General features: G+C 65.3%; 51 protein-coding genes, 1 tRNA gene and 1 pseudogene (2 of these 53 running past the window's edge). 29 read left to right on the forward strand and 24 right to left on the reverse strand.

Going from position 1 to position 56,138, the window contains the following annotated elements:
* From DDT93_RS03745 to DDT93_RS03750, 3 genes and pseudogenes are all read left to right on the forward strand, one after another.
* On the forward strand, positions 1-947 hold the 3' portion of the coding sequence (locus DDT93_RS03745) for an N-acyl-D-amino-acid deacylase family protein (protein ID WP_109464438.1). Its footprint begins 505 nt before the window's first position; only the last 947 of its 1,452 coding nucleotides appear in the window; its start codon lies beyond the left edge, outside the window; its stop codon occupies positions 945-947.
* Between the two features lie 202 nt (positions 948-1,149).
* Complete coding sequence (locus DDT93_RS26405; protein ID WP_157960097.1) at positions 1,150-1,416, forward strand: hypothetical protein; 267 nt, start codon at positions 1,150-1,152, stop codon at positions 1,414-1,416.
* A 620-nt stretch (positions 1,417-2,036) separates the two neighbouring features.
* Positions 2,037-2,621, forward strand: a pseudogene (locus DDT93_RS03750) (Hint domain-containing protein); the annotation flags it as partial.
* 102 nt (positions 2,622-2,723) lie between these two features.
* Here the strand turns inward: DDT93_RS03750 and DDT93_RS03755 are convergent.
* Together DDT93_RS03755 and DDT93_RS03760 are read right to left on the reverse strand one after the other, a co-directional pair.
* Positions 2,724-3,335, reverse strand: coding sequence for a nucleotidyltransferase family protein (locus DDT93_RS03755; protein WP_109464440.1), 612 nt, complete (start codon positions 3,333-3,335; stop codon positions 2,724-2,726).
* A gap of 38 nt (positions 3,336-3,373) precedes the next feature.
* Entirely contained in the window at positions 3,374-5,791 is a 2,418-nt protein-coding gene (locus DDT93_RS03760; protein ID WP_109464441.1) for a GcvT family protein, read from the reverse strand.
* Between the two features lie 312 nt (positions 5,792-6,103).
* Here DDT93_RS03760 and DDT93_RS03765 point away from each other — a divergent pair, with 312 nt between their 5' ends.
* On the forward strand, positions 6,104-6,673 hold the full coding sequence (locus tag DDT93_RS03765) for an NADPH-dependent FMN reductase (RefSeq protein WP_109464442.1): 570 nt from the start codon (positions 6,104-6,106) through the stop codon (positions 6,671-6,673).
* Positions 6,674-6,836: 163 nt separating this feature from the next.
* Positions 6,837-9,257: a GcvT family protein gene (locus tag DDT93_RS03770; RefSeq protein WP_109464443.1), complete on the forward strand. Its 2,421-nt coding sequence runs from the start codon at positions 6,837-6,839 to the stop codon at positions 9,255-9,257.
* Positions 9,258-9,299: 42 nt separating this feature from the next.
* On the opposite strand, the gene DDT93_RS03775 is transcribed toward DDT93_RS03770, so the two are convergent.
* The 4 genes from DDT93_RS03775 to DDT93_RS03790 form a co-directional block, all read right to left on the reverse strand.
* Positions 9,300-10,928: an acyl-CoA dehydrogenase family protein gene (locus tag DDT93_RS03775; RefSeq protein WP_109464444.1), complete on the reverse strand. Its 1,629-nt coding sequence runs from the start codon at positions 10,926-10,928 to the stop codon at positions 9,300-9,302.
* Positions 10,929-11,014: 86 nt separating this feature from the next.
* Positions 11,015-12,319 carry an HlyC/CorC family transporter gene (locus DDT93_RS03780; protein ID WP_109464445.1) on the reverse strand — a complete coding sequence of 435 codons (1,305 nt, stop codon included), beginning with the start codon at positions 12,317-12,319 and terminating at the stop codon, positions 11,015-11,017.
* Positions 12,320-12,406: 87 nt separating this feature from the next.
* Positions 12,407-13,354: a site-specific tyrosine recombinase XerD gene (locus DDT93_RS03785; protein ID WP_109464446.1), complete on the reverse strand. Its 948-nt coding sequence runs from the start codon at positions 13,352-13,354 to the stop codon at positions 12,407-12,409.
* Entirely contained in the window at positions 13,354-14,742 is a 1,389-nt protein-coding gene (locus DDT93_RS03790) for a hypothetical protein (RefSeq protein WP_332872679.1), read from the reverse strand. The genes DDT93_RS03785 and DDT93_RS03790 overlap by 1 nt, the downstream gene beginning before the upstream one ends.
* A gap of 369 nt (positions 14,743-15,111) precedes the next feature.
* Between DDT93_RS03790 and DDT93_RS03795 the strand changes: the two genes are divergently transcribed.
* On the forward strand, positions 15,112-15,702 hold the full coding sequence (locus DDT93_RS03795; RefSeq protein WP_109464448.1) for a shikimate kinase: 591 nt from the start codon (positions 15,112-15,114) through the stop codon (positions 15,700-15,702).
* Entirely contained in the window at positions 15,702-16,814 is a 1,113-nt protein-coding gene (gene aroB / locus DDT93_RS03800) for a 3-dehydroquinate synthase (protein ID WP_109464449.1), read from the forward strand. The genes DDT93_RS03795 and aroB overlap by 1 nt, the downstream gene beginning before the upstream one ends.
* Before the next feature lie 4 nt (positions 16,815-16,818).
* On the opposite strand, the gene DDT93_RS03805 is transcribed toward aroB, so the two are convergent.
* Positions 16,819-17,892 (reverse strand): site-2 protease family protein, encoded by a 1,074-nt coding sequence (locus DDT93_RS03805; protein ID WP_109464450.1) that lies wholly within the window; start codon positions 17,890-17,892, stop codon positions 16,819-16,821.
* 182 nt (positions 17,893-18,074) lie between these two features.
* Positions 18,075-18,581 (reverse strand): single-stranded DNA-binding protein, encoded by a 507-nt coding sequence (gene ssb, locus DDT93_RS03810; RefSeq protein WP_109464451.1) that lies wholly within the window; start codon positions 18,579-18,581, stop codon positions 18,075-18,077.
* Positions 18,582-18,791: 210 nt separating this feature from the next.
* Here ssb and DDT93_RS03815 point away from each other — a divergent pair, with 210 nt between their 5' ends.
* Complete coding sequence (locus tag DDT93_RS03815; RefSeq protein ID WP_109464452.1) at positions 18,792-19,379, forward strand: lytic transglycosylase domain-containing protein; 588 nt, start codon at positions 18,792-18,794, stop codon at positions 19,377-19,379.
* 171 nt (positions 19,380-19,550) lie between these two features.
* A complete protein-coding gene (locus DDT93_RS03820; RefSeq protein ID WP_109464453.1) occupies positions 19,551-20,069 on the forward strand; it encodes a hypothetical protein in 519 nt (172 codons plus the stop codon).
* A gap of 57 nt (positions 20,070-20,126) precedes the next feature.
* Here DDT93_RS03820 and DDT93_RS03825 read toward each other — a convergent pair whose 3' ends face one another.
* The 6 genes from DDT93_RS03825 to miaA all read right to left on the reverse strand — a co-directional run bounded on the left by DDT93_RS03825 (position 20,127) and on the right by miaA (position 28,420).
* Positions 20,127-22,208 (reverse strand): dipeptide ABC transporter ATP-binding protein, encoded by a 2,082-nt coding sequence (locus tag DDT93_RS03825; RefSeq protein ID WP_109464454.1) that lies wholly within the window; start codon positions 22,206-22,208, stop codon positions 20,127-20,129.
* A 95-nt stretch (positions 22,209-22,303) separates the two neighbouring features.
* Positions 22,304-23,491, reverse strand: a complete 1,188-nt coding sequence (locus DDT93_RS03830) for an ABC transporter permease (RefSeq protein ID WP_109464455.1) — start codon at positions 23,489-23,491, stop codon at positions 22,304-22,306.
* Positions 23,492-23,507: 16 nt separating this feature from the next.
* Positions 23,508-24,560 (reverse strand): ABC transporter permease, encoded by a 1,053-nt coding sequence (locus DDT93_RS03835; RefSeq protein WP_109464456.1) that lies wholly within the window; start codon positions 24,558-24,560, stop codon positions 23,508-23,510.
* A 158-nt stretch (positions 24,561-24,718) separates the two neighbouring features.
* Entirely contained in the window at positions 24,719-26,383 is a 1,665-nt protein-coding gene (locus tag DDT93_RS03840) for an ABC transporter substrate-binding protein (RefSeq protein WP_109464457.1), read from the reverse strand.
* 266 nt (positions 26,384-26,649) lie between these two features.
* Positions 26,650-27,489: a helix-turn-helix transcriptional regulator gene (locus DDT93_RS03845; RefSeq protein WP_109464458.1), complete on the reverse strand. Its 840-nt coding sequence runs from the start codon at positions 27,487-27,489 to the stop codon at positions 26,650-26,652.
* A gap of 52 nt (positions 27,490-27,541) precedes the next feature.
* On the reverse strand, positions 27,542-28,420 hold the full coding sequence (gene miaA / locus DDT93_RS03850; protein ID WP_109464459.1) for a tRNA (adenosine(37)-N6)-dimethylallyltransferase MiaA: 879 nt from the start codon (positions 28,418-28,420) through the stop codon (positions 27,542-27,544).
* A 121-nt stretch (positions 28,421-28,541) separates the two neighbouring features.
* Between miaA and pyrH the strand changes: the two genes are divergently transcribed.
* The gene (gene pyrH / locus DDT93_RS03855; RefSeq protein WP_109464460.1) at positions 28,542-29,288 is read left to right on the forward strand and encodes a UMP kinase; all 747 of its coding nucleotides are present in this window, start codon (positions 28,542-28,544) and stop codon (positions 29,286-29,288) included.
* 52 nt (positions 29,289-29,340) lie between these two features.
* Here the strand turns inward: pyrH and DDT93_RS03860 are convergent, their stop codons facing one another.
* Positions 29,341-30,684: a TrkH family potassium uptake protein gene (locus DDT93_RS03860; RefSeq protein ID WP_109464461.1), complete on the reverse strand. Its 1,344-nt coding sequence runs from the start codon at positions 30,682-30,684 to the stop codon at positions 29,341-29,343.
* 4 nt (positions 30,685-30,688) lie between these two features.
* Entirely contained in the window at positions 30,689-31,351 is a 663-nt protein-coding gene (locus tag DDT93_RS03865) for a potassium channel family protein (protein ID WP_109464462.1), read from the reverse strand.
* A 170-nt stretch (positions 31,352-31,521) separates the two neighbouring features.
* Here DDT93_RS03865 and frr point away from each other — a divergent pair, with 170 nt between their 5' ends.
* From frr to lpxB, 12 genes are all read left to right on the forward strand, one after another.
* A complete protein-coding gene (frr, locus tag DDT93_RS03870; protein WP_109464463.1) occupies positions 31,522-32,085 on the forward strand; it encodes a ribosome recycling factor in 564 nt (187 codons plus the stop codon).
* Positions 32,086-32,095: 10 nt separating this feature from the next.
* The gene (locus DDT93_RS03875) at positions 32,096-32,827 is read left to right on the forward strand and encodes an isoprenyl transferase (RefSeq protein WP_109464464.1); all 732 of its coding nucleotides are present in this window, start codon (positions 32,096-32,098) and stop codon (positions 32,825-32,827) included.
* On the forward strand, positions 32,824-33,681 hold the full coding sequence (locus DDT93_RS03880) for a phosphatidate cytidylyltransferase (protein WP_109464465.1): 858 nt from the start codon (positions 32,824-32,826) through the stop codon (positions 33,679-33,681). The genes DDT93_RS03875 and DDT93_RS03880 overlap by 4 nt, the downstream gene beginning before the upstream one ends.
* Positions 33,682-33,686: 5 nt before the next feature.
* On the forward strand, positions 33,687-34,859 hold the full coding sequence (dxr, locus tag DDT93_RS03885; protein WP_109464466.1) for a 1-deoxy-D-xylulose-5-phosphate reductoisomerase: 1,173 nt from the start codon (positions 33,687-33,689) through the stop codon (positions 34,857-34,859).
* Positions 34,860-34,865: 6 nt separating this feature from the next.
* The gene (gene rseP / locus DDT93_RS03890) at positions 34,866-36,215 is read left to right on the forward strand and encodes an RIP metalloprotease RseP (protein WP_109464467.1); all 1,350 of its coding nucleotides are present in this window, start codon (positions 34,866-34,868) and stop codon (positions 36,213-36,215) included.
* Between the two features lie 101 nt (positions 36,216-36,316).
* Positions 36,317-36,442: a hypothetical protein gene (locus tag DDT93_RS27035; protein ID WP_269800939.1), complete on the forward strand. Its 126-nt coding sequence runs from the start codon at positions 36,317-36,319 to the stop codon at positions 36,440-36,442.
* 186 nt (positions 36,443-36,628) lie between these two features.
* The gene (gene bamA, locus DDT93_RS03895) at positions 36,629-38,935 is read left to right on the forward strand and encodes an outer membrane protein assembly factor BamA (RefSeq protein ID WP_408607904.1); all 2,307 of its coding nucleotides are present in this window, start codon (positions 36,629-36,631) and stop codon (positions 38,933-38,935) included.
* 7 nt (positions 38,936-38,942) lie between these two features.
* Positions 38,943-39,554, forward strand: coding sequence for an OmpH family outer membrane protein (locus DDT93_RS03900; RefSeq protein ID WP_109464469.1), 612 nt, complete (start codon positions 38,943-38,945; stop codon positions 39,552-39,554).
* A 75-nt stretch (positions 39,555-39,629) separates the two neighbouring features.
* Positions 39,630-40,094, forward strand: coding sequence for a 3-hydroxyacyl-ACP dehydratase FabZ (fabZ, locus tag DDT93_RS03905; protein WP_109464470.1), 465 nt, complete (start codon positions 39,630-39,632; stop codon positions 40,092-40,094).
* A gap of 5 nt (positions 40,095-40,099) precedes the next feature.
* Entirely contained in the window at positions 40,100-40,885 is a 786-nt protein-coding gene (lpxA, locus tag DDT93_RS03910) for an acyl-ACP--UDP-N-acetylglucosamine O-acyltransferase (protein ID WP_109464471.1), read from the forward strand.
* A gap of 3 nt (positions 40,886-40,888) precedes the next feature.
* Complete coding sequence (locus DDT93_RS03915; protein WP_109464472.1) at positions 40,889-41,680, forward strand: LpxI family protein; 792 nt, start codon at positions 40,889-40,891, stop codon at positions 41,678-41,680.
* Positions 41,680-42,837 carry a lipid-A-disaccharide synthase gene (gene lpxB / locus DDT93_RS03920; RefSeq protein WP_109464473.1) on the forward strand — a complete coding sequence of 386 codons (1,158 nt, stop codon included), beginning with the start codon at positions 41,680-41,682 and terminating at the stop codon, positions 42,835-42,837. The genes DDT93_RS03915 and lpxB overlap by 1 nt, the downstream gene beginning before the upstream one ends.
* A gap of 18 nt (positions 42,838-42,855) precedes the next feature.
* Here lpxB and mnmA read toward each other — a convergent pair whose 3' ends face one another.
* Positions 42,856-44,001 (reverse strand): tRNA 2-thiouridine(34) synthase MnmA, encoded by a 1,146-nt coding sequence (mnmA, locus tag DDT93_RS03925; protein ID WP_109464474.1) that lies wholly within the window; start codon positions 43,999-44,001, stop codon positions 42,856-42,858.
* A 131-nt stretch (positions 44,002-44,132) separates the two neighbouring features.
* Here mnmA and sciP point away from each other — a divergent pair, with 131 nt between their 5' ends.
* From sciP to DDT93_RS27040, 5 genes are all read left to right on the forward strand, one after another.
* A complete protein-coding gene (sciP, locus tag DDT93_RS03930; RefSeq protein WP_109464475.1) occupies positions 44,133-44,411 on the forward strand; it encodes a CtrA inhibitor SciP in 279 nt (92 codons plus the stop codon).
* A 99-nt stretch (positions 44,412-44,510) separates the two neighbouring features.
* On the forward strand, positions 44,511-45,227 hold the full coding sequence (gene ctrA / locus DDT93_RS03935; protein ID WP_109464749.1) for a response regulator transcription factor CtrA: 717 nt from the start codon (positions 44,511-44,513) through the stop codon (positions 45,225-45,227).
* Positions 45,228-45,397: 170 nt separating this feature from the next.
* Complete coding sequence (gene ligA / locus DDT93_RS03940) at positions 45,398-47,617, forward strand: NAD-dependent DNA ligase LigA (RefSeq protein WP_109464750.1); 2,220 nt, start codon at positions 45,398-45,400, stop codon at positions 47,615-47,617.
* Positions 47,614-49,704: an ATP-dependent DNA helicase RecG gene (recG, locus tag DDT93_RS03945; RefSeq protein ID WP_109464476.1), complete on the forward strand. Its 2,091-nt coding sequence runs from the start codon at positions 47,614-47,616 to the stop codon at positions 49,702-49,704. Before ligA ends, recG begins: the two co-directional genes overlap by 4 nt.
* 117 nt (positions 49,705-49,821) lie before the next feature.
* Positions 49,822-49,944 (forward strand): hypothetical protein, encoded by a 123-nt coding sequence (locus tag DDT93_RS27040; protein WP_269800940.1) that lies wholly within the window; start codon positions 49,822-49,824, stop codon positions 49,942-49,944.
* Positions 49,945-50,235: 291 nt separating this feature from the next.
* Here DDT93_RS27040 and DDT93_RS03950 read toward each other — a convergent pair whose 3' ends face one another.
* Positions 50,236-50,688, reverse strand: a complete 453-nt coding sequence (locus tag DDT93_RS03950) for an iron-sulfur cluster assembly scaffold protein (RefSeq protein ID WP_109464477.1) — start codon at positions 50,686-50,688, stop codon at positions 50,236-50,238.
* Positions 50,689-50,799: 111 nt separating this feature from the next.
* Here DDT93_RS03950 and hisI point away from each other — a divergent pair, with 111 nt between their 5' ends.
* Positions 50,800-51,165, forward strand: coding sequence for a phosphoribosyl-AMP cyclohydrolase (gene hisI / locus DDT93_RS03955; protein ID WP_109464478.1), 366 nt, complete (start codon positions 50,800-50,802; stop codon positions 51,163-51,165).
* A 6-nt stretch (positions 51,166-51,171) separates the two neighbouring features.
* Here hisI and gluQRS read toward each other — a convergent pair whose 3' ends face one another.
* The 4 genes from gluQRS to DDT93_RS03975 all read right to left on the reverse strand — a co-directional run bounded on the left by gluQRS (position 51,172) and on the right by DDT93_RS03975 (position 55,079).
* Entirely contained in the window at positions 51,172-52,056 is an 885-nt protein-coding gene (gluQRS, locus tag DDT93_RS03960; protein WP_109464479.1) for a tRNA glutamyl-Q(34) synthetase GluQRS, read from the reverse strand.
* Positions 52,053-52,667 carry a class I SAM-dependent DNA methyltransferase gene (locus tag DDT93_RS03965; RefSeq protein ID WP_109464480.1) on the reverse strand — a complete coding sequence of 205 codons (615 nt, stop codon included), beginning with the start codon at positions 52,665-52,667 and terminating at the stop codon, positions 52,053-52,055. The genes gluQRS and DDT93_RS03965 overlap by 4 nt, the downstream gene beginning before the upstream one ends.
* 22 nt (positions 52,668-52,689) lie before the next feature.
* Positions 52,690-54,045, reverse strand: coding sequence for a methylenetetrahydrofolate--tRNA-(uracil(54)-C(5))-methyltransferase (FADH(2)-oxidizing) TrmFO (trmFO, locus tag DDT93_RS03970; RefSeq protein ID WP_109464481.1), 1,356 nt, complete (start codon positions 54,043-54,045; stop codon positions 52,690-52,692).
* Between the two features lie 248 nt (positions 54,046-54,293).
* On the reverse strand, positions 54,294-55,079 hold the full coding sequence (locus tag DDT93_RS03975; RefSeq protein WP_109464482.1) for an enoyl-CoA hydratase: 786 nt from the start codon (positions 55,077-55,079) through the stop codon (positions 54,294-54,296).
* A 58-nt stretch (positions 55,080-55,137) separates the two neighbouring features.
* Between DDT93_RS03975 and DDT93_RS03980 the strand changes: the two genes are divergently transcribed.
* Entirely contained in the window at positions 55,138-55,557 is a 420-nt protein-coding gene (locus tag DDT93_RS03980) for a PaaI family thioesterase (protein ID WP_109464483.1), read from the forward strand.
* A 50-nt stretch (positions 55,558-55,607) separates the two neighbouring features.
* On the opposite strand, the gene DDT93_RS03985 is transcribed toward DDT93_RS03980, so the two are convergent.
* Positions 55,608-55,681 (reverse strand) — tRNA-Gly (locus tag DDT93_RS03985).
* A 23-nt stretch (positions 55,682-55,704) separates the two neighbouring features.
* Positions 55,705-56,138 carry the 3' end of a T6SS phospholipase effector Tle1-like catalytic domain-containing protein gene (locus DDT93_RS03990; protein WP_109464484.1) on the reverse strand. 961 nt of this gene lie beyond the right edge of the window, so 434 of the gene's 1,395 nt are visible here — the last part of the coding sequence; the start codon falls outside the window, past its right edge; its stop codon occupies positions 55,705-55,707.

Genomic DNA, 56,138 nt, shown 5'->3' on the forward strand with positions numbered 1-56,138 from the left:
GGAGCCTCGACCAGGCGCTGGCCGAGGGTGCCATCGGCCTGTCGACGGGTACGTTCTATCCGCCGTCCCGCGCGGCGCCGACCGAGGAGTTGATTGCGCTCGCCAAGATCGCGCATGAGCACCGCAAGCTCTACGTGACCCATATGCGCGACGAGGGTGACCGGGTGATCGAAGCGCTGGAAGAGACCTTCCAGGTGGGGCGCGAGAGCGGTTGCGGCGTGCATGTCTCGCACCACAAGTGCGCGGGCCTTGCCAACCACGGGAAGTCCGAGATCACGCTGCGGATGATCGACGAGGCGATGAAGCATCAGGACGTGGGGCTCGACACGACGCCTTGGGTCGCGTCCTCGACGATCCTGGACTCGGGTCGGCACAAGCAGGCCACGCGCGTCATCGTGGCCGAGAGCGAGCCCTATCCCGAACTGGCAGGCCGCGATCTCGACGATATCGCGCGGCAGTGGAACACCGACATCGACGATGCGATGCAGCGCCTGCTGCCCGCGACGGGCATCTTCTTCATCATGGACGAGGAGGACGTGCAGCGGATCATGTCCTACGAGCACACGATGATCTGCTCGGACGGTATCCCCTCGGGGACCCACCCGCATCCGCGCGTCTGGGGAACCTTCCCGCGCGTTCTCGGCCGCTATGCCCGCGACGTGGGTCTTTTCACGCTGGAAGAGGCGGTGCGCCGGATGACGTCCATGCCTGCCGACCGTTTCGGCCTCGGGGGGCGTGGCCGGATTTCGGTGGGTTGCTTCGCCGACCTCGTCATCTTCGATCCGGTGACCATCGAGGAGGGCGCGACGTTCGAGAGCCCGATCGCCCCGGCGAAGGGCATCGACCGGGTCATCGTGAACGGACGAGATGTCTGGATCGATGGAGCCAAGACCGGCGCACGCCCGGGCCGCCCGCTCGAGCAATCCGCCCCGGTGATGGTGGTCTGAGGAGGTCAGGCGCCGACACTCCGGCGGGGGTGTTGGTGCTGCGTCCTTCGGTGGCGGCTGTTGTGGAGGCCGGCCGCGTGGGGCGTCGGGTTTGCGGATCGGGCGCTTTCGATTCCCCAGTGCATCAGAGCTCACTCCGCAACTGAGGAGCATCGGGAAGCGTATCGCGGATGGTAACGATAGCTCCATCCGGGGGTTGCAAGTGCCTGAAACGCCGGATTGCCACCTGATTCGCGCCAAAATTCCCGCTGAAATCGCGCAAATTGATGATCAATCGGCTTCTCAGATGGCGATTGTTGCGAATGTTTTCGCGCTTTCACCGGGCGCAGGTGGCAAAATCCGGGCAGCAGGGTGTACCGGCGTGATCCTGCTCTACTGGTTCTGGTTGTGCGACAATGAGGGATGGATTCGAGACGTGTATCGGTCCGAAACCGCTATTCTGTCGGGAAACCCCTCGAATTCCTCGTGAAATCATCTCTGGAATGGAAACGGTTATCGTCCCTGCGGTTGTGTAGGACCATCTTGCAGCTGCAAACTTGCCCATCGACGCGGCGCATTCGTCTCAAATTTTTTCTTTCGAGGTTACCCCCGCACCGGTATTCAGGAATGGCCCAACTGGGGGGCACAAGACTGAGGTCACGGGGGCGACCGAGCCTTTCCGGCATCGCAGGATGCGCAGGAGAAGTTCCGGATCGCAACGCTGCCAAGCAGCCGGTGACGTTCCAACGACGATGGCGCCTGCCAGCGCCAGCGACGGTTGTGACGTCCTGTCCGGACATCTTCTGCCTCCCTATGCCAAGGCCGGTCGTCCCAGTGGTCCGGTTCCGATGAACGGGTGTGGTTTGAGTGGCCGCTTCGGCGGATGGCGGGTTCGGTGCCGCCCAGGAGACAACGATGGTTAAGGACGTGAAGGACGACTGCGACGAGCATGGCAACCCGACCGGCGGCCATGGTCACCACGATGACGGTTCGGAAAAGGGCAAGGGGCACGACCCGCACCACGAGCATGGCAAGGGCCACGGCCACGGCTATGGGCACCATCACGACGACGACTGTGACGATGACGGCCCGCCGGACACGCCTCCGCCGCCATGCTTTACGCCCGGAACTCTGATTGCCACGCCGAAGGGCGAGGTGCCTGCCGAGGCGCTGGAAATCGGCGACCGCGTGATCACTCGTGACAACGGCATCCAGACGATCCGCTGGGTTTCGCAGACGCACCTATCCGCCGGGCGACTATCGCGTGAGGCGCACCTACGTCCGGTGCGTATCCGTAAGGGCGCGCTTGGGAATGGTCTGCCCGAACGCGACATGATGGTGTCCCCGAACCACCGGGTTCTGGTCGCCAACGAAACGACCGCACTCTACTTCGAGGACAGCGAAGTCCTCGTCGCCGCAAAGCACCTCACCGGCCGGCCCGGGATCGAGACCGTCGAGACCAGCGGCATCACCTACATCCATTTCATGTTCGATCAGCACGAAGTCGTCCTGTCCGATGGCGCCTGGACCGAGAGCTTTCAGCCCGGCGACCAGACGCTTGGCAGCGTCGCGGACGCCCAGCGCCGCGAGATCTTCGACCTGTTCCCCGAACTCGAGACACGCGAAGGTCTTGACGGCTACCATGCCGCCCGGCGTTCGCTCAAGAAACACGAGGCCCAGCTGGTGGCGTTCTAGGGCAGACGCCCGGGCCTCTCTTCCCCGAATATGCAGCTCGTTTCGCGTGGCTCGGGGCACGCGGTCAGGAGGCAGGGTCATCAGGCCCTGCCTCTTTGCCTTTCAGGGCGTTGGCTGTTCCGCTCGCCACGCGGCCCAGTCCTCGGGCGTGTCGAGATCGCGCCGGGCTCGCTGCCCCGGGAGAGGCACCAGCATGACGCGATCCCCGGCAGAGGCCACAACCGCGCGGCCGCCATCATCGCCGGAGAGCGCGCGGAGGGCGGGAAACAGCGTTGCCGCGAACACGATGGGATGTCCGGGCTTTCCATCCTCTGTGGTTCCGCGCCAGACCAATATTTCTGAATTCGTATCAACGGCTTGAAGGAGGTTCGTGAGGTCCTCCATCAGCAGTTCCGGGAGGTCGCCAAGCAGGAGCATTGCGGCCTTGGTGTCCTCTGGCAGTGCGGCGAAGGCGCGGGCCAGCGAAACGCCCATGCCCTCGGCGGCATCGGGAACCGGCAGCAGCGTGATGTCGAGCCCGGCCAGCGCGCCGTAGCGGGCATGTGGTTCTGGAGGCAGCGCGACGATGACCGGGCCGTCGGTGGCCCCACGCGCCAGCAGCGCTTGGCGTCGGACCAGCGGAAGGCCGTCCACCTCTTCGAGGAGCTTGTCGCGCCCGCGCATCCGCGAGGATTGCCCGGCCGCAAGCACGATGATGGGAAGACTAGAGCGCATGGCGCGACCCTAGAAGGGCACGCGCCATGCAACAAGGGTCAGCCGCGCATCCGCGCGCCGTCGGCGTCGAACAGCGGTGTGGTGATCAGCGTGGCGGGGCGCATCTGGCCAAGGATCTCGATCTCGACCTTCAGCCCGTCCGCGGCGCGCCCGGTGGGCACGAAACCCTGCGCGATCGACTTACCGGCAAAGTGCGAATAGCCGCCCGAGGTGCAGAAGCCCACGACCTCGCCATCGAGCCAGATCGGCTCGTAACCGTTTACGTCGGCATCGTCGGCCTCCACTTCGAAGGCCACCAGCTTGCGGGCACTGCCTGCTGCCTTTTCGGCCTCGGCGGGGCCGCGCCCGATGAAGTCGGTGTTCTTCTTGAACGAGATGAAGCGGTCGAGCCCGGTTTCACCCGGCGTGTAGTCCGGCGAGAACTCCGACATCCACGAGCCGAAGAACTTGTCGAGGCGCAGCGACATCATCGCCCGCATTCCGAAGGGCACCATGCCGTGCGCCTTGCCGGCATTCCAGAGGGTGTGCCAGAGCTGGCGCTGGTCCATCGGGTCGCAGTAGATCTCGTAGCCGAGGTCGGCGGTATAGCTGACCCGCTGCACGATGCAGTTGGCCATGCCGACAACGACCTTGCGCACATCCATGAACTTCATCAAGGCGACGTCATCGCGGGTGCAGGCAGCCAGCACCTCGAGCGCCTTGGGCCCCGCGATCTGGAAGCCGTTGCGCTTGTCCGAGATGTTCTCGACGGTGACACCGTCCTCGAGGTGCTGCTGGAACCAGCGGTAGTGGAACGCCTGCGCGCCGTAGGAGGCGGTCAGCTGGAACTCCTCCTCGGAGAGGCAGGAGATGGTAAAGTCGCCGATCAGCTTGCCCTTGGGCGAGAGCATCGGGGTCAGGCTCAGGCGGCCCGGCTGGGGCACGCGGCCCGCCATGATGCGGTCGAGCCAGGCGCGGGCACTAGGGCCCTTCACGAGGTACTTGCCGAAGTTGTGGACCTCGTTGATGCCAACGCCATCACGCACGCCCATGACTTCGCGCGCGGTGGCGCCAAAGGCGTCGGAGCGGCGGAACGACGGGGTTTCATAGGTTGGTTCATCGCCGACGGCGAAGTAGTTCGGAACTTCCAGCCCGAACTGCTGGCCCCAGACGGCGCCCATCTCGGTGAAGATGTCGTACATCGGCGTGGTGCGGTGGGGCCGCGCAGCCGGGAGCTCCTCATTCGGATAGGAGACCGAGAAGCGCTTCTGGTAGTTCTCGATGACCTTCGGGCGGGTGTAACCCGGGCTGATCCAGTTGCCGAAGCGGGCCACGTCCATGGCGAAGACGTCGCGCTCGGGCTCGCCCTCGATCATCCATTGTGCCAGCGTCAGGCCGACGCCGCCGCCTTGGCTGAACCCGGCCATCACGCCGCAGGCCGACCAGTAATTGCGAAGGCCCGGCACCGGCCCGACCAGCGGGTTGCCGTCGGGGGCAAAGGTGAAGGGGCCGTGAATGACCGATTTCACGCCCGCGCGCTCCAGCACCGGGAAGCGGCGATAGGCGAAGGCGATGGAATCCTCGATCTTGTCGAAGTCGTCGGGCAGCAGTTCGTGGCCGAAGGTCCAGGGCGTGCCATCGACGGCCCAGGGGCGGCAAGGCTGCTCGTAGAAGCCGATGCAGAGGCCGCGGCCTTCCTGCCGGAGATAGCTTTCGCCTGCCGGGTCCATGACGTGCGGATGTTCGCCGCCCGCGTCGATCATCGCGGCGATTTCGGGCACTTCCTCGGTGACGAGGTACTGGTGCTCCATCGGGTGCAGCGGGAAGTAGACGCCCGCCATGGCACCCACTTCGCGGGCCCAGAGGCCACCGGCGTTCACCACGTGCTCGGCGTGGATGGTGCCCTTGTCGGTCACCACATCCCATGTGCCGTCGGGGCGCTGGTTGGTTTCCTTGACCATGCAGTGTGTTTCAATGGTTGCACCGCCCATGCGCGCGGCCTTGGCATAGGCGTGGGTTGTGCCGGAGGGGTCGAGGTGACCGTCCAGCGGATCGTAGAGCGCGCCGATGACGCCATCGAGATTGGTGATCGGGGCGATCTTGGCGATTTCCTCGGGGCCGACGATCTCGGTTTCCAGCCCCATGAAGCGGTGCTTGGCCCGTTCGGCCAGCAGCATGTCGAAGCGGTCCTTATTGTCGGCCAGCGTGACGCCGCCCACGTGGTGCAGGCCGCAGGACATGCCGGTGATCTCTTCCAGCTCCTTGTAGAGCCGGATGGTATAGCCCTGAAGCGCCGCCATGTTGGTGTCGCCGTTCAGCGTGTGGAAGCCACCTGCCGCGTGCCAGGTCGAGCCGGACGTCAGTTCGGACCTTTCCAGCAGCATGACATCGGACCAGCCGAGCTTGGTCAGGTGGTACAGCACCGAACAGCCGACGACACCTCCTCCGATAACGGCAACGCGGGTAGTGGTTTTCATGGGAACTCCGTGAGCTAGACTTGCGCCGAGCATCCGGTTTCGCCGCGCGGATGGCATGTCGACCCGCGACAGAAGGTGTCGTTTTGGTCGCATCTGTTGCCGAGTGCCGGGCGCGGATTTGCGGGCGGACACCGACATTGCCCTCTGAATGGCACACTCGGAGGCGGCGACGGCCAATGCGGTCTTTCGCCTGTTCGGTATGTCCCAAGGCGGCCGCGAGTGCTTGCGACGATCCTTGAAACGGTTAGGTTTCTCTCATCACGGCAGGCAAATACCGCCGGTGCGCCGTCCAAGGAATGACAGGAGAAGTCGATGTCCCTCAGCCTGAAAATCATCATCGGTTCGACCCGCCCGGGTCGGGTCGGTCCGACCGTCGCGAACTGGGTCACGCGCGCGGCCGAACGCCACGGCGGGTTCGATGTCGAACTCGTGGACCTCGCGGACGTCGGCCTGCCGTTTCTGGACGAAGCCAAGCACCCGGCTCAGCGCGCCTATGAGAAAGAGCATACCAAGGCCTGGAGCAAGATCGTCGATTCTGCCGACGCCCTTGTTTTCGTGACGCCGGAATACGACTTCTTCCCGCCGGCGACGCTGGTGAACGCGCTGCAGTGCCTCTCGCAGGAGTGGAAGTACAAACCGGCAGGCGTGGTCTGTTATGGTGGCATCTCGGGCGGTCTGCGCTCGGCACAGGAACTGCGCCAGCTGATCGGGAACCTCGGCATGGTGGCGCTGCCGCAGGTGGTGCCGGTGCCCTTCGTTGGCAAGGCCATCGGGCCGGACGGTGCCTTTGTTCCCAACGACCCGATGGAAGAGGGCGCGGAACTCATGCTCAAGGAACTGACGAAGTGGGCCATCGCGCTCCTGGCGATGCGCGGCCGCTGAAGCGCGGCTGACACGGGCCGGAGGGCGGCGGTCTCGCCTTCCGGCACAGCAGTGAATCCCGCGGCGCGGTTTGTCAGCGACCGCAGATGTCGCGAATCGCAAAGTGGCGCGGAAATCGGGGCGTCAGGGTGCTGGAAACATCGGTCACCTAAGGACAGTTTCCATGCGCACCCATGCCCAGGCCGTCGTGATCGGCGGCGGAATCATCGGCTGCTCGATCCTCTATCACCTTGCCAAGCTCGGCTGGAGCGACGTGGTTCTTCTGGAGCGCGACGAGCTGACGTCGGGTTCGACCTGGCACGCGGCGGCCAACATCCACGGGCTGCACGACAACACCAACATCAGCCGCCTGCAATACTACACCATGAAGCTCTACGAGGAGCTTGAGGCCGAGACGGGGCAGGGCTGCGGCGTGTTCCATTCCGGGTATCTGTACCTGGCGCAGACCGAGGCGCGCGAACACCAGTTGCGCCTGCAGGCCGCCAAGGCCCGCAACTATGGCTTCGATTTCTTCGAGATCACCCGGGACGAGGCCGAGCGGCTGCACCCGCTGGTGAACTTCGATGGTATCCGCTGCATCATGTCCGAGCCGGATGCGGGCAAGGTCGATCCCTCGGGCGTGACCATGGCCTTTGCCGCCGGGGCGCGCAAACGGGGCGCCGAGATTTATCGCCATACGCCGGTGCTGGGAACCGAGCCGCAGGCGGATGGCAGCTGGATTGTGCGGACGACCAAGGGCGACATCCATACCCAGTGGGTCGTCAACGCCGCCGGGCTCTGGGGGCGCGAGGTGGCGGCAATGGCTGGCATCACCCTGCCGCTGCAACCGACCGAGCACCAGTATTTCGTGACCGAGCCGATCCCCGAGATCGCGGCGCTTGGCCGCCTGCTGCCCTCGATCGCGGACCGCGACGGCGAGTACTACATGCGTCACGAGGGCGAAGGGCTGCTGATCGGGGCCTACGAGAAGGACATGCGGTTCTGGGCCGAGGACGGCACGCCGATGGATTTCGGGCACGACCTGTTCCAGGACGATATCGAGCGGATCGAGCCCAACGTGATGCGCGCCATCGAGCGGGTTCCGGTGGCGGGTACGGCGGGGATCAAGCGGGTGATCAACGGGCCGATGATCTGGTCGCCCGATTCCAACGTGCTGTTCGGCCCGGTGCCGGAACTGAACAACTACTTCTGTTGTAACGGGATCATTCCCGGCTTTTCCCAGTCCGGCGGCATGGGCCTGATGGCGGCCCAGTGGATGATCGAAGGCGAGATGCAGTACGACCTGTTCCCCTGGGATATCGCGCGGTTCGGCAGTTGGGCGGACAAGGTGTTTACCAAGGCCAAGGTGCGCGAGGTCTATACCACCCGTTTCTCGATCCACTTCCCGAACGAGGAACGCCCGGCCGGACGCCCGGTGCGGACCCGGCCGGTTTATGAGACCCAGAAGGCGATGGGCGCGGTCTTTGGCCTGAACTACGGCTGGGAACACCCGATGTGGTTTGCTTCTCAGCCGGGGGTCGCCGAAACCAACGGCTTTACCCGCCAGAACTGGTGGGAGCCGGTCGGGGCCGAGTGCCGGATGCTGCGTGACAAGGCCGGGATCATCGACATCTCGAACTTTGCCAAGTACCGCGTGAAGGGCGCCGGGGCCGAGGACTGGCTGAACGCGCTCTTTGCAAACCGGATGCCGAAGACCGTCGGCAAGTCGTGCCTTACCCCTCTGATCGGAAAGCGTGGCGGCATTGCGGGCGACTTCACCGTCACGCGGTTGGCCGAGGACGAGTTCTGGATCATCGGGTCGGGCATGGCGGAACGCTATCACCAGCGGTACTTCAAGGCGGTGCCGCTGCCCGAAGGCACGGTCTTCGAAAGCCTGACCGAGGCGGTCTGCGGCTTCAACGTGGCGGGGCCGAAATCGCGGGAGTTGCTGCAATCGCTGACCAATGCGTCGCTGGCGACTGCGGACTTCCCCTTCATGGCCTCGCGCCGCATCGTGCTGGCCGGAGTGGAGGTCATGGCGCTGCGTGTTTCCTTCACCGGCGACCTCGGCTGGGAACTGCATTGTGCCACCGAAGACCAGGCCAAGCTCTACGCCGCGCTGCTGGAGGCGGGCAAGGTGCTGGGGGCCGGTCCGGTCGGGGCGCGGGCCCTGATGAGCCTTCGGATCGAGAAGGGCTATGGCTCGTGGAGCCGTGAGTATAGCCCAGAGTATTGGCCGCAGGAGGTCGGGCTGGATCGGCTCTGCAAGCTCGACAAGCCGTTCCTGAACCGGGACGCGGCGGCAAAGGCGATGGCCGAAACGGCTCGGGAACACCTCGTGATCCTTGCGCTTGACGAAGCGGACACGGTGGCATCGAACGCGGATGCCACCGGGGGCGAGCCGATCTTCATGAATGGTACGGGGATCGGGCGCGTGTCGTCCGGTGCCTATGGTTACTCGGTCGGGATGTCGTTGGCGCTTGGCTATGTGAAGGGGGCTGCGCCCGGTGATCAGGTCGATGTCATGGTGCTGGGCCGCCCGCACAAGGCCCGTATTCTCGACGCACCGCCCTTTGACCCGGAGGGCGCGCGGCTGCGGGCCTGACGGTCTGCTCCGGGCCCTCGGGCCCGGAGACACAGGCTGCGATCAGGCCGCCGGGGCGATCCGTTCGAGGATGGCGGAGACGTCTGTGCCTGCCATGGCCCCGGTGATCCTCCCGCTTTCCCCTGCGATCCGGGTGGCGACAAAGGCGTCCGACACCGCACCCGGGGCGTGGCGCAGCAGGATCGAGGCGGAGAGCAGCAGTGCCGTCCGCTCGGCAAACCAGCGCGCCTCGGCCTCGTCGGGCAGGGCGGGCCAGCGGTCGAGATGGGCCGCCAGCGCGGCGTCGAAACGGCGGTCGGCACCCATCGCGTCCTGAAGTTCGGCGCGCAGCGTCTCCACCGCCAGCGGCTCGCGCGCGAGAGTGCGCAGGATGTCGAGGCAGATGACGTTGCCCGAGCCCTCCCAGATGCCGTTCAGCGGTGCTTCGCGATAGTAGAAGGGCATCGGGGTGTCCTCGACGTAGCCCATACCGCCCAGCGCCTCCATCGCCTCGTAGGTGACGACGGGGCAGCGCTTGTTGCTGAGGAACTTGGCCAGAGCCACCGAGATGCGGGCCAGCGCCCGGTCCTGTTCGCTGTCACTGTCGAAGGCGCGGGCGACGCGGAGGCCGAGGGCCAGCGCGCTTTCCACATCGAGTGCGAGGTCGGCGATCACCGCGCGCATAAGCGGCTGGTCGATCAGGCGGCGCTGGAAGGCGCTGCGGCGCGACACCCAGTGATGTGCCTCGACCAGCGCGCCCCGCATCAGCCCGGCGGGAGCCAGCGCGGTATCGAGCCGGGTGTGGTGCACCATCTCGATGATGGTGCGGACGCCCTTGCCCTCGTCGCCAACCTGGTAGGCCAGCGTGTTGGTGAACTCGACCTCGGAAGAGGCATTGGACTTGTTGCCCAGCTTGTCCTTCAGCCGCATGATCTGGAGCGCGTTGCGCTCGCCCTCCAGCCAGCGCGGGACGAGGAAGCAGGTCAGCCCGCCGGGGGCCTGCGCAAGGGTGAGGAACCCGTCGGACATGGGGGCAGAACAAAACCATTTGTGACCGGTCAGCCGCCAGGTGTCACCATCGCGCATGGCACGCGTGGTGTTCGCCCGCACGTCCGAGCCGCCCTGCTTCTCGGTCATCGCCATGCCGAGGGTTGCCGCCGCCTTGTCCCCGATGGGGCGGGTCGAAGGGTCATACCTGCGCGCGGTCAGCTTGGGGACCCAGGTCGCGGCAAGGTCGGGCGCGGCGGCAAGGGCCGGAACGGCGGCGTAGGTCATCGTCATCGGGCAGCAGTGGCCGGGCTCTACCTGGCTGGCCATGTAGACCATCCCGGCGTGGGTCACGTGCCCGCCCGGTCGCCCTTCCCAGGCGACGGCGCAGTAGCCGGCGGACTGCGTCGCCTCCATGAATCGGTGATAGGCCGGGTGGAACCGAACTTCGTCGAGCCTGCGTCCGCCGGTGTCGAACAGCTTGAGCTCGGGCAGGTGCCGGTTCGCGTCGCGCGCGGCCTCGCGCATGTCGGCGGTGCCGAGCGTCTTGCCGTAGGGGGCCAGCGTCTCGGTTTGGCCGCCTTCGCGGGCGATGGCTTCGCGCAGAATGGTGTCATCGGCCCAGAGGTCAGCGTCGCCGCGAAGCGCGGGCTGGTTGCTGACGTCGTGGGTGGGCAGAATGGAACGGGCGTCTGAAATGGTCATGATGGTTCCTCCGCGCACAGGGTAGACCTGCGTCGGGCGTCGGGCCAGCGCGCCGTGGCGTCATTCCGGCCCGGCGTTGCAGGAGGTCAGAGCGGACGGATCTTGAGTTGCGTCACCCGGTTGCCGTCGCGCGACATGACTTCGAAGCGGAAGCCGTGGAACGAGAAGACCTGCCCGACGGTGGGGATCATCTGCGCCTCGTGGATCACCAGACCGGCCACGGTGTTGGCCTCCTCGTCCGGCAGCGTCCAGTCCGTCGCGCGGTTCAGGTCGCGGATGGTCATGGCCCCGTCCACCACGTAGTTGCCGTGGCTGTCGGGGATCAGCTCGGGCTCGGCGTCGGGGTCGAACTCGTCGGTGATCTCGCCGACGATCTCCTCGAGGATGTCCTCGAGCGTGATCAGCCCCTGCAGCGAGCCGTACTCGTCGACCACCAGCGCGAAGTGGGTGCGCATCCGCAGGAATTGGCGCATCTGGTCGTCCAGCGTCGTGGTCTCGGGAACGAAGTAGGGCGGCGTCGCGACATCGGTGATGCGGAATCGGCTCAGCGCGTCGGTTTCGCCCTCGGCGGTGACCATCCCGTGCATGGACCGCAGCAGGTCTTTGGCGTGTACCACGCCAATGATGTTTTCCTGCTCGTTGCGATAGACCGGCAGCCGCGTGTGGGGGCTGTCGAGACATTGCTGCAGGATCTCCAGCGGTGCCTTGTCGACGTCGACCATCTCGATGTTGGAACGGTGAAGCATGATCTCTTCGACCGTGCGGTCGCCGAGGTCGAGCGCGCCGAGGATACGGTCGCGGTCTTCCTTTTCGACGACACCTTCGGAGTGGCCGAGATGAAGCGCGCCCGCGATCTCCTCGCGCACCGCGAGGATCTGGTGGTCGGGGTCGACCTTGACCCCGAAGAGCATGAGAACACCGCGCACCAGCAGGCGCACGGCCCCGACGAAGGGGGCCAGCACGCGCACGATGACCGAGATCAGCGGGGCCACGGCCGAGGCGGCGGATTCCGAGTAGAGGATCGCGTAGGTCTTGGGCAGAACCTCGGCAAAGATCAGGACCAGCAGCGTCATCACCAGCGTGGCCAGCGCGACGCCACTGTCCCCGAAGATGCGTGTGAACATCGAGGTGGCGAGCGAGGCCGCAAGGATGTTGACGAGGTTGTTGCCGAGCAGCACCGAGCCGATCAGGCGCTCGTTGTCTTCGGTCACTTTCAGCGCGGTTTCAGCCCCGCGCGACCCCTTGTCAGCCATCGAGCGAAGCTTGCCGCGCGACGAGGCGGTCAGCGCGGTTTCGGAGCCGGAGAAGAAGGCGGAGAGAACCAGAAGGAGGAGGATGGCACCGCCGGTGATCCAGAATGCGCTGTCGAGCGCGGTTGAGCTAGTCTCCATCGGGGTTGGTCTGTCCTTCGTCCTTGTGTCAGTAACTTATGGGTATGGGAGGCGTCGCGATCAAGGGCCCGGGCCCGCGATCTTTGTTCAGGTCTTGCTGCCGCGCGCGAGGGGATGGTGTTCGTGCACCAGTTCGGCCAGCCGCTCGTCAAGCACGTGGGTATAGATCTCGGTCGTGGCCACGTCGGCGTGCCCCAGCAGCATCTGGATCGAGCGCAGGTCGGCCCCGTTTGCCAGCAGGTGCGTGGCGAAGGCGTGCCGGAGCGTGTGCGGCGTAACCTTGGCGGGCGAGACGCCACCGGCAACCGCCAGTTCCTTGATCAACAGGTAGAACCGGTGCCGGGTCAGGTGGCCCGAGGCGCCGTGCGAAGGGAACAGGTATTTCGAGCCCGTGGCGCCCTTGGCCCGGCGGGCATCTTCTTCGGCATCGCGGAGCGTGAGCCATGCGGCGAGGGCTTCACGCGCGGGGGGCGAGAGCGGCACCATGCGTTCCTTGCCGCCCTTGCCCAGCACCAGCAGCATACGCGGGTCGCCTCGGGTGGCCGCGACGGGCAGGGCAACCAGTTCGCTCACTCGCATGCCCGTGGCATAGAGCAGCTCCATCAGGCAGGTGTTGCGGGCGCGGTCCGTATCGGTCCGGCCGGTGACCCGTGCCGCCTCCAGAAGGCGGTCCACCTCGGGCACGTCGAGGGTCTTGGGCAGGCGCTGGTCGCGCCCCGGTCCCTTAATCTGGATCGCCGGGTTGTCGGCACGCCAGCCCTCGTCAAAGGCAAAGCGATAGAGCTGCTTGATTGCCGAAAGGCGCCGCGCGCGGGTCGACTTGGCGAGGCCCTGCGCGTCGCAGTCGACAAGGTAGCCCTCGATGCGGTCCCGGTCCGCGCCGGCGAAGTCGTGGCCGCGCCGCTCCAGCCACTCGGCAAAATCCTTCAGGTCCCGCCCATAGGCGAGCTGGGTATTGGTCGCGGCCCCGAGTTCGGCGGCCTGCGCCTCGAGGAAGGTCGAGATCCAGCTGTAGTTGGAGGCGGGCGCGGCCATCACCGTCTGTCCAGCAGCAGAAGTTGCAGGCAGGCCCGGCGGACCGTGTCCTCGAGACCGACCTTGCGGAAGGTCGCGATGGCGCCGGTGAGATCGACGGCATTCCCGTCGAGTCCGCTATCGAAGGCGGCCATGCTCAGCAGGATCGCTTCGCCAAGGCTGCCACGCGCCAGCGCATCCTGGATGCGGGCCGGGGGCCGCGCATCCGGGGCGAACCCGTCGGCAATGCTCTGGGCCGTTCCGCCCGGCGCCGGGACGGTGCCGGGGTGGCCCTGGGCGAGCGCGGCAAGGAACAGGTCGCGCTGGCCCTGTCCCAGCGGCTGCGCCGCGGCGGCCTCGTAGGCGGGCGAGAGCAGCAGGACGCGCCACACGATTTCGCGCGCGCGGGCGTCGTCCAGCGGCAGTTGCGCCAGCCGCTCGGCGAAGAGATCGGCAAAGGGCACTTCCAGCCGGGCGGATTGCATCGCGGACCAGACACCGGGCAGGGTCTTCTCCACCGCCGAGACGCTGTTCTGGTTCAGTGCGGTTTCAAACAGCTGAAGCGCCTGCACCCGGTCCCAGACGCCGCCTGAAGCGGCGGGACGGCGCTCGGTATAGAGGCCCAGCAGACGGTTCGGCGGCAGAGCCCCGATCTGGGTCAATCGCTCGGCCGCCTCGATCTGTGCCTTCCAGCCAGCGATATCGCGCAGGTCGGCGTTGGCAAAGGCGCGGGGCAGGGAGGCGGTGGGCAGGCGCTCACCGATGGCCTCGTAGAGGCGGAAGGTCAGCGGGTCGGGATTGCGCGGGGCGGGCAGGGGCGGCGCCCCATCGTAGATGTCGGGCGAGAGGAAACGGTCGAGCAGGTTCAGCTGTTCTTCGGGCAGGATATCGAGGGCGTGGGCCGTATCCAGCACCAGCACGGCGCTGGTCCAGTCCCCGCGCCGCGCGTCGCAGAAGATCCGCGCCGGGTAGTCGTTCAGAAGCGACGGCGATTCGTCGAGCGCTTCGCAGGCTTCGTCCTCGGTGCCATTCAGAAGCGAGGCATCGAACCAGCGGCGGAACAGCTCGCGGCCGGAGCGCGGGCCCGCGGTTTCGGCGAGCGATTCCACCGGGTCGGTCGCGCCGAGAGTCATCAGCCGGTCGAGCCGTGCCAACAGGAGGGCATCGGCATTGCCTGCCGCCTGCGGAGAGCGCGTTTCGGACAGCAGCAGCGTGTAAAGCAGCGTCTGCATCGACGGGCTGCGTTCGACCGGCACCTCGCGGATGAGCTGGGTCAAGCGATTGATATCGCTGCCTTTCCAGAGCGTCTCGGGAAGGCCGGTCACGTCGGCGGGGACCAGTCCGATCGGCTCGGCGGTCTCTTCGAGCTGCTGCACCGCGATGTCCGGCCGCAAAGCCGTCTTGGTCACGGGCGGTTCAAGCAGAACCGGACCCGCGCGGACCTGGGGCGTGTTCTGCCCAAGCCACTCTATCGCCGAAAGCGGTGCCTGCGCCGAGGCGGCCACTGGCACCATGAAAAAGCATAAAACGGCGTTTCTAATCCGCATTCAACGTCACCGGCACCCGTATCTCTCTCTGCGGGGCAGAGAAGTCAGAGCCGAACCACGGCCCCAGATACGCATAACCGACTATTGCGATAAACGCCAAACACAGGAGATAAACCAAGAATTTGATGACTCTGCCCATGTGCGTCCCCGTAGTCCTGCTCGTCTTTTGGTGGGTGTTTTGTCGAAACTTATATATGGCCTTTTCGACAAGATCACGTCATTCAGAGACAAATGAGCGGAATTGAGCAAAGCGAGGCGAAAAACCCGACAGGCCATCAGGTCTGGCGCCTCAGGAAGACCGTCGTGATGGTCGGCATGATGGGGGCCGGCAAGACGGCCGTGGGCCGTGCCCTCGCGGCGCGGATCGGCGTTCCTTTTCTCGACAGCGACCACGAGATCGAATCGGCGGCGAACATGACCGTTCCCGAGATTTTCGCGCGGGATGGCGAGCCGTTCTTCCGCCTGAAGGAAAGCCAGGTGATCGCGCGCCTGCTGCGCAGTTCCTGCTGCATTCTGTCGACCGGCGGCGGGGCCTTTCTGGCCGAATCCAACCGCCGGATGATCTCGGAACAGGGGGTCTCGGTGTGGCTCAACGCGGCGCCCGAGGTGCTGTGGAACCGGGTGCGGCACCGCGACTCGCGCCCGCTGCTGCGAACCGCCAACCCCAAAGCGACCCTGCTCTCGCTTTACGAAAACCGCGTCCCGCTCTATGCCGAGGCCGATCTCGAGGTCCTCTCCGAAGGGGATGTCTCGATCGAGCAAATGGTTGACCGGGTTCTGGTCGCGCTGGCGACCCGTCCGGACGTTCTGGAGCAGGTGTAATGCAGCAGGTCGTTCCCGTCGCGCTGGGGGCGCGCAGCTACGAGGTGGTGATCGGCCCGGGGCTATTGGCCGAGGCCGGTGCGCGCATCGCACCGCTGCTGGCGCGGCCGCGCGTCACTGTCCTGACCGACGAGACCGTTGCCGCCCTTCACCTCGACGCGCTGCGCGAGGGACTGGCGACGCATGGCATTCAGGCCGAGGCTCTGGCGCTGCCGCCGGGCGAGGCCACCAAGAGCTGGCCGCAGCTGATCCGCGCCACCGAATGGCTGCTGGAGCAGAAGGTCGAACGCCGCGATATCGTCATCGCGCTTGGCGGCGGGGTCATCGGCGATCTGGCTGGTTTTGCTGCCTCGATCCTGCGGCGCGGGGTGCGGTTCGTGCAGATCCCGACGTCGCTGCTGGCGCAGGTCGACAGTTCGGTCGGTGGCAAGACCGGGATCAACGCGCCTCAGGGCAAGAACCTCGTCGGGGCCTTTCACCAGCCGTCGCTGGTGCTGGCGGATACCGAGGTGTTGGGCACCCTCACGGCGCGCGATTTCCTTGCGGGCTACGGCGAGGTCGTCAAGTACGGGTTGCTGGGTGATGCCGACTTCTTCGAGTGGCTGGAACGTCAGGGATCAGCGCTCGCCAGCGGCGACATGGCGGCACGGGTCGAGGCGGTGACACGCTCGGTTCAGATGAAGGCCGACATCGTGGCGCGGGACGAGACCGAACAGGGCGACCGCGCGCTGCTGAACCTGGGCCATACCTTCTGTCACGCGCTCGAATCCGCGACGGGCTACTCCGACCGGCTGCTGCACGGCGAAGGCGTTGCCATCGGTTGCGCGCTGGCGTTCGAACTCTCGGCGCGCCTCGGGCTCTGTGCCCAGGAAGCGCCAAGCCGGGTGCGCGCGCACCTCAAGGCGATGGGCATGAAATGCGATCTGGCCGACATTCCCGGCGACCTGCCGGGGCCTGACGCCCTTCTGGATCTGATGGCGCAGGACAAGAAGGTGGTTGATGGCCAGCTTCGCTTCATCCTCGCCCGGGGCATCGGCGAGGCCTTCGTCACCTCTGACGTGCCGCGCGATACTGTCCGCGCCGTGCTGGAAGACGCTCTGGCGATGTGCTGAGGCCTCAGGCCCGCTGCAGCACCACCAGTTCGGCGAGATTTTCGCGCGTGACATAGCCGATCAGCCCGCCCGACTTGTCGACCACGGCCACTGCAGGCGCTCCCTTGCCCAGCGCGTCCATGACGCCTTGCAGGGGCGCCGTCAGCACGACGCGCGGGATGTCGCGCTCTACGATCTCGGTGACCGGGTGTGCGGCAATATGGTCCGAGACCATTGCCTTGAAGATGGCATTGCGCGTCACGAACCCCTCGAGCGTGCCGTCCTCGGTAATCACCGGGAACTCGTGCTGGGTGGTACGGATCAGGGTATGGGCCGCGGCGTCGATGGTGTCCGTCGGGCCGAGGTGCTCGAACTGGGTGATCATTGCATCGCGCGCGACGAGGGTGCTGGTCGAGGCGCGGGTGGCGACATCGTTGCTCTCTCCGGCGGCGGCGAGGAAGATGAACACGGCGACGACCAGCAGGAGGGGGTTGCCCGTTGTGATGCCGAGATAGCCGAAGACAAGGGCGATGCCCTGGCCGGTCATACTCGCGATGCGGGTGGCCTTTACCCGGTCGAGGAACAGGCTCAGCAGCGCGCGGAACACGCGGCCGCCGTCCATCGGGAAGGCGGGGATCAGGTTGAACAGCGCCAGCACCATGTTGATGGTCGCGAGTTGTCCGAGGAAGGAGGCGGCGTCGAACTGGCCGTCTGCGAGGTCGGTCACGTCGGTCTCGGCCCCGAGCGCGAGAGTCAGTACGCCCCAGATAACCACGTTCACCGCCGGTCCGGCGAGTGCCACGATGATCTCGTGCGCAGGGTTTTCCGGCATCCGTTCGAGCCTTGCGAGCCCGCCGATGGGGAGAAGGGTGATATCGGGCGTCTTGATGCCATAGCGCCGCGCGGCAAGGGCATGGCCGAATTCGTGCGCGACGATGCAGGCGAAGAGCGCGACGACGAAGAGGAGGTTCTGCAGCGCGGCTGCCGTCCCGCCGGCGCTGTAGGCCGATGCGGCGACCCAGGCGAGCAGGAGGAAGAAGGTCAGGTGAATGCGGAGTTCAGAACCGAAGAGCCGACCGACGGAAATGGACCAGGACATGACGCAACCCCTGTCTCTTGCATGAATCTCTTGCTCGGTCCGGTGAGTTGGGCCGGTGCCATTGCTCCCATCGCGGTCTTGCGCAACGAAGGGTTGCGGGTAGGGCGGGAACTGTCCTCGAGATGGACGTTGCCCCGTCCCGGGTCAAGCCCGGGGCGAGGCGCTGCGCCAGAAGGCGGGTCTTAGAACGGGATCTCGTCGTCCATGTCGCGCGACGAGCCACCGCCGCCGCCGCCATTCCCACCGCCGTAGCGGTCGTCCTGCGGGCCGCTGTCGTAGCCGCCACCGTACCCACCACCGCTGCCGCCGCCGTAGTTGCCGCCACCGCCGCCTTCGCCGCGGCCGTCAAGCAGGGTCAGTTCACCGCGGTAGGGGCGCAGAACGATCTCGGTGGTGTAGCGGTCCTGGCCGGACTGGTCCTGCCACTTGCGGGTTTCGAGCTGGCCCTCGATGTAAACCTTCGAGCCCTTCTTGAGATACTGCTCGGCGATCCGCGCGAGAGGTTCCGAAAAGATCGCGACCGAGTGCCATTCGGTCCGTTCGCGCCGCTCGCCGGTATTGCGGTCCTTCCAGTTCTCGGAGGTAGCGATCCGCAGGTTGCAGACCTTGCCCCCGTTCTGGAAACTGCGCACCTCGGGGTCGCGACCAAGGTTTCCCACCAGAATAACTTTGTTTACCGAGCCGGCCATGCTGCGTCCTGTTTTGTCTCTTGGTTGATTGAATCCGAATCCCCCGATCCGGGTTCATGCGAGGTTACACGTCTCGGACTTGGGTTGAAACTCGAACAGACCTTAAAACGGTTGAGGCATGGTTAAAACCGGGATGGCCCGGGGTTCTGGTATTTTCGTTCCGGTTCTGTATAGTCCCCGCTGGAAAAACAGCCGGGGGGCGGAAGAGGGATGCGCAAGCTTGCCTTGGGAATATTTGCGGTCGCTGCGATCGGTATCGCGGCCGCTCCCGTGCGTGCGGACATGCTCGGAACCAAGAGCCAGCGCAAACTCTTCAAGTCCCAGCTCGACGTGCTGGATAAGCGCGCATCGCAGCAATACTCCTATTCGGAACGGCTGAAACCGCCATCGCTCTACGGCAGCGACTCCGCCTCGGCCAGCTATCGCGGCCGCTACAAGGGCGAGTACCTTGAACTGGCGCGCTCGGCCGCGCGGCGCCACAACGTGCCCGAAGATCTCTTTGCCCGTCTGGTGCAGCAGGAATCTGGCTGGAACCCGCAGGCCAAGTCGCACAAGGGCGCGCTGGGACTGGCCCAGTTGATGCCCGAGACCGCCCTGCTGCTCGGCGTGAATCCGCTGGACCCGGTCGAGAACCTCGAAGGCGGCGCGCGCTACCTGGCACAGCAGTTCGCGGCCTTTGGCTCCTGGCGGCTGGCACTTGCCGCCTATAACGCGGGGCCGGACGCGGTTAAGAAACACGGCGGTGTTCCGCCTTACCAGGAAACCCGCAACTACGTCCGGAGCATCTGGGGGAGCTGACACCGGGACCAAGCTGCCGCGACCCTTTCGGGGCTATCGGCACGTGGGGCCGCACTTTTTCGGGAACCGTTTTCGTCTATCGGGGGTTGATGGGTCACAACATCGACACGGCCCGCTGCTCTGCATCCACAAGGATCCATAAGGCGCCGGGTCTCGTAAAGGAGACGAGTTATGAAAAAGGTTCTGCTTCAGACAACCGCCGCCATCTTTGCAACCGCAGCCCTGGCCGCACCGGTCTTTGCCGCATCGCAGGCACCGATCCACGAGGTCAGCGTGACCACCGATTACTCGGGCCTGGAAGACAGCAATGCCAAGGACTTCTACCCGACGATCTCCGAAGACCTGATGACCGCCATCGCGGAACGCATCCAGATGAGCGACGATCCGACCGGCTACACCATCGACGTGACCATCCAGAGCGTCAACCTCGACGGCGAGACCGTTCTGCCGGAGAACAAGGAGTTCAACTCCATCGACGGCGTTATGAACATCTCGGCCCCCGACGCCAAGGGCGCGACCAACGCCATCCCGATCAAGGTGCGCGCCACCACCGTCGATGGCACCGTGCCGGAAGGCTACAGCGCTGTGGCACCGTCCGACAGCGACTTCTACCAGGCGATGATCCAGGGCTATGCCGACGCCGTGGTCGAAAAGCTGCCCGACATCCCGACGGGCACCGCCAGCAAGTAATTTTGCCGCAATCGCGGGAAACGGGCCGGTTCACCGGCCCGTTTTTCGTTGTCGGGACTACTCTGCCGCGATCTTGATGACAGGTTCCATCTCGGCGAATTTCTCGTCCGACAGGTGACACTTGATCTGGTGGCCGCCGAAATCGCGGATCGGCGGCACCTCCTTCTCGCACAGACCACCCGGCACCTGGCTCTTCCAGCGGCAGCGGGTCTGGAACGGACAGCCCGGCGGCGGGTTCATCGCCGAAGGAATGTCGCCCTCTAGCACGATGTGCTTCTTCTCGACGCTGGTGTCGGCGATCGGCACCGCCGACAGCAGCGCTTCGGTATAGGGGTGGTAGGGCGGCGCAAAGACCTGGTCGGTGGTGCCGAGTTCGACCACGTGTCCGAGGTACATAACCATCACCCGGTCCGAGAGGTAACGCACGATCGAGAGGTCGTGGCTGATGAACAGCAGCGTGGTCTTCTCGTTGCGCTGGATCTCCATCAGCAGGTCGGTCACCGCCGCCTGCACGCTCACATCCAGCGCCGAGACCGGCTCGTCCGCCACCACGATGCGCGCGCCGCCCGAGAAGGCGCGGGCGATACCGACCCGCTGCTTCTGCCCGCCCGAGAGCTGGCGCGGCATCCGGTCGGCAAAGGCGCGCGGCAGTTTCACGAGGTCCAGCAACTCCAGCATGCGCTGGCGCCGGTCGGCGTCGGTCTCGCCGTAGCCGAAGACCTCGAGCGCCCGGATGATCTGCCGGCCCACGGTCATCGAGGGGTTCAACGTGTCGAAGGGGTTCTGGAACACCATCTGCACGTCCGCCACGGTGCGCGCGTCGCGCTGCTCGATCGGGACCTGCTCGATGTTGCGGTTGTCGAGCAGGATCTGCCCGTCGGTCGCCGTCTCCAGCCCCATAAGCACCTTGGCGAAGGTGGACTTGCCACAGCCGGATTCCCCGACGATGGCCAGCGTCTCGGACTCGCGCGCTTCGAAGCTCAGGGTCTCGTTGGCCTTGACCACCTTGGCCTCGCCGCCACCGAAGAGCGCGTTGGCGGCGACCTCGTAGTACTTCTTCAGCTTGTCCATCTTGAGGACCACCTTGCCGATCTCGGCCTTGCCCTTGGTCTCGACGGCCTGAACCGGCGCGTGCCAGTCGATCTCGCGGAACCTCAGGCAGCGGCTGAAGTGGCGGTCGCCACTGCCGACATCCTCCATCGGGATGTCCCCGGCGTTGCAGCGCCCTTCTTCGAAGTAATCGCAGCGCGGGCCGAAATTGCAGCCCTTGGGGCGCTCGTGCGGCAGGGGGAAGTTGCCGGGGATGGCCACCAGCGGGCGCGCCGTCTTGTCGGCGCCGGGCAGGGGGATCGAGCGGAACAGCGCCTGGGTATAGGGGTGCTGCATGGTGTCGAAGACATCCTTGATCGAGCCATGCTCCACCGCCTCGCCCGAATACATCACGCAGATGCGGTCGCAGGTCTCCAGCACCAGCCCGAGGTTGTGGCTGATGAACAGCATCGAGGTGCCGTACTTGCGCCCGAGGTCCTTGACCAGTTCGACGATGGCCGCTTCCACCGTCACGTCCAGTGCGGTGGTCGGCTCGTCGAGGATCAGCAGCGCCGGTTCCGACATCAGCGCCATGGCGATGACGATGCGCTGTTGCTGCCCGCCCGAAAGTTGGTGGGGATAGGAGTTCAGGATGCGCTTCGGGTCCGGCAGTTTGACGTCGGTCACAACCTGCAGCGCGCGGGCATAGGCTTCCTTCTCGCTCGCGCCGCGGTGGATCATCGGCACTTCCATCAGCTGCTTGCCGATTTTCATTGCGGGGTTGAGGCTCGCCATCGGCTCCTGGTAGATCATCGCGATCTCGCTGCCGCGGATCTGGCGCAATTCCGCGTCGCTCATCTTGCCAAGGTCGCGGCCCTTGAACTTGATCGACCCGCCGACGATGCGGCCGTTCTTGCCAAGGTCCTGCATCACCCCCAGCGCCACAGTGGACTTGCCGCAGCCGGATTCGCCCACGAGGCCCACCGCCTCTCCCGGGCGCACCTGCACCGAGAAGTCCATCACTGCCGGGATTTCCCGTAGCCGCGTGAAGAAGGAGATCGACAGCTTGTCGATTTCAAGGATCGGTCCGTCGTAGGCTTCGTTCGTCATGGCGTTCCCCGTCGGTCGCAGGGCGGGTCCCCTGCATCTTTTCTTTGAAAGTACTCCGGGGGCCCGGGGGCAGCGCCCCCGGACCTCTCCGCGTCTCAGTCCCTCAGGCTCTCTTCCCGGAGCCCGTCCGCCAGCAGGTTCAGCCCGAGCACGAGGCTCAGCAGGGCCAGGGCCGGGGGCAGGGCGGGGTGCAGGTAGATCGAGAGCAGCTTGCGCCCTTCGTTGATGGTCGACCCCCAGTCCGGGCTTTCGGGCGGCAGGCCAAGGCCGAAGAAGCCCAGGGTCCCGAGCAGGATGGTGGTATAGCCGATGCGCAGGCAGAAATCGACGATCAGCGGCCCCCGGGCGTTGGGCAGGATCTCCCACAGCATGATGTACCAGGGTGTTTCACCCCGGGTCTGCGCCGCCGCCACGTAGTCGCGCGTCTTGATGTCCATGGTCAGGCCACGCACGATCCGGAACACGGTGGGCGAGTTTACGAAGACCACCGCGACGAAGACCACCAGGATGCCAGGCGGGATGTCGAAGAAGTCGAGCGGCCAGAAACCGATCTTGGATCCGCGCATGTTGATCGCCGCCGCGTAGAACAGGAACAGAGGCACCAGCACGATGGTAAGCCAGGTCCAGTCCTTCTTGGGCTGGGTGCGATATCGCGAGTGAATCAGGACCGCGAAGAAGATCAGCGGAAAGAAGAACAGCACTGCTGCCATGAACTGGGGCAGGCCGGTCAGCACGATCTCGGGCGTGACCAGCAGGTAGAACAGCAGGATCACCGGGAAGGCGAGGATCAGGTTGGCAAGGAAGCTGAGGAAAGTGTCCAGCCGCCCACCGTAGTACCCCGCCGGCAGGCCCAGCGTGATGCCGACCATGAAGGCGAAAAGCGTCGCCAGCGGCGCGATGGCGATCACGATGGTCGCGCCATGCACCATGCGGCTGAACACGTCGCGCGCAAGGTTGTCGCCGCCCAGCAGGTACCAGGGCAGGACGCCGTCCGGAGCGTCACTGAGGGGGGTGCCAGGCAGTTTGTTCTTCATTCCTGAAAGCTGCGCCAGCGGGTCGTGGGTCGCGATCATGTCGAAGCCGGCATAGATCCCGGTAAAGACCCAGAACATGACAAGGGCAAAGCCCACCATGCCGATGGGGCTGTCGAACAGCTTGCCGTAGAGCCCGAGCCGCCGTTTGTAGGCAAAGGACAGCACGAAGAGCACCACGAGGGAGATCCAGACCGGCAGGAACTGCGCCAGGATGCGGATCACGATATCGCCGAAGCCGAGAGGTTCCATGTGTGTCTCCTCGGGCTCAGGAAATGCGGATGCGCGGGTTCAGGAAGACATAGCCGATATCCGATATCAGCTGCGTCAGCAGAACGACCACGACCGAGACCACCGAGACCGCCAGCAGCAGCTCGATGTCGTTGTTTCCGGCGGCCTGCACCAGCGTCCAGCCGAAGCCCTTGTAGTTGAACAGGGTCTCGACGATGACGACACCGTTCAGGAGCCAGGGCACCTGCAGCAGGATCACGGTGAAGGGCGCGATGAGCGCGTTGCGCAGGGCGTGTTTGATCACGATGTTCGAGAACTTCACACCCTTCAGCCGCGCGGTGCGGATGTACTGCGCGGTCATGACCTCGGTCATCGAGGCCCGCGTCATTCGCGCGATGTAGCCCATGCCATAGAGCGCGATGGTCAATACCGGCAGGAAGAAGTTGTCGAAGTTCGCGTCCTCCATGGCGCTGGTCGCTGTCCCCTTGAACCATTTCAGCCCCACCGTGGACGAGGTGAAGACGGCGATGAAGATGACCCCCGATACGTACTCCGGCGTCGCCGTGGTGAGGATCGAGAAGGTCGAGAGCGTCCGATCTGTCGCCGAACCCTCGCGCATCCCCGCCAGAACCCCGATCAGCAACGCCATCGGAACCATCAGGACCATGACCCAGAACATCAGCTTGCCGGTCAGGGCGAGGCGCGTCGCGATGATGTCCGAGACAGGCTCGCGGAACACGGTCGACATGCCCCAGTCGCCCTGCAGCAGCCCGCAGAACCGGGGCGCCTCTGCCGCGACCTCGGCAGGCTTGGTGCCCGCGATGCATCGGCCGGTGACACCCGCGTCGGTCTCATGGGTCCAGCCGGGCAGGACTCCGAGCCATTGACCGTACTTGATGGGAAGCGGCTGCAGGTAGCCTTCCTTGTTCAGCCAGCTTTCCACCGCCTCATCCGACATCCGGAAGTTGCCTTGGGTCTTGGCCAGCTTTTCGAGGTTCGGATAGAGATTGGTCAGGAAGAAGACGACGAAGGTCAGGCAGATAGCCGTGACGATCATCACTCCCGTCCTGCGGAGGATGAATAGTCCCATTTAGCTTCCCTGTTGGTCAGGTTATGGCTCGGGCCCGTTGTCGCCGGACCGTCTGGATTATCGTTGGTTGGGTGGCGCGCCCCGGTTCGGGGCGCCCCGTTGATGGTTGGATCTGCAAAGGGCCGCTCCGGTTGGAACGGCCCCGCGCATGTCACCGGTCAGGCCGACACGCCCCACTTGTAGTGGTGATGTTCGTAGGTGATGTGCTGGTCGACGTTGACCAGGCCCTCGCGGTAGTGGCGATAGATCGAACGCCAGTAGGGCTGGATGGTCACGCCTTCCTCCTGGATCAGCTTCTCGCCCTTGGCGACGATCTCGCGGCGCTTCTCGGCGTCGTTGATGGCCAGGGCTTCTTCCAGGATGGCGTCGAAGTCGGGGTTGGACCAGCCGAATTCGTTCCAGGCCTCGCCCGAACGATAGGCCAGCGCCCAGATCTGCACACCAAGCGGGCGGTGGTTCCAATTGGTCGAGCTGAACGGGTACTTGGTCCAGTCGTTCCAGAAGGTCGAGCCCGGCAGAACGGTCCGCTTCACCTTGAACCCGGCGTCACGCAGTTGCGCGGCGACGGCGTCGGTGGTGTTCTTGCGGTAGTCGTCGTCGATCGAGATGATCTCGTGCTCGAAGTCCATCATGCCGGCCTCTTCCATCAGCGCCTTGGCGCCTTCGGGATCGACCTTGAGCGGCGGCAGCGGAGCGTAGTCCGGGTGCACCGGCGCGACGTGGTGGTTCTCGGCCACTTCACCGCGGTTGCCGTAGCCCAGTTCGAGGCAGACGGCGTTGTCGACGGCCATCGAGATGGCCTGGCGCACGCGCTTGTCGGCATAAGGCTTCTTGCCGTCGATCTCGGCCAGCTGGTTCGGGCGGATGACGAGCGTTGCCGCGGTCACAACCTCGGACTGCTTGAGGCCAATGTCGTTCATGATGTCGATGAACTCGCCGACGGACTCGTAGAGCATGTCGACTTCTTCGGACTCGATCGCCGCCAGCCACGAGGACGGGTCGGTGCCGTAGTCAATGTACTCGATGGTGTCGAGGTAGGGCCCGCCGTAGACATCGGTGCCCCACCAGGTGAAGTCCGTTGCCCGCTCGAGGGTCGCGCCGACGCCGACTTCCATCTTGGTCAGCTTGTAGGGACCGGTGCCGACCAGCTCGTTCGGATTGGCCGGGTCATAGCTGGAGTGCACGATGGCGGCGGGGTAGTCGGCAAAACCCGGGATGATCGAGATGTCGGGAACCGAGGTCTTGAGCACCACGGTGTTGGCATCAGGTACGGTGATCGCGCCGTCGCGGGCCTTGCCGGTGTCGGCGTCGACCAGCGAGGCCACACGGGCGGCCATCGAGTTGCCCTCGACGCCCTTCTCGCACCAGCGCTCGATGTTGCGCGCCACGTCTTCGGCAGAGAAGTCGTCGCCGTTCTGCCATTTCACGCCCGAGCGGACCTTGAGGGTATACTCGGTGGCGTCTTCGTTTGCTTCCCAGCTTTCCAGCAGCATGCCGCGGATGGTCCCGTCATTGTTGTATTCGACGAGGTATTCGCAGGTGCCGCGGGTCACGTTGGCGATTTCGGACCAGTCAGCGGTGCGCGTGTCCTTGAGCGCCTTGACCTGCATCTGGCAGCGGAGGGTGCCGCCCTGGGCCGGGGTCGCATCCTGGGCGCGTGCCGGGGAGGGCATGCCAATCAGGCCATAAGCGACGGCGGAGGTGGCCCCGAGCGCCGTAGCACGGGTGAGGAACTCACGCCGGTCGATCTGCCCCGCGATGAACTCGCGGGCGTGCATCTCGGCAGCCGGGTGGGTCGTTTGGTTCGATTGTGCCGGTTTCATCGGACGTCCTTTTACCTTCCTGTTTGCATTGGGTTATGCGGAGCCCAACCCGCCGCCCCGGAACTTTCCGTCCAGAGTCGGCCATTGCACTCTTCCATAGAAGACCTCGCACCCCATGGTCGCATTCCGCCCCAGATTTCCTCTTGGGTCAACGGCTGCTTTCGTCATTTCAGGTCAAAAAAACGACACGCGGGGTCGCAAAGCTTTGCGCGCGTCAATGTGTGTGGCAGGAATCGTCGTTTCCGGAACAGCCGTTTTTCGCGGTGTCAGGCGGGGCGCAGGCTGGCCTGGCGCAGGGCGCTGGGGGGCTTGCCGGTATGTTGCTGGATGAACTTGGTAAAATAGGCCGCGCTGCCGAACCCGAGACGCTGGGCGATCTCGCGGATGGGAATGTCGCTGGTGGACAACAACTGGCGCGCGGCATGCAGGTTTCGCTCGACCAGCAGGGCAGCGGCGGTGCGGCCCGTCTCGGTCCGGCAGACCCGGCTCAGATGGGTCGGGGTGACGCCCAGTGCAGCGGCATATTCGGCCATCGTCTCGCCCGAGCTGTGCGCAGCGGCGACCCGCTGGCAGTAACTGCGCATCAGCCGGGCCGAGGCGGTGTCGCGCCCGTCGCTGGCGTGTTCGGCCAATTGCCGCTGAAGCCAGATGAGGGCGAGCGTGGCGTAGGCTTCCATTGCCTCGCTTCGGTGCGCGCGTCCGCCGAGCTGTTCGCGGTTCAGCGCCTCGAAGAGGGTGGTCAGCTCGGACTGGGCCATCACGTCGCGGGTCCGGATGTGCATGGGCGCGGTGGGCACCGGCAGCCCGGTATCTCGCGGCAGAACCAACGCCTGTCCGTAGCCCTGACGCCCGAGGTCGAGCGACATGAGCTGCCCGGCCGGCACGAAGAGCGCGTTGTGCGTGCCGACCCCGCGACGGCGCCCGTCGAGCAGGGCAAGACCCTGGCCGCGGGTGATCCAGATCAGCAGCGCCTCGGGCCGGTCATGGGCCAGATCGAGCTGCCACGTGCCCCCGGCCGCGAGCTGTGCGAGTGTCAGCAGGCGGGGACCGGCGACTGTGGCCGGTTTCGCAACAATTTGTTCGGTCTTTGAGATATTTTGCGCCATTTCGACTTGCCGATTGCCAGAAATGTCGGGAAATCGCAATTCCCGTGCGCGGTCAGTCTGCGGAAATCCGCCGCCAGTGCCGCATTTTAGAGCGGAACCAGGTTCGCTGACGCTTGGCGTATTGGCGGGTCGAGATGGTGGCCCGTTCCCGGGCCTCGTCAAGCGTCAGTTCGCCCAGCAGATGCTGCGCCAGTTCCGGCACACCTATGGCGCGAAAGGCCGGTCGGGAGGGATCGTAGACCGGTAGCATGGCGCGAACCTCGTCCAGGGCGCCGAGCGTCAGCATCCGGTCGAACCGTCGCGCGATCCGCTCGTTCAGCCAGTCCTTGTCGACGTCGAAGACAAGCGGAACGACTTTGTCGGGTGCGAGCGGCGGGGGCGGCGTCTCGGCCTGCCAGAGGTGCAGCGCCCGGCCGGTGGCGCGCTCGACCTCCCATGCGCGCTGCACCCGCGCGCGGTTCAACTGGTCGAGACCGGCGGCGGTGACCGGGTCGATGTCCGCGAGCAGCACGTCGAGCGGCAGCGCGTCGCCTTCGGCCCGGATATCGGCGGGCGTTTCGGGGATCTCCGCCATACCCTGTGTCAGGGTTGTGAAGTAGAGCCCGGTGCCTCCGGTGATGATCGGCCGCTCGGGGCCATTCAGCAGGGGCATGACCTCGCGCAGCCAGTGGCCCGCGGAATAGGGCGCGTCCCATGCAACGTGGCCATAGAGCGCGTGGGGCGCACGAGCTTCTTCTTCGGGCGAGGGGCGGGCGGTCACGATACGGAAACAGTCGTAGATCTGGCTGGCGTCCGCGTTGACCACGACACCGCCCTGGCTCTCGGCAATCCGCAGCGCCAATTCGGACTTGCCCGAGGCCGTCGGGCCGGCAATCAGCACCGGCCGATCCGGCGGAATGTCGCCCAACCCTTCATAGCCTGCGATCTGCATTCCGCCGCTTCGTCCTCTTGCACCGATGGCCGGGATGGAATGTGCCCCCGGCACATTGAACCCGGCGCGGATTTCCGTCATTTTGCCGCGAACCTAAACCTGTGGCCCAGCGGAGTGCAACATGACCTCTTCCCCCGAACCGAAACCGCAACCCACAGGCACCAAGTACAAAAGGGTCCTGCTGAAAATCTCGGGCGAGGCCCTGATGGGCGACCAGGGATTCGGCCTGCATCCTCCCACCGTCCAGCGCATCGCCAACGAGGTGAAGTCCGTCTCGGAGATGGGGGTCGAGATCTGCATGGTCATCGGCGGCGGCAACATCTTCCGCGGGCTCGCCGGGTCGGCACAGGGGATGGAGCGGACCACCGCAGACTACATGGGGATGCTCGCGACGGTGATGAACGCGCTCGCGATGCAGTCGGCCCTTGAAGGTCTGGGCGTCTTTACCCGGGTGATCAGCGCCATCCGCATGGACGAAGTGGCCGAGCCCTACATCCGCCGCCGCGCCGTGCGCCACCTCGAGAAGAAGCGGGTCTGCATCTTCGCCGCCGGGACCGGGAACCCCTATTTCACCACGGATACCGCCGCGACCCTGCGGGCCAACGAGATGGCCTGCGAGGCGATCTTCAAGGGCACCAAGGTCGATGGCGTCTATGACAAGGACCCGGTCAAGTTCGACGACGCCAAGCGTTACGACACGGTGAGTTACGACGACGTGCTGGCCAAGCGGCTTGGCGTCATGGACGCCTCGGCCATCGCGTTGGCGCGGGACAACATGTTGCCGATCATCGTCTTCTCGCTGGACGAACCCGGCGGCTTCCGCGGGATCCTCGCGGGCGAGGGGACCTATACGACGGTTCAGGGCTGACAGAGTTACATCGCAGGCGCCCCGGCCAAAAGGCCGGGGCGTTTCGATTCTGCTACCCGAGGTGGATGCGCCCCTCGGGGTAGCGCACACGAGGCGCGGTCTGGGTCGCAAGGAAGTAGCCGAGGGTGAGCGGGCCGACGCGGCCCATGAACATGATCACCTCGAGCACCGCACGGCCGAAATCGTCGAGTTCCCCGGTCAGCCCGCGCGAAAGGCCGGTGGTGCCGAAGGCGCTAACCACCTCGAAGGCCACGTCGAGGAAATGGCCGTCCTGGCTCGCACAGAGCAGGAAGATGCCCACGAAGACGATGATCGCACTGATGGCGGTCAGGGCCATGACCTTCAGCACTTCCTCCAGCGGGATGCTTCGGCCAAAGGCGTGAAGCTGCTTGCGGCGTTTGAAGAAGGCGATGGTGGCAAGGCACATGACCACGAAGGTCGTCACCTTTATCCCGCCTGCCGTCGAGGTCGGGCCGCCGCCGATCAGCATCAGCGAGATCATCATCAGCGCGGTATCGTCGTGCAGCCCGGCCATGTCGACGGTGTTGAACCCGGCGGTGCGCGGGGTGACCCCCTGGAACCATGCGACCATGGCCTTGGCCTGCCCGGTGTGAAACTGGCCCAGCGTCTTGGGGTTGTTCCACTCGAGAACGGCGAAGCACAGGCAGCCCCAGACGATCAGCAGCGCGGTGCCGACCAGCATGATCTTGGTGTGGAGCGTAAAGGCGCGCCAGCGCTTGCGGCGGGCGATGTCGTCCAGCACCACGTAGCCGATGCCACCAACGATGAAGAGGATCGGGATGACGATGTTCACCACCGGATCCGTGGCAAAGGGCACAAGCCCGCTGGCAAAGGTCGAGAAACCCGCGTTGTTGAAGGCGGAGATGGAGTGGAACAGCGCCGTCCACAGGCCTAGGCCGAGGCCGAGCACGGGGATGAAGCTGACGCTCAGCATCACCGTTCCAGCCAGTTCGAAGATCAGCACGACCTTGAAGATGCGCCGGACGAGTTTCATGATGTCGCGCAAGGACTCCTGATTGAGGTCCTCGCGCAGGTAGTGATGGCCGGTGATCCCGATGGGCAGACCAAGCGCGGCAAGGATCAGCACGGCGAAGGTCATCAGCCCCAGACCGCCGAGCTGGATCAGCACCATCAGCACGAACTGGCCGAAAAAGGTGAGATGCGCGCCGGGATCGAAGACCGAGAGCCCGGTCACGGTGACCGCCGAGGTTGCCGTGAACAGCGCGTCGGACCACGAGATCTCGGTGATGGCCGCGGCGGGCATCTTGAAGGCGAGCGCGCCGAGAAGGATCAGACCGGCATAGAGCAGGGCCAGGATCAGCGGCGGCGGGACGCGCGCCAGCCGTTTGAGGGCGCGACGGAGCAGCGGTTTCATGGGGTTAAAGCGCGTCGCTGAAGGCGCGCAGGTCGGCCCGCTTGCCCAGCAACAACAGCTTGTCATCCTGGCGCAGTTCGGCCTTGAGGTCGCGGCAGTTGCTGAACTCGGTGCCGCGCATCAGCCCCAACAGTTGCAGGTCCGGCTGGTCGTTCAGGCGCAGCGAGCCGATGGTGCGCCCGGCAAGCCGCTCGGGCAGGAGGATGCTGACCACGCTGAAGCCGTTCCCGAGGCTCACGTAGTCCTGCACCATCGGGTTGTTCAGCATCTGCGCGATGTGCCGGCCCATCTCCTGCTCGGGCAGGATGACGCGGTCGGCCCCGATCTTGGACAGGATGCGGTGGTGCGTCTTGTTGGTCGCCTTCACCCAGATCTCGCTGACGCCGATGAGGCGCAGGTTCATCGTGGTCAGGATGCTGGACTGAAGGTCGTCGCCGATGGCGACAAGGGCGATATCATAGCGGTCGATGCCGACCTCGCGCAGTGCGATCTCGTCGGTGGTGTCGAGGATCGCGGTTTCGGTCAGCTGGTCCGCCAGCCGGGCGACCTGCTTTTCCTCGGAGTCCACGCCCATGACGTGATTTCCGAACCGGGCAAGTTCAAGCGCCACCGTGGACCCGAAGGAGCCGAGGCCGATGACCGCGAATGTAGGATTGAGCTTGGGCAAAATGTCTGCCTTTCAGGGGACGATCTGCGCGGCGGACGCTTTCACCCGGTTGTCCGGGAGTCAAGGCTGCGGTTCCGGGCATGTGCACAAAATGTAAACGGCTATACATCCGCCTGCGCGTGTCATAGAACGCAGTCCGAACGATAAACTCCAAGGCGGGCAAGAGGACCATGGCAGACGAATTCGAACTCGATACCGACGACCTCAAGCGGCGGATGGATGGGGCGATGGCGAATCTGCGCACCGAATTCGCCTCTCTGCGTACCGGGCGTGCGTCGGCCTCCATGCTGGAACCGGTGCAGGTCGACGCCTACGGCTCGATGACGCCGATCAACCAGGTGGGTACGGTCAACGTTCCCGAACCGCGCATGGTGACGATCAACGTCTGGGACAAGGGCCTTGTCGGGAAAGTCGAGAAAGCGATCCGCGAGTCCGGTCTTGGGATCAACCCGCAGCTCAACGGGACCATCATCATGCTCCCGATCCCCGAACTGAACGAAGAGCGCCGCCGCGAGCTGACCAAGGTCGCCGGCCAGTATGCCGAACACGCGCGGGTCTCGATCCGCAACGTGCGGCGCGATGGAATGGACCAGATCAAGAAGGCGAAGGCCGACGGCATGTCGGAAGACGACCAGAAGTTCTGGGAGAGCGAGGTGCAGGATCTCACCGACGCCATGATCAAGGCAGTCGACGATGCGCTGGAGAACAAGCAAGCCGAAATCATGCAGGTCTGAGCCAGAGGCGATGCCAAAGGATCCTGTCATCCTGGAAGGTAACGGTCCGCGTCACGTGGCCATCATCATGGATGGCAACGGTCGCTGGGCACAGGCGCGGGGCCGCCCCCGACTGTTCGGCCATCATGCGGGCGCGCGTCGTGTCCGCGAGGTGGTGGAAGCCTGTCCAGAGCTCGGCATCAAGTACCTGACGATCTTCGCCTTCTCGACCGAGAACTGGAAACGGACGCAGGTCGAGGTGGCCGGGCTGATGAGCCTGTTCCGCCGCTACATTGCCAAGGAAACCCGGGCTCTCGACGCGCGCGGGGTGCGGGTGCGCTTCATCGGCGACCGAGTCCGGCTCGATGACAAGCTGATCGACCTGATGGACAACCTCGAAGCGCAGACCGCCGGGAATGACGGGGTGAACCTGACCATCGCGCTGAACTACGGTGGACGCGACGAGGTGGCCCGCGCGACCAAGCGGCTGGCCGAGGATGTTGCCGCAGGCAAGCTGCGCCCCGCCGATGTCGACGAGCAGACCCTGCCGCGATACCTCGATACCTGCGTGCTGCCGGATCCCGATCTCGTGATCCGGACCAGCGGCGAGGCGCGGATCTCGAACTTCCTGCTGTGGCAGTCGGCCTATTCCGAATACGAATTCATCGACACCCTCTGGCCGGACTTCTCGGCCAGCGAGCTGGCGCGGCTCTGCCACGCCTACGGCGCGCGGGACCGGCGGTTCGGAGCCGTCAAGGCATGAGCGAGCAGAGCGCGCGCTGGCGGGACCTGGGCACCCGGGTCCTCTCTGCCGTTGTCCTGGTGGCCATCACGCTGGCTGCGCTCTGGTCGGGTCCGGTGGCGTGGGACATCTTCGTCTTTGCGGTCTTCGGACTGATGATCTACGAACTCGCCCGGCTCTGCGATCCCGAGATCAGTTTCGCGCGGCGGGTCGCGCTTGGCGTGGTGCCGCTGGCCTACCCGCTGCTGGCCATTGCAGGGATCGTGCTGGGCGATGACCGTCTGATCGAAGACCTTCCGCCGGGCATCACCGGTCAGGGGCTCTTCGAGGGTGGTATCTACGGTGCCGTGATGGGCGTCGCCGCCCCGTTGATCGTGGGGCTGGTGATGCTGGGCCGGGGGCGCCTGCTGTGGCTGGCCTACGGTGCGCTGCTCTGCGGTGCCGTGCTTTACCTCGCCTACGATTACAATCAGCACGGCGCGGGTGGTATCCTTGCTATCGTCGGGCTTGTCGTGGTCTCGGACTCCGCCGGCTACTTTGCGGGTCGGGCGTTCGGCGGACCCAAGTTCTGGCCCGCGATCTCGCCCAAGAAGACCTGGTCCGGCACTGTCGCGGGCTGGATTGGCTGCGCCATCTTCGGCGCCGTGGTGCTGCCCCACTTTGGGCTGACCTGGCTTGAGGGCGCGGTGGCCTCCTTCGTCGTCTGCTTCGCTGCACAGATGGGTGACATCGCCGAGAGCGCCATGAAGCGCCGGGTGGGGCTGAAGGATTCCTCCTCGCTGATCCCGGGCCACGGCGGCGTTCTCGACCGGCTGGACGCGCTTGTCGCGGCAGCCTGTCTCGCCGGGATCATCACGCTGGTGTCGGGGGGCTAGGGGCCGTGCGGCGGGTTTCCATTTTCGGCGCCACCGGGTCCATCGGTCAGAACACCATCGACCTGATCGCGCGCGCCCCGGACGAGTACGAAGTCGTCGCGCTGAGCGGTGGACGCAATGTCGCGCAGCTGGCCGAGGACGCACAGCGCCTTGGTGCCGCGGTCGCTGTGACCGCCTTCGACGAGATGCTGGAGCCACTGCGCGAGGCGCTTGCCGGTACGGGGATCGAGGCACAGGCGGGGCAGGCGGCCCTGTTGGAAGCGGCTTCGCGTCCGGCGGATTGGGTGATGTCGGCGATCGTTGGCGCGGCCGGGCTGGAGCCCGGGCTGCGCGCGCTGGAGCAGGGCGCGACGCTGGCCCTTGCCAACAAGGAAACGCTGGTCTGTGCCGGGGCGCTGGTGATGGCGACGGCCGAGGCACATGGCGCGCGAGTCCTGCCGGTCGACAGTGAACATTCCGCCATCTTCCAGGGCCTGATCGGCGAGGACATCGGCGCGGTCGAGCGCATCATCATCACCGCCAGCGGCGGGGCGTTCCGCGACTGGCCGATGGACAAGCTGCGTGGCGCGACGCTGGCCGAGGCTTCGTGCCATCCGAACTGGAACATGGGTCAGCGCATCACCATCGACTCCGCGTCGATGTTCAACAAGGCGCTCGAGGTCATCGAGACGCGGGAGTACTTTGGCGTCGACCCCGGTCAGATCGAGGTGCTGGTGCACCCTGAATCGATGATCCACGCGATGGTCGGCTTCCGAGACGGGGCGCTGATGGCGCATGTAGGGCCGGCGGACATGCGTCATGCCATCGGTTTTGCCCTGCACTGGCCCGAGCGGCGGGAACTGCCGGTCGAGCGGCTGGATTTCGCGAGTATCGGACAATTTACCTTCCGTGCGCCCGACCTGGACCGGTATCCGGCCCTGCGGCTCGCCCGGTCGGTCATGGCGCGCGGCGGCCTCTCGGGCACCGTTTTCAACGCTGCGAAGGAGCGCAGCCTCGACGCGTTCATCGCGGGGCACATCGGTTTTCTGGAGATGGCGGAGACTGTCGAGGCGGTGCTGGACCGGTTCGAGTCTCAACCGGGTCTCATTGACGCCTCATTGACACTTGATAACGTTCTTCACACCGACCATCTGGCAAGAACATATGCCGACGAAGCGATGGCAGCACGAGCAGGGTAGGGGATTTTGGATATTACGGGATTGATACCGGAGTTCGGTGGCGTCGTTTACACGCTCATCGCATTTGTCGTTGCCCTCTCGGTCATCGTGGCCGTGCACGAGTTCGGACATTACATTGTCGGCCGCTGGTCCGGCATCCACGCCGAGGTCTTCTCGCTTGGCTTTGGGCCGGTACTGCTGTCGCGGGTCGACCGGCGGGGAACGCGCTGGCAGGTCGCCGCGCTGCCTTTCGGCGGTTACGTCAAGTTCATGGGGGATGCCAACGCGGCCTCCGGCATGGACGAGGCGGCAATGCAGGACGCCGCGCGTGACCCCGTGGAACTGCGCAAGACGATGCACGGCGCACCGCTCTGGGCGCGATCGGCAACCGTGCTGGCCGGTCCGGTGTTCAACTTCATCATGTCGATTGCCGTTTTCACCGTGGTTTTCATGGTGCGCGGCGTCTCGACCGAGCCACTGACCGTTGGCGAACTGCGACCGATGCCGGAGTCCGGCTACGAGTTGCAGGAAGGCGATGTCATCCTGAGCGCGGGTGGGGTGGTTCCCCCGGGTTTTGGAAACAGCGCCGACTGGGAAACCTTCCGCACCGCGCTGCCCTCCGAGCCGCTGCTCGACTACCGCATCGAGCGGGACGGATCCGAACTGACGGTCAAGGGCCCCTACCTCTATCCTCCGCTGATCGAGACGGTCGCGCCGCGCAGTGCCGCGATGGATATCGGGCTGGAGCCCGGCGACGTGATTACCGCCGTTGACGGCGAGCCGATCTTTGCCTTCGACCAGCTGAAATCGCGGGTCGAGTCCTCTGACGGCCGCGTGCTCAAGATCGACGTCTGGCGGAGTGGTGAAACCTACCAGTTCGCGCTGGCCCCGCGCCGTACCGACGAACCGGTGGCCGACGGCGGTTTCGCGACCCACTGGCGTATCGGCGTGGTCAGTTCGATGGCCTTTGTCCCTGCCACCGAACCCGCGGGCCCCATCGAGGCGCTGTCGGGCGGGGTGAGCCAGACCTACGCGGTGATCTCCTCGTCGCTTTCCGGGCTCTGGCACATGGTGACCGGCGCGATCAGCACCTGCAACATCTCCGGACCCATCGGTATCGCCGAGACCTCCGGCGCGATGGCCAGCCAGGGCGCGCAGAGTTTCATCTGGTTCATTGCCGTGCTCTCCACGGCGGTCGGACTGCTGAACCTCTTTCCGATCCCTGCGCTCGATGGCGGGCACCTCGTATTCTACATCTACGAGGCCGTCTCGGGCCGTCCGCCCAACGAACGCGCGCTGCGGGTCCTGATGTCGCTCGGCATCGCGGCGATCCTTTCGCTGATGGTCTTCGCGCTCGGCAACGATCTGTTCTGCTAAGCCTCTCATGGCTGCCCGCCCCAGTCTTGCCACATTGCGTGGCAAGTCTTGCCACATTGAATGGCTAGAACCGGCGCGAACGGCAGCAAAGGAAAAGTGACATGCATACCCTGCAAGAGTCATATCGAGGTTTGAGCCTGATCATGTCCCTGAACTGGGACAGGCTATTGTTTCTGGTCGCCATCGCGGCCGCGCTGATGACCGGGGCCTTCCTGGGCTCGCTCTGACAGCGAAACGAACCGATCAAGGCAATACGGCGCTCCCTGAAAAAGGGGGCGCCGTTTCCGTTTGTGGTTTTGACATCGCGACCCATTCCCGCTAGTCAAAAAGAAAGGGAAAAAAGGCGGGTGCAGCAGATGAGTTCCGGGACTGTAACAGGTAAATCCTGCGGTGCAGATAATGCGCGCGACAAGATGTTGTGGCCGCTTCCTAAGGTTTTCAGCAGTTTGGCGCTGGTCGCGATGGTCTCCTTCGCGGGGGTCGCCGAGGCGCAGTCCTACACCTTCAGCAACATCGTGGTGCAGGGGAATCAGCGGGTTCCGACCGGCACCGTGGCAAGCTACGCGGGGATCGAACGCGGCAAGTCCATGACCGCGGGCGAGTTGAATGACGCCTATCAGCGGATCCTTGCCAGCGGCCAGTTCGAAAGCGTCGAGATCGAACCGCAGGGCAGCACCCTCGTCGTGCGCGTCACCGAGTTCCCGGCGATCAACCGTGTCAGCATTGAGGGCAACCGCCGCCTGAAGGATGACGAACTGCGCGGGCTGCTGAAATCCAAGCCGCGCACCGTCTTCGACCCGAACACTGCCGAGGCCGATGCCGCGCTGCTGGCCGAAGCCTATGCCCAGCATGGCCGCATCGCCGCCACCGTGACGCCGCGCATCATCCGACGTCAGGACAACCGCGTCGACCTGGTCTTCGAGGTGATCGAGGGCGATACCATCGAGGTTGAGCGCGTCAGCTTCGTCGGGAACAAGGCGTTCTCCGATCGCCGCCTGCGCAACGTGCTGGCGACCAAGCAGGCGAACTTCCTGCGCAACTTCATCCGCAGCGATACCCTGGTCGAAGACCGGATCGCCTTCGACCGCCAGGCCCTGCGCGATTTCTACCTGTCGCGCGGCTATGCCGACTTCCGCATCCTCAGCGCCAATGCCGAGATGACGCGGGAGCAGGACGCCTTCTACCTCGTGGTGAACATGCAGGAGGGGCAGCAGTTCCGCTTTGGCAAGATCACCACCAGCAGTCAGGTGCCCGAAGCGGTCGCACAGGAGTTCCAGAACACCCTGAAGATCAAGCCGGGCGTCATCTACTCGCCGGTGCTGATCGAGAACGCCATCGCCCGCATGGAACGTCTCGCCATCAAGAACGAGATCGACTTCCTGCGTGTCGAGCCCAAGGTCACTCGCAACGATCGCGACCTGACGCTGGATGTGGAGTTCGTGCTGAGCAAGGGCCCGCGCGTGTTCGTTCAGCGGATCGACATTGAGGGCAACACCACCACGCTCGACCGGGTCATCCGTCAGCAATTCCGCGCGGCAGAGGGCGATCCGTTCAACCCGCGTGCGATCCGGCAGAGCGCCGAACGCATCCGTGCGCTCGGGTTCTTCGAGGACGCCGAAGTCACGACGCGGCCGGGTTCGGCAGAGGACCAGGTCATCATCGACGTGAACGTCAAGGAACAGCCGACAGGCTCGGTGACGCTAGGCGGCTCCTACTCGGTCGACGATGGCTTCGGCCTTGCGATCAGCCTGCGCGAGAACAACTTCCTTGGCCGGGGGCAGAGCGTGTCGGCCTCCATCGGCACCACCGAGGATTCCGACGAGTTCTCGGTCGGCTTTACCGAGCCCTACTTCCTCGGGCGCGATCTGTCCTTCGGCTTTGGCCTCGGCCTGAGCGAGACCGACTCGTCCTACACCAACTTCGACAGCAAGCGCATCTACTTCACCCCGAAACTGAGCTTCCCGGTCAGTGAAAACGGGCGGATGGGTATCACCTACTCCTACTACCAGAGCGAGATGTCGGAGCGGGAAGATACCGAGAGCTCGAACGTCATCGCGAACGAGATCAGCTTTGGCGACCGTACCACCAGCTCACTCGGGCTGACCTATTCCTACGACACGCGCCTGACCGGTCTTAACCCCAATGCGGGCATGCTGTTCGAGGTCGGAACCGAGTACGCGGGCCTTGGCGGCGACAACGAGTTCCTCAAGAGCAACGCCAAGGTCGTGGCCCAGACCAAGGTGCTGAACGAGGAAGTCACGCTGCGCGCGTCTTTCGAGGCTGGGATGCTGAACTGGATGGGCAACAACACCAGCCGGACCATCGACCGCTATATCCTCGGCTCGCGCATCATGCGAGGTTTCGAGCCCTACGGTATCGGTCCGCGCGACCAGTCCAACGGCGAGAGCGACGCACTCGGCGGCAACTACTACGCCGTGGCCCGGTTTGACGCCGAGTTCCCGCTGGGCCTGCCCGAGGAACTGAACGTCATGGGCGGTGTGTTCTATGACGTCGGCAACCTCTGGGGTCTCGACAACGTGGACACGTCTTCGAGCACGTCGATCGTCGGCGAGGACGGGTCGTTCCGCCACGTGATCGGTGTCTCGCTGCTGTGGAACACGGCCCTCGGCCCGCTGCGGTTCAACTTTTCCAAGGCGTTGGTCAAGGAAGACTACGACAAGGAACAGAACTTCAACCTGACTTTCCAGACGCAGTTCTGAGCCCGGCATGGGCAGACCAATCCGAGCTCTTGTTCTGACCCTCGCGCTGGCCCTCGGGCCGGCGCTTGGCGTTTCTTCGGCATCTGCTCAGTCCGTAAGCCCGACCAGCGGCTCGATCCTAACGATCTCGTCAGACCGGCTCTACTCCGAATCCCAGTTCGGCAAGCGCATCGCGCAGGACCTGGAAGAAGACGGCAAGACGCTCGCCGCCGAGAATCGCCGGATTGAGGGGCTGCTGACCGAGGAAGAGCGGCAGTTGACGGAGCGGCGGTCCACGACGGAACCGCAGGCGTTCCGCGACCTCGCGGATGCCTTCGACGCCAAGGTCCAGTCGATCCGGACCGAGCAGGACGCCAAGGCGCGCGCACTGGCTCAGCGCAGCGACCACGCGCGCGGGATCTTCTTTCGCGCAGCACGGCCGGTGCTTGGCCAGCTGATGCAGGAGACCGGCGCGGGTGTCATTCTAGAACGGTCCAACGTGTTTCTGAGTTCGGACGCCACCGACGTGACGGACCTTGCCATCCGGATGATCGACGAGACACTGGGCGACGGCAGCGATCTCGATACCGGCGAGGTGAAGGATCCCGCGGCCGAGACGCCCGGAACCGCGGATCAGTAGACCGGTCTGCCGCAGCTTGCCCAACGCGGCAGGGGTTGCTAGTCAGAGCCAATACGAGAAAACGGGGAAACCGACATGAGCGACAGCCTGCAATCCGCTGATATCCAACTGATCCAGCGCATCCTTCCTCATCGATATCCCTTCCTGCTGGTCGACAAGGTCGTCGATATCGACGGCACCGCCTCGGCGCGGGGGATCAAGAACGTCACCATGAACGAGCCGCACTTCCAGGGGCACTTCCCCGGTGTGCCGATCATGCCGGGCGTGACCATTGTCGAAGCCATGGCGCAGACCGCAGGCGTGATGATCGGCACCGCGCTGAACATGGCCGACAAGGAACTGCTGATCTATTTCATGTCCATCGACAACTGCAAGTTCCGCCGCAAGGTGGGGCCGGGAGACGTGCTGGAGATGAACGTGACCACGCTGCGCGGCAAGCCCGGTGGCAAGGTCTGGAAATTCGGCGGCCGCGCCACGGTCGAAGGCGAACTGGCCGCCGAAGCCGAGTTCACCGCCATGATCGACATGCCGAAGGAGTGACCGCGATGGCCCAGATTCACCCCTCTGCCGTGGTCGAAGACGGCGCAACGCTGGGCGAGGGCTGCATCATCGGTCCGTTCTGCCTCGTCGGGGCGCAGGTCGTGCTGGGCGACCGGGTCGAACTGAAGAGCCACGTGGTGGTCACGGGGAATACGACGGTCGGCGAAGACACGGTGATCTTTCCCTTCGCAGTGATCGGCGAGATCCCCCAGGACCTCAAGTTCCGTGGCGAGGATACGCGGCTCGAGATCGGGGCGCGGAACCGCATTCGCGAGCATGTGACGATGAACAGCGGTACCGAAGGCGGTGGCGGGGTAACCCGCATCGGCGACGACGGGTTGTTCATGGCGGGCTGCCACATCGCGCATGACGCGCAGGTGGGCAACCGGGTGATCGTGGTGAACCAGTCGGCCATTGCCGGACACTGCGTGCTGGAAGACGACGTCATCGTCGGCGGCCTGTCCGGAGTACACCAGTGGGTGCGCATCGGTCGGGGCGCTATCATCGGCGCGGTGACCATGGTTACGAACGACGTGATCCCCTACGGGCTGGTGCAGGCGCCGCGTGGCGAGCTGGACGGTCTGAACCTCGTTGGGCTCAAGCGGCGCGGGGTCAGCCGGGCGGACATCACTGCGCTGCGGGCGGCCTTCCAGATGCTGGCGCAGGGCGAAGGGACGTTTCAGGACCGGGCTCGCAGGCTGGGCGATGAAACCGAGAGCGACTATGTCCGCGAGATCGTCGCCTTCGTGCTTGGCGACAGCGACCGCCACTTCCTGACCCCGGGAGGCTGAGCCATGCTGGCCCTGATTGCCGGGTCGGGCACCCTGCCGGCAGCCGTCGCGCAGCAGCAGGCCCAGCGGCCATTAGTCTGCGTGTTCGAAGGCTTTGACCCCGAGGGGCTGGAGGCGGATCTCGTTTTCCGGCTCGAAACCCTTGGCACCCTGCTGAACGACCTCAAGGCGCGCGGCGTGACCGAGGTCTGTTTCTGCGGCGCGATCCGCCGCCCTCCGGTCGACCCGTCGCGGATCGATGCGGCGACCCTGCCGCTCTTCGCCATCCTGCGGGAGGCGCTCGGAGCGGGCGATGACGGGGCCCTGCGCGCGGTCGCTGGCCTTTTCCACTCTGCCGGTTTCGCGGTCAAGGGCGCTGCCGAGCTGGCGCCGGGCCTGCTGCCCGTGGCCGGGGTTCCGACCTCTGGCCAGCCGACGGCTCAGGCCGAGGGTGATGCCGCCCGGGCCGAAACCATCGTGCGCACGCTTTCCGGGGCGGACGTGGGGCAGACCTGCGCCGTTCTGAAGGGGCAGGCGCTGGCGATCGAGGGGGTGTTCGGCACCGATTGGATGCTTGCGAGCCTTGCGGCGCGCCCCGATCAGGGCGGCGGCGTGATGTTCAAGGCGCCCAAGGTGGGGCAGGACCGTCGGGTGGACCTGCCGACCATTGGCCCCGATACCGTCGCCTCCTGTGTCGCCGCGCGGTTGGACGGGATCGTGATCGAGGCGGGTGGCGTCATGGTGCTGGACCGTGAGGCCGTGATTGCCGCTTGCGATGCGGCGGGCCTCTTCCTCTGGGTGCGGGAGCCGGCCTGATGCGGGTCTTCCTGATCGCCGGCGAACCCTCTGGCGACCGGCTGGGCGGCGCGCTCATGGAGGGCCTCAGGCAACTCGCGCCTGGGATCAGCTTTGAAGGCGTCGGCGGGCCGCTGATGCAGGCTCAGGGCATGACCAGCCTGTTCCCGATGGAGGAACTGAGCGTCATGGGGCTGGCCGAGGTACTGCCCAAGTACCGCCACCTGAAACGGCGCATCACCGAGACGGCACGCGCCGCGCTGGACAGCAAGCCGGACGTTCTGATCTCGATCGACAGCCCCGATTTCTGCCTGCGGGTCGCGCGGCTGGTCAAGGCCGAGAGCGCAATTCGCACGGTGCACTACGTGGCGCCGACGGTCTGGGCCTGGCGGCCGGGACGGGCCGCAAAGATGGCGCAAGTGATTGACCAGGTGCTGGCGCTGTTCCCCTTCGAGCCGCCCTACATGGAAGCCGCAGGGATGGAGTGCGACTTCGTGGGGCATCCGGTGGTGTCGGAACCCGTGGCGGATGCGACCGACGTGGCCGCATTCCGCGCCGAGGCGGGCCTGGGCGAGGCGCCCTACCTGCTGGTTTTGCCGGGGTCGCGGCGGGGCGAGGTGGGCAGGCTGGTCCAGCCCTTCGGTGACGCGCTGCGGCGGTTCATTCCCCAGCACCCGAACATGCGCGTCGTTGTTCCTGCTGCCGGGCACGTCGCCCCGATGGTGCGTGAGGCGGTGCAGGACTGGCCCGGGAACCCGGTCGTCCTCGACCCGAACGACACCACGCCCGACCTTGCCGTGCGGCGCAAGCGGGCGGCCTTTGCCGGTGCCGACCTTGCCCTCGCGGCCTCCGGCACGGTTTCCCTCGAGCTTGCGGCCGCGCGGACACCGATGGTGATCGCCTATACGTTCCACTGGCTGACATGGCAGATCATGCGGCGCATGGCGCTGATCGACACCGTGACGCTGGTCAACCTCGTGAGCGAGACCCGCGTCGTGCCCGAATGCCTGGGGCCCGACTGCCGGGGAGAACTGATCTCGGCCCGGCTGGGCGAGGTGCAGGCCGCGCCAGATGCGCAGGCCGAGGCAATGGCGCTGACGATGGAACGGCTGGGGCAGGGCGACGAGGCTCCAGGCTTGCGGGCGGCGCGTGCCGTTCTGGCGCGCCTGCCCAACTGACCGCTGGAGCGGGTTCGCTCAGTAGCCGCGCCAGATCCAGCCGCCGCCGAAGATGCGGCTGCCACCGGTTTCGTAGAACACGCAGGCCTGACCCGGCGACACACCTTCCTCGGCGTTCAGCAGTTCGACTTCGGCGGTGCCATCCGGGCGCGGGCGCAGGATCGCCTCGCGCGGCGGGCGGGTCGAGCGTACCTTGACCGAAACATGCCACTCCTCGCGCGAGGCGAGCGGTTCGTCACCCAGCCAGTTGATTTCGCGCACCGGGACGGTCCGCGTGGCCAGCATCTCTTTCGGGCCGACCACGACGCGGCAGTTGTCGACGTCGAGCTTGACCACGTAGAGCGGCTCGGTGAGACCGCCGATGCCAAGACCGCGGCGCTGGCCGATGGTGTAGTGGATCACGCCGTTATGGGTGCCGAGCACGCGCCCGTCGGCATGGACGATCTCGCCAGGCTCGCCCGCGCCGGGGCGGAGCTTTTCGATCACGCTGGCGTAGTCGCCGTTCGGCACGAAACAGATGTCCTGGCTGTCGGGCTTGTCGGCCACCGAAAGGCCATACTGCGCGGCCAGTTCACGGGTCGCCGCCTTGGACGGCAGGTGGCCGAGCGGGAAGCGCAGGAAATCGAGCTGTTCCGGGGTCGTCGAGAACAGGAAATAGGACTGATCGCGGTTGGCATCCTCGGCGCAATGCAATTCCGGCCCGTTGGGTCCGTCCTTTCTTTGGATGTAATGTCCGGTGGCCATGCAATCTGCTTCAAGATCTTTTGCAGTTTCAAGAAGATCCTTGAACTTCACACGTTCATTACACCGAATGCAGGGCACCGGGGTCGCGCCAGCGAGATAGCTGTCGGCGAATTCGTCGATGACCGCGTCCTTAAAGATATTTTCATAGTCCAGGACATAATGGGGGAAGCCCCGCTCCTCGGCCACGCGGCGGGCATCGTGAATGTCGATCCCGGCGCAGCAGGCGCCCTTCTTGGCCAGCGCCGCGCCGTGATCGTAAAGCTGCAGCGTCACGCCCACGACGTCATAGCCCTGGTCCGCCAGCAGGGCGGCCACCACGGAACTGTCGACGCCGCCGGACATGGCGACAACCACACGCGTTTCGGACGGCGGCTTGGCAAAGCCGAGTGAATTCAGCGGCACGGTCGTGTCCAGCGCCATTTCGGGACCTCGGGTCAAAGGGAAAGGGACGGGCAGAATATAGGAAAATACGAGACAGTCACAAGGGGCGGTTTCACCGCTCGTTAAGCCAGATACGCCAAGATCCCGGCCAATCTGCAAAGGGAAGGCCAATGTTCCTGAAAAAAGTCGATGGACCCCGCGCCGTGACGCTGCCCGATGGCACGGTCATGACCCGGGCCGACCTGCCGCCGGCCCAGACCCGGCGATGGGTGGCATCGCGCAAGGCGGCGGTGGTCCGGGGGGTGCTTTACGGTCTGATCAGCCAGTCTGACGCGCTCTCCCGCTACGCGCTCAGCGACGAGGAATTCCGCAGCTGGGTCGCCGCGGTGGCCGAGCACGGGGAGGGGGCGTTGAAGGCGACTGCGCTAAAGAAATATCGGCAGAATTAATTTCACAGACAGATTTCTATTTCGGGTAACCTGTGATTAACTATTTTTGGTCAAGTTTAATAAGTCACGGGAACTGGGGATTCTGGCGGAGAATTGATCATGCGTATCTTGCTTGTCGAAGACGATCCCACCACTTCGAAAAGTATCGAGTTGATGCTTACGCATGCCAACCTCAACGTGTACGCGACCGATCTCGGGGAAGAGGGAATAGATCTCGCCAAGCTCTACGACTACGATCTGATCCTGCTCGACCTCAATTTGCCGGACATGAACGGCCACGAGGTATTGCGGCAGCTGCGCCTTTCGCGGATCGAAACGCCGATCCTGATCCTCGCCGGCGCCGACGATACAGAGAACAAGATCAAGGGCTTCGGCTTCGGTGCCGACGATTACCTTACCAAACCCTTCCACCGCGAGGAACTGGTCGCGCGCATCCATGCGATTATCCGCCGGTCCAAGGGACATTCGCAGTCGGTCATTCATACAGGCAAGATCTCGGTCAATCTCGATGCCAAGACGGTGGAGGCCGTGGGCCAGCCCGTGCATCTGACCGGGAAGGAATACCAGATGCTGGAACTGCTCTCGCTGCGCAAGGGCACGACGCTGACCAAGGAAATGTTTCTGAATCATCTCTACGGCGGAATGGACGAGCCAGAGTTGAAGATCATCGATGTCTTCATCTGCAAGTTGAGAAAGAAGCTCAGCAAGGCCACCGAGGGTGACAACTACATCGAGACGGTCTGGGGCCGCGGATACGTGCTGCGCGATCCGCAGGGCGACCAGCACTTGCGCCCGCGCGTGGCGCTCGGGGCCTGAGACGCCCATCTGTCAGCCAGTGACAGGAACCTGCCCGAAGGGGGATCGGGTATCTGGACCTGCGCGCGCCCGCAGCCTATCACTTGTGCCGACCAGAAGACGGGGCGGACCAGGTGAGCACGGAACACGACGTTGAGGAACCCGGAGCAGGCGAAACCGCCGTCGATGCGCTGAGCGTTGAGCAGGCCCGGGCCGAACTGGAGCGCCTGGCCGAACTGCTGGGCGCGGCGAATCTGGCCTACCACACCGAGGACGCCCCCGAGCTGTCGGACGCCGAGTATGACCGGCTGAAGCGGCGCAATGCGGCGATCGAGGCCCGTTTCCCCGACCTCAAGCTTGACGAAAGTCCCTCGGACCAGGTTGGTGCGCGCCCGGCAGAGGGTTTTGCCAAGGTCACCCATGCCGTGCGGATGATGTCGCTCGGCAATGCCTTCGAAGACGAAGACATCGCCGGCTTCGACACCGGCATCCGCAAGTACCTGGGCCTCTCGGCGGATGCGCCGCTGGCCTTCACCTCGGAACCCAAGATCGACGGCCTGTCGCTGTCACTGCGCTACGAGGGCGGCAAGCTGGTGCAGGCGGCCACGCGCGGCGACGGTTCCGTTGGCGAGAACGTGACCGCGAACGCACGCACCATCTCCGATATCCCCGCCGAGCTGCAGGGCGCCCCCGAGATCCTCGAAGTGCGCGGCGAGGTCTACATGTCTCACGCCGACTTCGCCGCTCTGAACGCGCGGCAGGAGGCGGCTGGCGACAAGACCTTTGCCAACCCGCGCAACGCGGCAGCCGGATCGCTGCGGCAGCTCGATTCCGAAATCACCCGCGCGCGGCCGTTGCGGTTCTTTGCCTACGCCTGGGGCGAAGTATCTGAGCAGCTGGCCGAGACGCAGATGGGGGCCATCGTGCGGCTGCACGAACTCGGGTTCGAGACCAACCCGCTGACCGAGCGCTGTTCCAGACCGGCCGAGATGCTGGCGCATTACCGTGCCATCGAGGCGCAGCGCGCGACGCTCGGCTACGACATCGACGGCGTGGTCTACAAGGTCGATGACCTTGCCCTGCAGGGCCGCCTCGGCTTTCGCTCGACGACACCCCGCTGGGCCATTGCGCACAAGTTCCCGGCCGAGCTCGCCTGGACCCGGCTTGAGGCCATCGACATCCAGGTGGGGCGGACCGGGGCGCTGTCTCCGGTGGCGCGGCTGACCCCGGTCACGGTGGGCGGGGTCGTCGTCTCGAACGCGACGCTGCACAACGAGGACTATATCGCCGGGCGCGATGCCAAGGGCGGCGAGATCCGGGGCGGCAAGGATATCCGCATCGGTGACTGGGTGCAGGTCTATCGCGCCGGGGACGTGATCCCCAAGGTTGCCGACGTGGACCTTTCGAAGCGTCCGGAGGACAGCGCGCCCTACGAATTTCCCCATCTCTGCCCGGAATGCGGGTCCGAGGCGATCAGAGAGGAAGGCGACGCGGTACGGCGCTGTTCCGGCGGCCTGATCTGCCCGGCGCAGGCGGTCGAGAAGCTCAAGCACTTCGTATCGCGCGCCGCCTTCGACATCGAAGGGCTGGGCGCCAAGCAGGTCGAACAATTTTACGCGGATGGTTGGATCAGGGAGCCGGCGGAGATCTTCACCCTGCAGGAGCGCTATGGCTCTGGCGTGCAGCAGTTGAAGAACCGGGAGGGCTGGGGCGACAAGTCGGCCAGCAACCTCTTTGCCGCCATTGACGAGCAGCGCAGCATCGCCATGGCGCGCTTTCTTTTCGCGCTTGGCATTCGCCACGTGGGCGAAGTCGCGGCCCGCGACCTTGCCCTGCACTACGGCAGCTGGGAGGCGCTGACCGCTGCGCTCGACACGGCGCGCCCGGCAGCGCTGGCCCACCGGGCCGCCGACGAGGCGGAGGAAGGCGAACGGTTGGCGGCCGAGGCGGAAGGGCGTCGTGCCCGTATCTCCGAGACACGCGCGGCGGCGCAGGCTGCGCACGCGGTGCCCGACGAGGCCGCGAGTGCCTGGGCCGACCTGATCGGTGCCGACGGGATCGGTCCGATCCTGGCCCTCTCGATCTCGGATGCGCTCGCCAACGATCACGAGCGCGCGGCCATCGAGCGGCTGGTGGCCCATCTGACCATCATCCCGCCGGATGCGCCCGCCGCCGACAGCCCTGTTGCGGGCAAGACCGTGGTCTTTACCGGCAGCCTCGAGAAGATGACGCGGGCCGAGGCCAAGGCGCGGGCCGAGGCTCTTGGCGCGAAGGTCGCTGGCTCGGTCTCGGCCAAGACGGACCTGCTGGTTGCGGGGCCCGGCGCGGGCTCCAAGGCCAAGAAGGCCGCCGAGCTCGGGATCGAGACCATTGACGAAGACGGCTGGCTGGCCCTGATCGGCGACGCATGACCGGGCGACCCGAGCAGCTCTTTCCGCTTTTCGCCGGGTTGGAGACGCTGGAAGGGGTCGGGCCCAAGACGGCGCAGCTGATGGGCCAGCTTGCCATCGAGGCGCCGCGCGACCTCCTGTTCTCGCTGCCCTACGCGGTGGTCGACCGGCGGCGGCGCAGCACCATCAAGGGAGCGCAGCCGCCGCTGACCCTGACCGTGGAAGTGACCATTGGGGCGCATCGCCCGCCGCGCAACAAGGGCGGTGCCTATCGCATTCACGTCGAGGATGAGCAGGCCGACTTCCAGCTGGTCTTCTTCCATGCCCGGGGTGACTACCTGAAACGGCTGGCGCCCACCGGCAGCCGGCGGCTGGTTTCCGGCAAGCTCGAGATCTTTGACGGGCTGGCGCAGATGGTCCACCCGGATCACGTCGTGCCGCTGGAAGAAGCGGCGGATATCCCCGAGTTCGAACCGGTCTACCGCCTGACTCAGGGCGTGACGCAGAAGACCATGTACAAGGCGGTGCGGGCGACGCTGATGCGGGTGCCGGAACTGGCCGAATGGATCGACCCGGCGCAGAAGGCCGCGTCGAAATGGCCCGACTGGGCCGAAGCGATGGCGCGGGCCCATGCGCCGGAGGCGCTGGACGATCTTTCGTCCAGCGCCCCGGCGCGCGAGCGGCTGGCCTATGACGAACTGATGGCGCACCAGTTGACTCTGGCCCTTGCCCGGCGGCGGGAACGGCGCGCGCGGGGTATCGTCAGCCGGGCAACCGGTCGCCTTCAGGCGCGTGTTCTGGCGGGTTTGCCCTACAAGCCCACCAACGCGCAGGCCCGTGCGATCGAGGAGATCGCAGCCGATATGGCGAGCGAAACGCGGATGAACCGCCTGTTGCAGGGCGACGTGGGCGCGGGCAAGACGCTGGTCGCCTTCCTCGCGCTGCTGGTCGCGGTGGAGGCCGGCGGGCAGGGTGTGATGATGGCGCCGACCGAGATCCTCGCGCGCCAGCACCTCGAGGGGCTGCGGCCCATGGCCGAGGAAGCGGGGGTTGTGCTGGAGATCCTCACCGGGCGCGACAAGGGCGCGGAGCGGCGGGCCAAGCTGGCGGCGCTGGCCGAGGGCAAGATCCAGATCCTCGTCGGCACCCACGCGGTGTTCCAGCAGGATGTGGCCTTTCGCGACCTGCGCCTTGCCATCGTGGACGAACAGCACCGTTTTGGCGTGCGACAGCGGATGGAACTGGGGGCCAAGGGGCAGGGCGCGGACGTGTTGGTGATGACCGCAACGCCAATCCCGCGCAGCCTTGCCCTTGCACAATACGGCGACATGGACGTTTCGGTGCTGGACGAGAAGCCGCCGGGGCGCAAGCCGGTCAAGACAGCGGTGGTGAGCACCGAGCGCATGGACGAGGTCGTGGGCCACCTGCGTCGGGCCATCGACGAGGGGCGGCAGTGCTACTGGGTCTGCCCGCTGGTCGAGGAGTCCGAGGTGATGGACCTGACCGCCGCCGAGGAACGGTTCAAGCGCCTGCGCGCGGTTCTGGGCGAGGGAGTGGTCGGGCTGGTGCATGGCCAGATGCCCCCAGCCGAGAAGGATGCCGCGATGGCGGCCTTCCAGTCCGGGCAGACCAAGGTTCTGGTGGCCACCACGGTGATCGAGGTGGGGGTGAACGTGCCCAATGCATCGATCATGGTGATCGAACGGGCCGAGATCTTTGGCCTCGCCCAGTTGCACCAGCTGCGCGGGCGGGTGGGACGCGGCAGCGCCGAGTCGACCTGCCTGCTGATGTACCAATCGCCGTTGTCCGAGGGGGGGCGCCGCAGGCTCGATGTTCTGCGGCAGACCGAGGATGGCTTTGTCATCGCCGAGACGGACCTGCAGATGCGCGGCGCCGGGGACATGATCGGCACGGCGCAATCTGGTCTGCCGCGATTCCGGATCGCGGACCTGGAACGGCAAGCAGGGCTTATGGCGGTGGCGCAGAGCGATGCGCGGACGCTGCTGGAGACCGATCCCGAACTGGATGGAGAACGCGGCCGCGCGGCGCGTGTTCTGCTGTGGCTCATGCGGCAGGATGAGGCGATCCGTTTGATTTCAGTGGGTTAGCTTTTTCTCGGCTGGTTTGTTCTCCTAAGTTCACAAATGTTCTCAAAAAGTTCTTTACAGCTGGGTTAAAAGATGAGAACAAAGGGGCAACAAGAACGCCAACACGGAGAGCCCGCCATGATGACCGACCTCAAGTTCGCCCTGCTGCGCAGCCGCCGCACGCTGGTTCAGGATACGCTCGGTGCGACAGCGCTGATCGTCATGCTGATGGTTGCCCTGCATCTTCCGGGCCTCCTCTGACGTTCTTTGCCCGGTGCGTCCGCACCGCTCCGGGAGCCCGAGTTTCCGTTACCAGTTCTGCCTCGTTTTCTGCCTGCGATCTCATGAGGCCCGCGCCAGTTGCATCTTTGACCTCTGATGCCATCGGGCCTGCCTGTCCCCTGTCGGCCAAGGCGCGCGCCTGTCCCACATGAGAAACGCTATACCTGCCGCCGCCATCCGCCCGGGATGTGCGGCGGTTTTTTCTTTGCGGGTAGGGGGATTGTAGCCGCAGCCGATCAGGTTGAAGAGCTCACACGACGTGCGAAGATCTCAGGCGCAGTTGGCCTGCTCGGCCTTTTCCATCGCTTCGGCCGTCGCCTCGAGCGCCAGCATGATGGAAGCGTGGCGGTTCTTGTAGTCCCGCGCGGGGAGCAGCACTTCCAGCCCGTCAAAGGGAGCGTCCGGCACAGGCCCGCCTTCTTTCAGCATGGCTTTCAGCTGGTCCCGCGCTGTCTCGATCTGGCTGCGGGAGGCACCGATGGCGACACCGCCCAGAACAGAGGCGGAGGCCTGACCGAGAGCACAGGCCTTCACCTCCTGGCCAAAGTCCGTGATCCGGCCATCGGTAACCTTGATGTCCACCGTAACGGTCGAGCCGCAGAGCGGAGAGCGTTTCTTGACGCTTGCATCGGGATCGGCCAGCCGTTCGCCGTGCGGGATATCCGCGGCGAGAGCGAGGATGCGGGTCGAGTAGAGCTTGATCAGGTCGCTGTCGCCGGACATGGGACTCTTTCTGGCGTGGTCGTGCTAGGCTTTTGACCGGGCCGGGCTTTCCCTCGGCGCGGGTTCACCATACATAGTCGCGCCACATGCCATTGCAAAGGGTTTTGCCTGATGTCCTTCGATCCCGCCACGCTGAGCTACAACGAAGCCGGGCTGATCCCCGCCATCGCACAGGATGCGGACTCCGGTGAGGTGCTGATGATGGCCTGGATGAACGCTGAATCCGTCGCGCGCACGCTGAAGACGGGGCGCGTGACCTACTGGTCCCGGTCGCGCCAGAGCTTCTGGGTCAAGGGCGAAAGCTCGGGTCACCTGCAGGAATTGGTCGAGCTGCGCGTTGACTGCGACCGCGACTGTCTGCTGGTTCTGGTCAACCAGACCGGACCGGCCTGCCACACCAATCGGCGCAGTTGTTTCTACACTGCCGTGCGAGCGGGAGAAGAGGTCGAGATCATGCCGCCGATGACGGATGAATAAGATCGGCTAAAGCCCTGTCATATCTCTGATTTGTTGCGGTGATAGCCCGTCCTCGCGGTACTTGGCGATGGCGCGGGCGTCGTCACGTTTGGCCAGCCGTTTGCCTGCGTCGTCGCGGATCAGGCGGTGATGGTGATAGCGCGGAACCGGCACATCCAGCAGGTGCTGGAGCAGGACATGGATCTGGGTCGCTTCGAACAGGTCGCGGCCGCGCACCACGTGGGTAATGCCCTGCGCCGCGTCGTCGACCACCACAGAGAGGTGATAAGACGTGCCCATGCCCTTGCGCGCCAGGACAACGTCGCCGACGTCGCGCTGCATCTGGTCTGCGCTCAGGTCGATCCGACCGGTTTCGCCTGCGGGTCCTGCGCCATCCTCGTAGAATGATAGTTGGTCGGTGCCGAGTGCCTGCCAAGCGCGGTGCATGTCGAGGCGCAGGGTGTCGGCGACGGGCCGGGTGTGGTCGGCGGGCGCATAGCCTTCTTCGTCGCGCCTGAGACGGCAGGTGCCGGGATAGACCAGCCCGTCGGGGCCGAACATGGGCGCTCCCTCCTGCGGGGCCGACATGGCCTCCTGTATGTCGCGGCGCGAGCAGGTGCAGGGGTAGAGCAGCCCACGCGCCCAGAGTCGGTCGAGGGTGGCGCCATAGGCCGCCATCCGGTCGGATTGCCGCATGACGGGGGTGGGCCAGTCGAGCCCGAGCCAATGCAGATCGTCATAGATCTGCGCCTCCCACTGCGGGCGCGCCCGGGTCTGGTCGATATCCTCGATGCGGAGCAGAAACGTTCCGCCATGCCGTTGGGCGAGATCATGCGCGAGCATGGCCGAATAGGCGTGGCCAAGGTGCAGTGGGCCGGTCGGAGATGGGGCGAAGCGGGTGGTGAAAGTCACGATTTCTCAATGACGTAGACGTTGGCTTTCAACCCGATCCGTGGGATGTGTGGCCCGTATTCCTTGAACAGCAGGCGCGCGCGTCCTGATCCGATCCAGCTGTCGAGCGCGCCTTCGTATTCCGGCAGGTCCAGCGCATGATCGTTCAGCGAGAGCACAAAGAGTCCGCCAGCCGCCAGACCTTCCATGATGGGATCGATCACAGTGACCGGCGCAGCGCCGACACCGATGACGCCAGCGGCGACCGTGGCCGCATAGTCGCCGGGGGCATGACCCAGGGGCGCTCCGCCGTCGATCTGCCGGAGGTCGCGATAGACCTGCTTGGCGCGCGCTTGTGCCAGCATTTCTGCCGAGAGGTCGATGCCGTCGATGGTTTCGAAACCGGTGGCCGCCAATGCCTGCCCGGAAAGCCCGGTGCCGCAGCCGAAATCAAGCACTGGCAAGGACTTGTCACCAAGATGGGTCGCGACAGCCTCGGCGCAGCGCCGGGGCGTCGCATAGGCGTTGTCGGTCAACTCGGCGTCGTAGCTCTGGGCCCAGTCGTCATAAAGGCTCCGGACACCGGCGGCGTCCGAAGCGCTGTAAGCCTTGTCGAGGAATCCCTTGCTCATGCCGTGAGGCTAGCGGGTGGACTCAGGCCGCGTCCAGCACGGATTGGTCCAGCCACGCCTTCCAGTCTTCCTTGGCGCGGTCGGTGTAGGCCTTGTAGCGGTCCTTGCGCCCGCGCCGACCGCCTCTGAGCCCGTCGACCGGGGGGAAGAGACCGAAGTTCACGTTCATCGGCTGGAAGGTCTTGGCATCCGCGCCGCCGGTGATGTGGGTCACCAGCGCGCCCATCGCCGTGGTGGGCGGCGGGCTCACCACTTCGCGCCCGAGGATTCCGGCGGCAGCCATCCGGCCCGCCAGCAGACCCATCGCGGCGCTTTCAACATAGCCTTCGACGCCGGTGATCTGCCCGGCGAAGCGGATGTTCGGCCGTGATTTCAGGCGCATCTGGCCGTCCAGCAGGGTCGGTGAGTTGATGAAGGTGTTGCGATGGATCCCGCCGAGACGCGCAAAGCTTGCGTTCTCCAGTCCGGGAATCATTTTGAAAACATCGGTTTGGGCGCCGTACTTCATCTTCGTCTGGAAACCGACGATGTTGTAGAGCGTGCCCAGCGCATTGTCGCGCCGAAGCTGGACCACGGCATGCGCCTTGATATCGGGCTGGTGCGTGTTGGTCAGTCCGACGGGTTTCATCGGGCCGTGGCGCAGGGTTTCACGACCGCGTTCCGCCATCACCTCGATGGGCAGGCAGCCGTCGAAATAGCCAGCGGTTTCGCCCTCGTGGAACTCGGTCTTGTCCGCCGCCAGCAGCGCGTCGATGAAGGCCTCGTACTGGACCTTGTCCATCGGGCAGTTCAGGTAGGCGGTGCGCTCTTCCTCGGTCTCGCCCTTGTCATAGCGCGACTGCATCCACGCCTTCGACATGTCGATGCTGTCGAAGTACACGATCGGCGCGATGGCGTCGAAGAAGGCCAGCGCCTCGGCGCCGGTTTCGGCCTGGATGGCCTGACCCAGCGCGGTCGACGTCAGAGGGCCGGTGGCGATTATCCACTGGCCGCTGTCGGGCAGGCTGGTGATCTCCTGTTCGGAGACCGTGATCAGCGGGTGCGACCGCAGGATCTGTGTTACCGTCTCCGAGAAGGGATCACGGTCTACCGCGAGAGCTCCGCCGGCGGGCAGGCGGTGCTGGTCCGCGGCGCGCATGATCAGCCCCTCGGCCTGCCGCATCTCCCAGTGCAGCAGCCCGACGGCGTTCTGTTCGCTGTCGTCCGAGCGGAAAGAGTTCGAGCAGACCATCTCGGCCAGGTTGCCGGTCCGGTGCGCGAAGGTTTCGACCTTGGGCCGCATCTCGTGGATGACCACGGGCACGCCCATGCTGGCCGCCTGCCAGGCGGCTTCGGAACCGGCCATGCCGCCGCCGACGATATGAAGGGTGTCTGTCATGGGCTGCCATTTAGGCCAGCAGGCCGCTCTGGGCAATGGCCTGCGTGGGCAGTTGCGTATTGTGATGATGAGGGGAAAGCTTGGGGTCGCCGCGCCGGGTTAGTCGCACCGGAGAGAGACCGGTGTGGAGGGACCCTCCGCGCGCAGCGACCCAAACGTGTATTGGGCCAAAGCCTTTAACTCGTTTGCCACAGAGTTGCCAGAATTGAAAGTTGCGATCAGGAAACAATCGGAGCGCGAATTGGAAACTATTGATCCCAATCCGGAGACCGTTTCTCGATAAAGGCCGAAATGCCCTCGATCGTGTCACGATAAAGCATGTTTTCGACCATCACCGCGCCTGTGTAGTCATAGGCCTGGTCCAGCGGCATCTGAATTTGGTCATAAAAGGCACGTTTCCCGATCTGCACCGCGGCGCCCAGTTTCTCGGCGACCGCGAGGGCGAGAGTTCGTGCTTCTCTGGCCAGTTGATCGGGTGCGACGACGCGGTTGACGAGGCCAAGCGATTCCGCCTCGGCAGCCGGGATGAAGCGCCCGGTCGTCAGCATCTCGAAGGCCTTCTTGCGGGGGATGTTGCGCGACAGCGCCACCATCGGGGTGGAGCAGAACAACCCGATGTTCACCCCGTTCACGCCGAACCGTGTTTCGGTGTCCGCTACCGCCATGTCGCAGGAGGCCACGAGCTGGCAACCCGCGGCGGTGGCAATGCCATGCACCTGCGCGATCACCGGCTGCGGCAGGGTGGAAATGGTCTGCATCATGGTCGCGCAGCGGGTGAACAGATCGGCGAAGTAGGCCTTGCCGCCATCCTCCGCCTGGCGCCCTTGCGTCATCTGCTTGAGGTCGTGCCCGGCGCAGAAGGCCTTGCCCGCACCCGAGAGGATGATCGCACGAATGCTGCGGTCGTCCCTGAGGGTGTCGAACTGCGCCTGCAGCGCGGCCAGCATCTCGTCCGAGAGGGCGTTCAGCCGCTCCGGTGCGTTCATGGTCAGGTGCGCCACCGCGTCGCTGTCGTGACGTTCCAGAATTGCCATCTTGCCCTCCCGCCTGCAGTCGGGCCAACTCTAGGCCGATTGGAAGGGGAGGAAAAGCATGGGGTTGAAGCTCGACGCCGGGGAAGTCATGGCGTTCCTGGACGAGGTATTTCCGCAGGTCCGCGACGATTTCGTCATCGACCGTCTGGATCCGATGGAGATCACGATGCGGCTCAAAGTGGCCGACAGGCACCTGCGTCCGGGCGGCACGGTATCGGGCCCGTCGATGTTCGCTCTGGCCGACGTCTCGGTCTATGCCATGGTTCTGGGCATGATCGGTCGGCAGGCGCTGACGGTGACCACCAACTGCTCGATCGACTTCATGCGCAAACCCGCCGCCGGGACGGACCTCGTTGCCGAGGGAAAGCTGCTGAAACTCGGGCGTCTGCTGGCCGTGGGCGACATTCACCTGCGCTCGGCCGGAGAGGAGGCACTGGTGGCCCGCGCCACACTGACCTACGCGATTCCACCCGGATAGGGGCTGCGCTCAGGCGGCGCATAGGTTCGGTGTCGGAAGGGAGAGACGGCTGGAGCGGGTAACGGGAATCGAACCCGTAACTGAAGCTTGGGAAGCTTTCGTGATACCTTTTCACCATACCCGCGCCGTGCTGCGTCAGGTAGCCGTTCACCCGTCTGGCGTCAAGTAGCCAGAGAGCGGTCTCATGTTCATATCGTCGAGGGCGGGCACGTTGACGGGACGATAGAACCGCCAGCGCCGCATCCTGTCGTAAACGCTGGCGTCGATGACGTGGTCGCCGGGGATCAGGCGCGGCTCGCCCCAGGGGATGTACCAGCCGCAGCCGCCGCGCTGGGGCCACTCCCGGCGCTTGGTGGTCTTGGGCAGGATCTCGAGCGGCCACCAGCCCGGCGCCATCGAGGGATGCATCGGTGCCAGCGTGTCGGGCTGGGCAAAGGGGTCGCCCGCGGGCGTCCTGCGCTCCCGGTTGCGCCCTTCGAGAAATTCGCGCCGATAGCGTTGTTTCAGGACCAACCCGGGAGCGCTGGCGCGCCTGTCCTCCGCGTCTGCCTCGGCCTCGAATTCGGCAAGCCGGTCGAGCA

It is taken from the genome of Albibacillus kandeliae (assembly GCF_003116585.1).
GTDB lineage: Bacteria > Pseudomonadota > Alphaproteobacteria > Rhodobacterales > Rhodobacteraceae > Albibacillus > Albibacillus kandeliae.

What these genes read in the sequence shown, in the direction of transcription:
- DDT93_RS03820 (WP_109464453.1), top strand. Translation starts at nt 19,551, where the DNA reads ATGAAAAAGGTTCTGCTTCAGACAACCGCCGCCATCTTTGCAACCGCA.
- DDT93_RS03805 (WP_109464450.1), bottom strand. Translation starts at nt 17,892, where the DNA reads ATGTCCTGGTCCATTTCCGTCGGTCGGCTCTTCGGTTCTGAACTCCGC.
- DDT93_RS03900 (WP_109464469.1), top strand. Translation starts at nt 38,943, where the DNA reads ATGGGCAGACCAATCCGAGCTCTTGTTCTGACCCTCGCGCTGGCCCTC.
- DDT93_RS03755 (WP_109464440.1), bottom strand. Translation starts at nt 3,335, where the DNA reads ATGCGCTCTAGTCTTCCCATCATCGTGCTTGCGGCCGGGCAATCCTCG.
- lpxB (WP_109464473.1), top strand. Translation starts at nt 41,680, where the DNA reads ATGCGGGTCTTCCTGATCGCCGGCGAACCCTCTGGCGACCGGCTGGGC.
- DDT93_RS03915 (WP_109464472.1), top strand. Translation starts at nt 40,889, where the DNA reads ATGCTGGCCCTGATTGCCGGGTCGGGCACCCTGCCGGCAGCCGTCGCG.
- lpxA (WP_109464471.1), top strand. Translation starts at nt 40,100, where the DNA reads ATGGCCCAGATTCACCCCTCTGCCGTGGTCGAAGACGGCGCAACGCTG.
- hisI (WP_109464478.1), top strand. Translation starts at nt 50,800, where the DNA reads ATGTCCTTCGATCCCGCCACGCTGAGCTACAACGAAGCCGGGCTGATC.
- miaA (WP_109464459.1), bottom strand. Translation starts at nt 28,420, where the DNA reads ATGCAGATCGCAGGCTATGAAGGGTTGGGCGACATTCCGCCGGATCGG.
- DDT93_RS03780 (WP_109464445.1), bottom strand. Translation starts at nt 12,319, where the DNA reads ATGGAGACTAGCTCAACCGCGCTCGACAGCGCATTCTGGATCACCGGC.
- sciP (WP_109464475.1), top strand. Translation starts at nt 44,133, where the DNA reads ATGTTCCTGAAAAAAGTCGATGGACCCCGCGCCGTGACGCTGCCCGAT.
- mnmA (WP_109464474.1), bottom strand. Translation starts at nt 44,001, where the DNA reads ATGGCGCTGGACACGACCGTGCCGCTGAATTCACTCGGCTTTGCCAAG.
- DDT93_RS03965 (WP_109464480.1), bottom strand. Translation starts at nt 52,667, where the DNA reads ATGAGCAAGGGATTCCTCGACAAGGCTTACAGCGCTTCGGACGCCGCC.
- DDT93_RS03830 (WP_109464455.1), bottom strand. Translation starts at nt 23,491, where the DNA reads ATGGAACCTCTCGGCTTCGGCGATATCGTGATCCGCATCCTGGCGCAG.
- DDT93_RS03835 (WP_109464456.1), bottom strand. Translation starts at nt 24,560, where the DNA reads ATGGGACTATTCATCCTCCGCAGGACGGGAGTGATGATCGTCACGGCT.
- fabZ (WP_109464470.1), top strand. Translation starts at nt 39,630, where the DNA reads ATGAGCGACAGCCTGCAATCCGCTGATATCCAACTGATCCAGCGCATC.
- DDT93_RS03880 (WP_109464465.1), top strand. Translation starts at nt 32,824, where the DNA reads ATGAGCGAGCAGAGCGCGCGCTGGCGGGACCTGGGCACCCGGGTCCTC.
- DDT93_RS03785 (WP_109464446.1), bottom strand. Translation starts at nt 13,354, where the DNA reads ATGGCCGCGCCCGCCTCCAACTACAGCTGGATCTCGACCTTCCTCGAG.
- DDT93_RS03875 (WP_109464464.1), top strand. Translation starts at nt 32,096, where the DNA reads ATGCCAAAGGATCCTGTCATCCTGGAAGGTAACGGTCCGCGTCACGTG.
- DDT93_RS03950 (WP_109464477.1), bottom strand. Translation starts at nt 50,688, where the DNA reads ATGTCCGGCGACAGCGACCTGATCAAGCTCTACTCGACCCGCATCCTC.
- ssb (WP_109464451.1), bottom strand. Translation starts at nt 18,581, where the DNA reads ATGGCCGGCTCGGTAAACAAAGTTATTCTGGTGGGAAACCTTGGTCGC.
- DDT93_RS03840 (WP_109464457.1), bottom strand. Translation starts at nt 26,383, where the DNA reads ATGAAACCGGCACAATCGAACCAAACGACCCACCCGGCTGCCGAGATG.
- DDT93_RS03975 (WP_109464482.1), bottom strand. Translation starts at nt 55,079, where the DNA reads ATGGCAATTCTGGAACGTCACGACAGCGACGCGGTGGCGCACCTGACC.
- DDT93_RS03825 (WP_109464454.1), bottom strand. Translation starts at nt 22,208, where the DNA reads ATGACGAACGAAGCCTACGACGGACCGATCCTTGAAATCGACAAGCTG.
- recG (WP_109464476.1), top strand. Translation starts at nt 47,614, where the DNA reads ATGACCGGGCGACCCGAGCAGCTCTTTCCGCTTTTCGCCGGGTTGGAG.
- DDT93_RS03775 (WP_109464444.1), bottom strand. Translation starts at nt 10,928, where the DNA reads ATGACCATTTCAGACGCCCGTTCCATTCTGCCCACCCACGACGTCAGC.
- trmFO (WP_109464481.1), bottom strand. Translation starts at nt 54,045, where the DNA reads ATGACAGACACCCTTCATATCGTCGGCGGCGGCATGGCCGGTTCCGAA.
- aroB (WP_109464449.1), top strand. Translation starts at nt 15,702, where the DNA reads ATGCAGCAGGTCGTTCCCGTCGCGCTGGGGGCGCGCAGCTACGAGGTG.
- bamA (WP_408607904.1), top strand. Translation starts at nt 36,629, where the DNA reads ATGTTGTGGCCGCTTCCTAAGGTTTTCAGCAGTTTGGCGCTGGTCGCG.
- ctrA (WP_109464749.1), top strand. Translation starts at nt 44,511, where the DNA reads ATGCGTATCTTGCTTGTCGAAGACGATCCCACCACTTCGAAAAGTATC.
- DDT93_RS27040 (WP_269800940.1), top strand. Translation starts at nt 49,822, where the DNA reads ATGATGACCGACCTCAAGTTCGCCCTGCTGCGCAGCCGCCGCACGCTG.
- DDT93_RS03770 (WP_109464443.1), top strand. Translation starts at nt 6,837, where the DNA reads ATGCGCACCCATGCCCAGGCCGTCGTGATCGGCGGCGGAATCATCGGC.
- DDT93_RS03980 (WP_109464483.1), top strand. Translation starts at nt 55,138, where the DNA reads ATGGGGTTGAAGCTCGACGCCGGGGAAGTCATGGCGTTCCTGGACGAG.
- DDT93_RS03815 (WP_109464452.1), top strand. Translation starts at nt 18,792, where the DNA reads ATGCGCAAGCTTGCCTTGGGAATATTTGCGGTCGCTGCGATCGGTATC.
- DDT93_RS03860 (WP_109464461.1), bottom strand. Translation starts at nt 30,684, where the DNA reads ATGAAACCGCTGCTCCGTCGCGCCCTCAAACGGCTGGCGCGCGTCCCG.
- frr (WP_109464463.1), top strand. Translation starts at nt 31,522, where the DNA reads ATGGCAGACGAATTCGAACTCGATACCGACGACCTCAAGCGGCGGATG.
- DDT93_RS03845 (WP_109464458.1), bottom strand. Translation starts at nt 27,489, where the DNA reads ATGGCGCAAAATATCTCAAAGACCGAACAAATTGTTGCGAAACCGGCC.
- DDT93_RS03795 (WP_109464448.1), top strand. Translation starts at nt 15,112, where the DNA reads ATGAGCGGAATTGAGCAAAGCGAGGCGAAAAACCCGACAGGCCATCAG.
- DDT93_RS03760 (WP_109464441.1), bottom strand. Translation starts at nt 5,791, where the DNA reads ATGAAAACCACTACCCGCGTTGCCGTTATCGGAGGAGGTGTCGTCGGC.
- DDT93_RS03765 (WP_109464442.1), top strand. Translation starts at nt 6,104, where the DNA reads ATGTCCCTCAGCCTGAAAATCATCATCGGTTCGACCCGCCCGGGTCGG.
- DDT93_RS27035 (WP_269800939.1), top strand. Translation starts at nt 36,317, where the DNA reads ATGCATACCCTGCAAGAGTCATATCGAGGTTTGAGCCTGATCATGTCC.
- pyrH (WP_109464460.1), top strand. Translation starts at nt 28,542, where the DNA reads ATGACCTCTTCCCCCGAACCGAAACCGCAACCCACAGGCACCAAGTAC.